51 protein-coding genes, 1 tRNA gene and 2 pseudogenes (2 of these 54 only partly in view) are annotated in these 56321 nt (G+C 63.7%); 29 read left to right on the forward strand and 25 right to left on the reverse strand.

The features are described from left to right. Nucleotides 1-633: the start of a serine--tRNA ligase gene (gene serS, locus LH20_RS02825; protein ID WP_053552919.1), read on the reverse strand. Its footprint begins 642 nt before the window's first position; 633 of the gene's 1275 nt are visible here — the first part of the coding sequence; its start codon is at nucleotides 631-633; its stop codon lies off the left edge, out of view. Between the two features lie 277 nt (nucleotides 634-910). Here serS and LH20_RS23675 point away from each other — a divergent pair, with 277 nt between their 5' ends. The 4 genes from LH20_RS23675 to LH20_RS02845 all read left to right on the forward strand — a co-directional run bounded on the left by LH20_RS23675 (nucleotide 911) and on the right by LH20_RS02845 (nucleotide 3472). After that, the gene (locus LH20_RS23675) at nucleotides 911-1831 is read left to right on the forward strand and encodes a hypothetical protein (protein ID WP_235527091.1); all 921 of its coding nucleotides are present in this window, start codon (nucleotides 911-913) and stop codon (nucleotides 1829-1831) included. 3 nt (nucleotides 1832-1834) lie between these two features. Beyond that, complete coding sequence (locus tag LH20_RS23680; RefSeq protein ID WP_200905421.1) at nucleotides 1835-2005, forward strand: hypothetical protein; 171 nt, start codon at nucleotides 1835-1837, stop codon at nucleotides 2003-2005. Between the two features lie 531 nt (nucleotides 2006-2536). Then, nucleotides 2537-2998 carry an RNA polymerase-binding protein DksA gene (gene dksA / locus LH20_RS02840; protein WP_053552920.1) on the forward strand — a complete coding sequence of 154 codons (462 nt, stop codon included), beginning with the start codon at nucleotides 2537-2539 and terminating at the stop codon, nucleotides 2996-2998. Nucleotides 2999-3082: 84 nt separating this feature from the next. Continuing rightward, nucleotides 3083-3472 carry a PilZ domain-containing protein gene (locus LH20_RS02845; RefSeq protein ID WP_053552921.1) on the forward strand — a complete coding sequence of 130 codons (390 nt, stop codon included), beginning with the start codon at nucleotides 3083-3085 and terminating at the stop codon, nucleotides 3470-3472. A gap of 51 nt (nucleotides 3473-3523) precedes the next feature. Here LH20_RS02845 and LH20_RS22690 read toward each other — a convergent pair whose 3' ends face one another. Further along, nucleotides 3524-3682 carry a YdcH family protein gene (locus tag LH20_RS22690; RefSeq protein ID WP_079637089.1) on the reverse strand — a complete coding sequence of 53 codons (159 nt, stop codon included), beginning with the start codon at nucleotides 3680-3682 and terminating at the stop codon, nucleotides 3524-3526. Nucleotides 3683-3777: 95 nt separating this feature from the next. Here LH20_RS22690 and LH20_RS02850 point away from each other — a divergent pair, with 95 nt between their 5' ends. The 3 genes from LH20_RS02850 to LH20_RS02860 all read left to right on the forward strand — a co-directional run bounded on the left by LH20_RS02850 (nucleotide 3778) and on the right by LH20_RS02860 (nucleotide 5269). Beyond that, the gene (locus LH20_RS02850; protein ID WP_053552922.1) at nucleotides 3778-4005 is read left to right on the forward strand and encodes a DUF465 domain-containing protein; all 228 of its coding nucleotides are present in this window, start codon (nucleotides 3778-3780) and stop codon (nucleotides 4003-4005) included. 90 nt (nucleotides 4006-4095) lie between these two features. Further along, nucleotides 4096-4566, forward strand: coding sequence for a DUF1465 family protein (locus LH20_RS02855; RefSeq protein ID WP_053552923.1), 471 nt, complete (start codon nucleotides 4096-4098; stop codon nucleotides 4564-4566). Between the two features lie 196 nt (nucleotides 4567-4762). Then, nucleotides 4763-5269 (forward strand): hypothetical protein, encoded by a 507-nt coding sequence (locus LH20_RS02860; RefSeq protein WP_235527093.1) that lies wholly within the window; start codon nucleotides 4763-4765, stop codon nucleotides 5267-5269. A 332-nt stretch (nucleotides 5270-5601) separates the two neighbouring features. Here the strand turns inward: LH20_RS02860 and LH20_RS02865 are convergent, their stop codons facing one another. The 7 genes from LH20_RS02865 to LH20_RS02890 form a co-directional block, all read right to left on the reverse strand. Continuing rightward, nucleotides 5602-6543 carry an IS110 family transposase gene (locus tag LH20_RS02865; RefSeq protein WP_053552601.1) on the reverse strand — a complete coding sequence of 314 codons (942 nt, stop codon included), beginning with the start codon at nucleotides 6541-6543 and terminating at the stop codon, nucleotides 5602-5604. Nucleotides 6544-6622: 79 nt separating this feature from the next. Then, the gene (locus LH20_RS23880) at nucleotides 6623-6823 is read right to left on the reverse strand and encodes a hypothetical protein (protein WP_053552924.1); all 201 of its coding nucleotides are present in this window, start codon (nucleotides 6821-6823) and stop codon (nucleotides 6623-6625) included. A gap of 115 nt (nucleotides 6824-6938) precedes the next feature. Continuing rightward, entirely contained in the window at nucleotides 6939-8003 is a 1065-nt protein-coding gene (locus LH20_RS02875; RefSeq protein WP_053552925.1) for a ribonucleotide-diphosphate reductase subunit beta, read from the reverse strand. A 109-nt stretch (nucleotides 8004-8112) separates the two neighbouring features. Then, a complete protein-coding gene (locus LH20_RS02880) occupies nucleotides 8113-10071 on the reverse strand; it encodes a ribonucleoside-diphosphate reductase subunit alpha (protein WP_053552926.1) in 1959 nt (652 codons plus the stop codon). A gap of 739 nt (nucleotides 10072-10810) precedes the next feature. After that, on the reverse strand, nucleotides 10811-11320 hold the full coding sequence (locus LH20_RS24145; protein ID WP_268796089.1) for an EAL domain-containing protein: 510 nt from the start codon (nucleotides 11318-11320) through the stop codon (nucleotides 10811-10813). Beyond that, complete coding sequence (locus LH20_RS02885; protein WP_268796090.1) at nucleotides 11251-13092, reverse strand: CHASE2 domain-containing protein; 1842 nt, start codon at nucleotides 13090-13092, stop codon at nucleotides 11251-11253. Before LH20_RS02885 ends, LH20_RS24145 begins: the two co-directional genes overlap by 70 nt. Before the next feature lie 129 nt (nucleotides 13093-13221). After that, complete coding sequence (locus LH20_RS02890) at nucleotides 13222-14961, reverse strand: acyl-CoA dehydrogenase (protein WP_053556049.1); 1740 nt, start codon at nucleotides 14959-14961, stop codon at nucleotides 13222-13224. Between the two features lie 53 nt (nucleotides 14962-15014). Here LH20_RS02890 and LH20_RS02895 point away from each other — a divergent pair, with 53 nt between their 5' ends. Next, nucleotides 15015-15971 (forward strand): L-threonylcarbamoyladenylate synthase, encoded by a 957-nt coding sequence (locus LH20_RS02895; RefSeq protein ID WP_053552927.1) that lies wholly within the window; start codon nucleotides 15015-15017, stop codon nucleotides 15969-15971. Here the strand turns inward: LH20_RS02895 and LH20_RS02900 are convergent. Both LH20_RS02900 and LH20_RS02905 read right to left on the reverse strand, forming a co-directional pair. After that, nucleotides 15968-16870, reverse strand: a complete 903-nt coding sequence (locus tag LH20_RS02900) for a DMT family transporter (RefSeq protein ID WP_053552928.1) — start codon at nucleotides 16868-16870, stop codon at nucleotides 15968-15970. The genes LH20_RS02895 and LH20_RS02900 overlap by 4 nt on opposite strands. Before the next feature lie 117 nt (nucleotides 16871-16987). Continuing rightward, nucleotides 16988-17767: an SDR family NAD(P)-dependent oxidoreductase gene (locus LH20_RS02905; RefSeq protein WP_053552929.1), complete on the reverse strand. Its 780-nt coding sequence runs from the start codon at nucleotides 17765-17767 to the stop codon at nucleotides 16988-16990. A 69-nt stretch (nucleotides 17768-17836) separates the two neighbouring features. Between LH20_RS02905 and LH20_RS02910 the strand changes: the two genes are divergently transcribed. Next, nucleotides 17837-19357 (forward strand): acyl-CoA carboxylase subunit beta, encoded by a 1521-nt coding sequence (locus LH20_RS02910; protein WP_053552930.1) that lies wholly within the window; start codon nucleotides 17837-17839, stop codon nucleotides 19355-19357. A gap of 7 nt (nucleotides 19358-19364) precedes the next feature. Here LH20_RS02910 and LH20_RS02915 read toward each other — a convergent pair whose 3' ends face one another. Next, a complete protein-coding gene (locus tag LH20_RS02915; protein ID WP_053552931.1) occupies nucleotides 19365-20225 on the reverse strand; it encodes a LytTR family DNA-binding domain-containing protein in 861 nt (286 codons plus the stop codon). A gap of 93 nt (nucleotides 20226-20318) precedes the next feature. Between LH20_RS02915 and LH20_RS02920 the strand changes: the two genes are divergently transcribed. The 3 genes from LH20_RS02920 (at nucleotide 20319) to LH20_RS02930 (ending at nucleotide 22891) form a co-directional block, all read left to right on the forward strand. Continuing rightward, the gene (locus LH20_RS02920; RefSeq protein ID WP_053552932.1) at nucleotides 20319-21515 is read left to right on the forward strand and encodes an acyltransferase family protein; all 1197 of its coding nucleotides are present in this window, start codon (nucleotides 20319-20321) and stop codon (nucleotides 21513-21515) included. After that, nucleotides 21503-21700, forward strand: a complete 198-nt coding sequence (locus tag LH20_RS02925; RefSeq protein ID WP_053552933.1) for a hypothetical protein — start codon at nucleotides 21503-21505, stop codon at nucleotides 21698-21700. The genes LH20_RS02920 and LH20_RS02925 overlap by 13 nt, the downstream gene beginning before the upstream one ends. Nucleotides 21701-21781: 81 nt before the next feature. Further along, nucleotides 21782-22891, forward strand: coding sequence for a S41 family peptidase (locus tag LH20_RS02930; RefSeq protein WP_158501087.1), 1110 nt, complete (start codon nucleotides 21782-21784; stop codon nucleotides 22889-22891). 22 nt (nucleotides 22892-22913) lie between these two features. On the opposite strand, the gene LH20_RS02935 is transcribed toward LH20_RS02930, so the two are convergent. Beyond that, nucleotides 22914-23414, reverse strand: a complete 501-nt coding sequence (locus LH20_RS02935; protein ID WP_053552935.1) for a GNAT family N-acetyltransferase — start codon at nucleotides 23412-23414, stop codon at nucleotides 22914-22916. Nucleotides 23415-23431: 17 nt separating this feature from the next. After that, nucleotides 23432-24583: a flavodoxin-dependent (E)-4-hydroxy-3-methylbut-2-enyl-diphosphate synthase gene (gene ispG, locus LH20_RS02940; RefSeq protein WP_053552936.1), complete on the reverse strand. Its 1152-nt coding sequence runs from the start codon at nucleotides 24581-24583 to the stop codon at nucleotides 23432-23434. Nucleotides 24584-24704: 121 nt separating this feature from the next. Here ispG and LH20_RS02945 point away from each other — a divergent pair, with 121 nt between their 5' ends. Further along, the gene (locus LH20_RS02945) at nucleotides 24705-25445 is read left to right on the forward strand and encodes a TorF family putative porin (protein WP_144423493.1); all 741 of its coding nucleotides are present in this window, start codon (nucleotides 24705-24707) and stop codon (nucleotides 25443-25445) included. A 310-nt stretch (nucleotides 25446-25755) separates the two neighbouring features. Beyond that, entirely contained in the window at nucleotides 25756-26490 is a 735-nt protein-coding gene (locus LH20_RS02950; RefSeq protein ID WP_053552937.1) for a TorF family putative porin, read from the forward strand. Between the two features lie 47 nt (nucleotides 26491-26537). Here LH20_RS02950 and LH20_RS02955 read toward each other — a convergent pair whose 3' ends face one another. The 4 genes from LH20_RS02955 to LH20_RS02970 all read right to left on the reverse strand — a co-directional run bounded on the left by LH20_RS02955 (nucleotide 26538) and on the right by LH20_RS02970 (nucleotide 31555). Further along, nucleotides 26538-27686: an alpha-hydroxy acid oxidase gene (locus LH20_RS02955; protein ID WP_053552938.1), complete on the reverse strand. Its 1149-nt coding sequence runs from the start codon at nucleotides 27684-27686 to the stop codon at nucleotides 26538-26540. A gap of 103 nt (nucleotides 27687-27789) precedes the next feature. Then, nucleotides 27790-29028, reverse strand: a complete 1239-nt coding sequence (locus LH20_RS02960; RefSeq protein ID WP_053552939.1) for an NAD(P)/FAD-dependent oxidoreductase — start codon at nucleotides 29026-29028, stop codon at nucleotides 27790-27792. Beyond that, a complete protein-coding gene (locus LH20_RS02965) occupies nucleotides 29028-30680 on the reverse strand; it encodes an amidohydrolase (protein WP_053552940.1) in 1653 nt (550 codons plus the stop codon). The genes LH20_RS02960 and LH20_RS02965 overlap by 1 nt, the downstream gene beginning before the upstream one ends. Beyond that, nucleotides 30677-31555 carry an NAD(P)-dependent oxidoreductase gene (locus LH20_RS02970; RefSeq protein WP_053552941.1) on the reverse strand — a complete coding sequence of 293 codons (879 nt, stop codon included), beginning with the start codon at nucleotides 31553-31555 and terminating at the stop codon, nucleotides 30677-30679. The genes LH20_RS02965 and LH20_RS02970 overlap by 4 nt, the downstream gene beginning before the upstream one ends. A 58-nt stretch (nucleotides 31556-31613) precedes the next feature. Between LH20_RS02970 and LH20_RS02975 the strand changes: the two genes are divergently transcribed. Genes LH20_RS02975 through LH20_RS02985 form a run of 3 tightly spaced genes read left to right on the forward strand, consistent with a single transcriptional unit; the run spans nucleotide 31614 to nucleotide 33738 of the window. Then, the gene (locus LH20_RS02975) at nucleotides 31614-32864 is read left to right on the forward strand and encodes a threonine ammonia-lyase (RefSeq protein ID WP_053552942.1); all 1251 of its coding nucleotides are present in this window, start codon (nucleotides 31614-31616) and stop codon (nucleotides 32862-32864) included. Further along, entirely contained in the window at nucleotides 32861-33259 is a 399-nt protein-coding gene (locus LH20_RS02980; RefSeq protein WP_053552943.1) for an acyl-CoA thioesterase, read from the forward strand. The genes LH20_RS02975 and LH20_RS02980 overlap by 4 nt, the downstream gene beginning before the upstream one ends. A 17-nt stretch (nucleotides 33260-33276) precedes the next feature. After that, nucleotides 33277-33738 carry a GNAT family N-acetyltransferase gene (locus tag LH20_RS02985; protein ID WP_235527094.1) on the forward strand — a complete coding sequence of 154 codons (462 nt, stop codon included), beginning with the start codon at nucleotides 33277-33279 and terminating at the stop codon, nucleotides 33736-33738. Here LH20_RS02985 and LH20_RS02990 read toward each other — a convergent pair. Both LH20_RS02990 and LH20_RS24150 read right to left on the reverse strand, forming a co-directional pair. Continuing rightward, nucleotides 33735-34058 (reverse strand): hypothetical protein, encoded by a 324-nt coding sequence (locus tag LH20_RS02990; protein WP_053552945.1) that lies wholly within the window; start codon nucleotides 34056-34058, stop codon nucleotides 33735-33737. The genes LH20_RS02985 and LH20_RS02990 overlap by 4 nt on opposite strands. A gap of 340 nt (nucleotides 34059-34398) precedes the next feature. Beyond that, nucleotides 34399-35013 (reverse strand): calcium-binding protein, encoded by a 615-nt coding sequence (locus LH20_RS24150; protein WP_053552946.1) that lies wholly within the window; start codon nucleotides 35011-35013, stop codon nucleotides 34399-34401. Nucleotides 35014-35120: 107 nt separating this feature from the next. On the opposite strand from LH20_RS24150, the gene LH20_RS22695 reads away from it, so the two are divergent. From LH20_RS22695 to LH20_RS03015, 3 genes and pseudogenes are all read left to right on the forward strand, one after another. Then, nucleotides 35121-35881 (forward strand): IS5 family transposase gene (locus LH20_RS22695; protein ID WP_144423494.1). Its coding sequence is split into 2 segments (ribosomal slippage): nucleotides 35121-35445 and nucleotides 35445-35881, totalling 762 coding nucleotides; the frame shifts between segments, so codons are not numbered across the junction. A 3-nt stretch (nucleotides 35882-35884) separates the two neighbouring features. Continuing rightward, nucleotides 35885-36145 carry a hypothetical protein gene (locus tag LH20_RS03010; protein ID WP_053552948.1) on the forward strand — a complete coding sequence of 87 codons (261 nt, stop codon included), beginning with the start codon at nucleotides 35885-35887 and terminating at the stop codon, nucleotides 36143-36145. Nucleotides 36146-36419: 274 nt separating this feature from the next. After that, a pseudogene (locus LH20_RS03015) lies at nucleotides 36420-37190 on the forward strand (IS256 family transposase); the annotation flags it as partial. Between the two features lie 54 nt (nucleotides 37191-37244). Here LH20_RS03015 and LH20_RS03020 read toward each other — a convergent pair. After that, nucleotides 37245-38612 (reverse strand): IS1182 family transposase, encoded by a 1368-nt coding sequence (locus tag LH20_RS03020; protein WP_053556051.1) that lies wholly within the window; start codon nucleotides 38610-38612, stop codon nucleotides 37245-37247. A gap of 62 nt (nucleotides 38613-38674) precedes the next feature. Between LH20_RS03020 and LH20_RS03025 the strand changes: the two are divergent. Further along, nucleotides 38675-39133: pseudogene (locus LH20_RS03025) on the forward strand (transposase); the annotation flags it as partial. Beyond that, nucleotides 39130-39459: a hypothetical protein gene (locus LH20_RS03030; protein ID WP_053552949.1), complete on the forward strand. Its 330-nt coding sequence runs from the start codon at nucleotides 39130-39132 to the stop codon at nucleotides 39457-39459. The pseudogene LH20_RS03025 and the gene LH20_RS03030, both read left to right, overlap by 4 nt. Before the next feature lie 388 nt (nucleotides 39460-39847). Here the strand turns inward: LH20_RS03030 and eutC are convergent, their stop codons facing one another. From eutC to LH20_RS03045, 3 genes are all read right to left on the reverse strand, one after another. After that, nucleotides 39848-40600 carry an ethanolamine ammonia-lyase subunit EutC gene (eutC, locus tag LH20_RS03035; protein ID WP_053552950.1) on the reverse strand — a complete coding sequence of 251 codons (753 nt, stop codon included), beginning with the start codon at nucleotides 40598-40600 and terminating at the stop codon, nucleotides 39848-39850. After that, nucleotides 40593-41990 (reverse strand): ethanolamine ammonia-lyase subunit EutB, encoded by a 1398-nt coding sequence (locus LH20_RS03040; protein ID WP_144423495.1) that lies wholly within the window; start codon nucleotides 41988-41990, stop codon nucleotides 40593-40595. The genes eutC and LH20_RS03040 overlap by 8 nt, the downstream gene beginning before the upstream one ends. Nucleotides 41991-42128: 138 nt before the next feature. After that, nucleotides 42129-44327: a TonB-dependent receptor gene (locus tag LH20_RS03045; RefSeq protein ID WP_053552951.1), complete on the reverse strand. Its 2199-nt coding sequence runs from the start codon at nucleotides 44325-44327 to the stop codon at nucleotides 42129-42131. Nucleotides 44328-44670: 343 nt separating this feature from the next. On the opposite strand from LH20_RS03045, the gene LH20_RS03050 reads away from it, so the two are divergent. After that, on the forward strand, nucleotides 44671-45876 hold the full coding sequence (locus tag LH20_RS03050; protein ID WP_083455258.1) for an ISL3 family transposase: 1206 nt from the start codon (nucleotides 44671-44673) through the stop codon (nucleotides 45874-45876). Nucleotides 45877-45998: 122 nt separating this feature from the next. Here LH20_RS03050 and LH20_RS03055 read toward each other — a convergent pair. Then, nucleotides 45999-46085, reverse strand: a tRNA-Leu gene (locus LH20_RS03055). Nucleotides 46086-46399: 314 nt separating this feature from the next. Here LH20_RS03055 and LH20_RS03060 point away from each other — a divergent pair. From LH20_RS03060 to gspF, 6 genes are all read left to right on the forward strand, one after another. Next, nucleotides 46400-47965 carry a hypothetical protein gene (locus LH20_RS03060; protein ID WP_053552952.1) on the forward strand — a complete coding sequence of 522 codons (1566 nt, stop codon included), beginning with the start codon at nucleotides 46400-46402 and terminating at the stop codon, nucleotides 47963-47965. A gap of 80 nt (nucleotides 47966-48045) precedes the next feature. Next, nucleotides 48046-50703, forward strand: a complete 2658-nt coding sequence (locus tag LH20_RS03065; protein ID WP_053556054.1) for a TonB-dependent receptor domain-containing protein — start codon at nucleotides 48046-48048, stop codon at nucleotides 50701-50703. 272 nt (nucleotides 50704-50975) lie between these two features. Continuing rightward, nucleotides 50976-51851 (forward strand): type II secretion system protein N, encoded by an 876-nt coding sequence (locus tag LH20_RS03070; RefSeq protein ID WP_053552953.1) that lies wholly within the window; start codon nucleotides 50976-50978, stop codon nucleotides 51849-51851. Between the two features lie 5 nt (nucleotides 51852-51856). Continuing rightward, nucleotides 51857-54010, forward strand: a complete 2154-nt coding sequence (gspD, locus tag LH20_RS03075; RefSeq protein WP_053552954.1) for a type II secretion system secretin GspD — start codon at nucleotides 51857-51859, stop codon at nucleotides 54008-54010. Then, a complete protein-coding gene (locus LH20_RS03080; protein WP_053552955.1) occupies nucleotides 54007-55500 on the forward strand; it encodes a GspE/PulE family protein in 1494 nt (497 codons plus the stop codon). The genes gspD and LH20_RS03080 overlap by 4 nt, the downstream gene beginning before the upstream one ends. Then, nucleotides 55493-56321, forward strand: partial view of a type II secretion system inner membrane protein GspF gene (gene gspF, locus LH20_RS03085; protein ID WP_053556055.1) — the 5' portion only. It continues 389 nt past the right edge of the window; only the first 829 of its 1218 coding nucleotides appear in the window; the start codon lies at nucleotides 55493-55495; its stop codon lies off the right edge, out of view. The genes LH20_RS03080 and gspF overlap by 8 nt, the downstream gene beginning before the upstream one ends.

Below are 56321 nucleotides of genomic sequence, written 5' to 3' on the forward strand. Positions count from 1 at the left end.
GAGCTGCGCAGTCCCGAACGCTGCGTCGTCGCGGACGAGAAGCGGGGTCGCGCACTCGCTGTAGCCTGCCTCGTTGGTCTGCTTGTCGAGCATGAACTGGCCGAGCGCGCGTTCGAGCCTTGCCATCGGACCTTTGAGAAAGGCGAAGCGGGCTCCCGACATTTTTGCAGCGGTTTCGAAGTCGAGCCCGAGCGCGGGGGCAAAATCGGCATGTTCCCTGGGCTGAAAGTCGAAGCTCCGCGGTGTGCCCCAGCGCGAAATCTCGACATTGCTTTCCTCATCCTCCCCTTGGGGCACGTCGGGCGCAGGCAGGTTGGGGAGCGCGGCCAGGCTATCCTGCAGCGCGGCGAGCTGCTCGCGCTCGGCGGCTTCCTGTTCAGGAAGCCGCTGTTTGAGGGCTGCGACTTCGGCCTTCAGCGCCTCGGCGCTCTTCTTGTCGCCCTTCGCCATCGCCTGACCAATCGCCTTTGATGCTTCATTGCGCCGTGCAAGCGCGGCCTGCATTTCGGTCTGCAGCGCGCGGAGCGAGGCATCGGCGGCCAGAATTTCGGTAGACAAAGGGCCGAGCCCGCGGCGGGCGAGGCCGGCGTCGAACGCTTCGGGGTTTTCCCGGATCAGGCGGATATCGTGCATGGCCGCGCTATGGCGGTGCGGGGCGGACGGTGCAAGCGCGACGTTGCTGTTCCGCGCTCGCTGAGCGGTGGAAGCTCGCAGCGCGAAACGCCGAGCGATGGGCGATGACAATGGGGCGGCGCCTCTCTGCCCCGCGGGCGGCATTGGGCCCTCTGCTTCAGCGCGTCGCGGCCGCGAGGATCAAGCCAGAGGCATGAAAAAAGGGCCGCTCCGTAGAGCGACCCTCGATTGACGGCCCCATGCCCCCCACCGGGCCGTCAGCACATCTTATGCGGCCTTGCTTTTCGCGCTGTTGCGGTTCGCCGTGCGGCGGCGCACGACGAGCGCGGCAGCGGCGGCGCCGAAGAGGAGCATCATCGGCGGAGCGGGCACCGGGGTCGGATCGCCCGACGAGCCGCCGCTGCTGCCGCCCGAGCTCGACGACGAGGATGAGGAAGACGAGGAACTCGAAGACGAGCTGCTGCTCGACGACGAGGACGAGCTGCTCGTGCTCGCACCGAAGCTGCTGCTGCCGCCAGTTGCACCCGACGAGGTCGAGCTCGACGATGAAGACGACGACGAAGATGAGGAGCTCGAGGAGGAACTGCTGCTCGACCCGCCCGAGGAGGATGACGAGCCGCCGTGGGACGAGCTGCCGCCGTGCGACGAGGAGCCGCCGTGCGAAGAGCTGCCGCCCCAGCTCGAGCTTCCACCCCAGCTTGAGCTACCGTGGCCGTGCGAGCTGCTGCCGCCCGATGAAGAGGAACTCGACGAGGACGAGGAGGAAGAGGACGAGCTCGACGACGAGCTGCTGCTCGACGACGAAGAGGTCGAAACGCCCCCCGTTGAGGTGCTGACCCCGCCCGTCGAGGTCGAAACGCCACCCGTCGAGGTCGAAACGCCCCCGGTGGAGGTGCTGACCCCGCCGGTGGATGTGCTCACGCCCCCCGTGGAAGTCGAGACGCCGCCCGTGGACGTCGATGTGCTGACCCCGCCAGTCGAGGTGGAGACGCCGCCCGAGGTACTGCTCGTCGATGTGCTGACGCCGCCGGTGGTTGTCGAGGTGACGACGACGCTTCCGCTGCTTCCCCCGCTGCTGCCTCCGAAGAAGCCCCCGAAGAAGCCGCCGCCGAATCCGCCGCCAAAGCCGCCGCCAATCACCGTGACTCCGGCGCCGCCGCCACCTTCGAAACCACCGCTGGGTGGGAAGGGCGCATAGGGGATGGGCGGCAGCGGGATCGTTTGGGTGACGACCTGTGTCTGCGGGGTCGCGGTGCGGATCACGCGCTTCGTGGTGACGACGCGGCGGACTCGCTTGACCTTGCGCTTCGCCGCGTGGCGCTTGCGCACGACCTTCTTGGTGCAGGGCTGGCACGAGGGCGCTTTCGAGTAGGCAGCGGCCGGTACATCTGCGACCTGCATCGCGCCGCTGCCGATAATCGCGCCGCCGCACGTGCAGGCGCAAAGCTTGGCGAGAGCCATTCGGACAGACATAGGTTTCTCTCTTTTCTCGTTGCTAGGCGGCGCGACACCCCATCGCGGCACCTGCTTGCCCTTCGGCTAGCGGCAAAAGGCCAAAGCTTTGTGAACGCGACAATTGCGTTAACCGCGTTTGATTGTCCGAGAGCGGGAATTGGAGAGCGGAATCAACCTGAATGATCCCTTGTGTCCCGAAACGGAACGGAAAGACCCGAATTTCGGCCAATGGTTAACCGTGGCCGCTTGGGAAGCCCGAGAAATCACATTGTCCGAAGGGGGCGGGGGCCGGCGAGAATCGGTCCCGCGGTTCAGCCGTGCTTCAGCCCCATCTTCTATCAGCAGCTTAGGCGCTTGTATCGCAACCGGTGGCTCGGTATAGGCGCGGCGCAATCCCTCGGACCGTCACACGGCGGCCAGGCGAGAGGAAAGGACGCGAAAAGCCGCTATGCCAACCCAGATTGCCGATGTTGGTGCCGACGCGCTTCGCCAAGCCAAATCCAATCTCGATTCGGACTATATTCCCAGCGAAGACGAGCCGTTCATGAATGAGCGGCAGCAGGAATATTTTCGCGGCCTGCTGCTCGCTTGGAAAAAGTCGATCCTGTCCGAAGCCGAATCGACGCTGGCGCACTTGCAGGATGGCCCCTTGCGCGAACCCGACCTTGCCGACCGCGCCTCCAGCGAGACCGACTGGGCGATCGAGCTTCGCACGCGCGATCGCCAGCGCAAGCTGATCGCTAAGATCGACGCTGCGATTCGCCGCATCGATGAAGGCGAATATGGCTATTGCGCGGTAACCGGGGAGCCTATCTCTCTCGCGCGGCTGCAGGCACGGCCGATTGCGACGATGACGCTTGAGGCGCAAGAGAGGCACGAGCGCAACGAGCGTATCTCGCGCGAAGACTGACCGCCGTCTCGGCCCATTTACGTTTCTGCAAGGGCTCGCTTTTAGGGTCGCCCTCTCGAAACTTTGGGTGCGGGAATGGGGCGCATGGAATCGCGGATACCGGAAACACTCGACGAACAGGTGGCTGCGCTGTCGCGCAGCTCCGATCGCGACAGCCTGTTTCTCCAGGCGAACCTCGTCCTTCCTGGGGTCGAGGGTCCTGTGACGGTACGCGTGCGCAATCTGTCCGTCGGCGGTATGCTCGCCGAAGGCCCTGCCAAGGTAACGCAGGGCGGCACCGTCGAGGTTGAACTTCGCAATGTCGGCATGGTGCCCGGACGCATCGTATGGGTCGGCGAGGGTAAATTCGGCATCGCCTTCGACCGCCCGGTCAATCCGCAGGCGGTGCGCCGTCAGGTGGTTTCGAAACCCGATCTTCCGCCGCATCTGCAGCGATTGGGGCTCAATCGGGGCCCCGTCTACCGCCGGCGCTGACGCTATCCGCGAAAGGGAAGCGCCAGCGGAGGCGGCAGGGACGCGCGCCGGTCAGTTGACCGCGAGCATCTCTTCTTTGATTTTAAGCTTCTGCTTTTTCATCTGCGCCAGCAGGGCCGCATCGGGGGCGGGGCGCCGTTCTTCATTCGCAATTCTCGCATCGAGGTCCGCGTGACGGGACTTCAGGGCGGAAAGGTGCGAAATGCTCATTTGCCATTCTCCTTTTCGACTCGATTGGCGCTCATGAGTAAATCATGAATTGCGGCGAATGTCGTGGCGATTCGCTCATCCGGTCCCCGTTGCGGATGGGCCGTGATCGTGGCAGGAGGAGGGGCGTGAACCCCGAAGACATCGCCCAGCGCCTTGAACTGCTCCGCGTCGAGCACCGCGACCTCGATGCTGCGATTATCGCACTCAGCGAAGGCCCGGTCCCCGACCAGCTCCAGCTCGCCCGGCTCAAGAAAAAGAAGCTGCGCTTGCGCGACGAGATCGCGTGGTGCGAGGACCAGATCATCCCCGACATCATCGCCTGACCGACGCGAATTCAAAACGGGACGCGTTGTCCCTCACAAAAATGGTTAGCGGCGTTGCGATCTGGCGCGTGCCCGTGCCATCGTCCCCGCATGACCAGAGGGGGCTCCGATCATCTGCCAGCCACATCGCCCGTGCAGCGCGCGCAAGTGGAAAATCTCTATGTCGAGGCGATGCTGCTTGCCGATGAGGCGCATTCGGCCTTTTCGGCCGCGCGTGATTTCGGCGCCGGGCGCAGCGACAGCCTGCTTCAGCTGAGCCTCGCCTGCGAATCGCTGAAGACCACGACGCGGCTGATGCACATCATCGCCTGGCTGCTTCACCGCCGCGCGATGATCGCGGGCGATGCGGGCGCGGGCCCGCACGACAGCGCCGCGCGCATCGGCGAACCGATCCCTGCCGACTGGGCGGTGTGCGCGGCCTTCGAACCGAATATTGGCCGGATTATTGCAGCAAGCGAGCGCCTCTTCGAGCGTATCGCGGGACTTGAGGCAGGCTGGAACGCTGCCGAACCCGCCCAGCCGGTGCAGGCGATGCTCCAGCAGCTCGCGGCGCGCCTTTAAGAAGCGCGGCGCTTATCCTTCACTGTGGGGCGGCGGTGGGAGTGCAGCGCCCCCTGGCAGATGCCCGATCAGGCACGCCCCTATGCTTGCCGTTCCTGCGCCAGCGCTTTGAAGCCGACCATGTCGCGGCTGCGGTGTCGGCAGGATTGCCTTCCATGCTGGCGCTGCCGCAGCGCCGTACCTATGTGTGCTCGTGATGACCAATCGGGACCGACAAATCATCGTGATCGCGGCGCTGAAGGCAAAGCCGCTGTTGGCCGGGCAGGCGCTGAGCGCGCTCGTCTTTTTCGCCATCGCTGCCAGGGAGGCGATCCCGGTTGCAGCTGACGGTGCGGCGGCGATGTTCCGCGCTGTGCTCTTCGGCGAGATAGCGGCAAGCGCGGCGATGCTTGCGGCCTTGCTTGTCTTCTGGACCTGCCTGCAGCTCTGGCGCCATCGCGAGGCGTGGATCTTTCATGACGGCGTACGGCTCTATCGCGCCTCTGGCCTGTCGTGGCCGCTCGAGGCAATTCGCGATGTGGTGATCGAACGCAGCAGTCTTGGTTACTCGTCGCTACGGCTGGTTGTCGACGACGACAGCGAGACGACGCGCGAGTTGGTGATGCTGCCCCTGCTTGACGGCACACCCGAGGCGGTGCGCGGCGGCGTGCTGTTCGCCGCGGCCCGCGTGGGCGCGGTGCCGAGCGGGGTTATGGTGAACTAATCCGACCCGGCGTTCGCGCTGCCACTGGGACCCTGCCTCGTCGCCGGTGGGCGCGCCCTGCCGGTTGGAAAATCCGCCCGCGCGTCATGCGCGGGCGCGGCGACTTGCACCTGGGCAAGATCTCGGCCGACACGCGGGTCGAGGGTCGGGCGCGTGAGCTTAAACTGAAAACCCGCCCTTGTTTCGCCGGTTGGACCCCGCCGCCAGAACCTTCTTGCCTGTCGGTGTGAGCGTCCATTTCGCACCTTGTGGCGCAACGAGGCCCAATGCGACGAGTTCGTCGCGAATCGGATCGCTTGGAAGCTGGGGACGGCGGTTAGTTTCCGTTGTGATCAAGCCCGTTTTTCAACCCATAGGCGGTCGGCTTTAATCAGCGCGTTGACCATGACGATGAGCTTGCGCATAAGTGTGACCACAGCGACCTTTGCCGGTTTTCCGGACGCGATGAGGCTTTGATATTTTGCTTTGAGATCTGGATTGTAGCGGGCGGCAACGAGGGCCGGCATGTAAAGCGCACGTCTTACATTGGCCCGTCCCCCTTGAATAAAACTGCGCCCTTTCCATTGCCCCGATTGACGGGCGACGGGAGCCAGGCCTGCAAGGGAAGCGACTTGTTTAGGATCCAGTGCTCCTAGCTCTGGCATGGTTGCGACCAACTGGTCGGCGGTACGTGTGCCTACCCCGGCAATACTGGAGATGATTTCGTGCCGCCGCGCCAACTCTGCGTCAGCAGCAATGATCGTCGCAAGCTCGACATCGACCTGTTTGATATGCTGCTCAATCTGATCCAGGCGCTTTTTGTGCTGACGCTTGAGGAGAGGTAGCGTCAGGTTCTTCGCTTGATTTTGAAGCGCGATCTTATCACGGACCAAGCCATCGCGAGCGCTGATCAATTCGGCGAGCTTGGCTTGCTTGGGCGTATTTGCCGGGCGTACGGGAGGCTGGAGCGTCGTCGCCATACGGGCCAGAATCACCGCATCAATCTTATCCGTCTTGGCGAGAGTGCCTATCGCTTGGGCGAACCGCCGTGCGCGAGCCGGGTTGAGCTTGACGCATGGCAGGTCCGATAAAGCCTGCTCGAGCTGTCGGTGGTATGCGCCAGTAGCCTCATAGGCGATCCGATCGATCTGCCATTGCCCGAGCCAATCTATCAGCTCCCTGTGGCCTTTGGCGGTATTGGTGAATTGCCGCTCGCAGCCTGCAGGATGGGCATATACATCAAGGGTCGCTTTTGAGATGTCGATGCCGATGGTTTGGGGTATGGGATTGTCCATCTTTTCCGCTGTCCTACTCTTGTCATCCGGGCCCGAAGCCCTGGTTTCCGTCCAGGTCTGGTGGAAAAGAAAGGGGTGATCACACTAATCGACGGTCCTCCACGACCGAGACAACTTCGATCCATCCCCTTCCGCCCGATCCGGGGTGGCCACCCCGGATCGGGCAGCCCTTAATGCCCACAACCGCCAGAAAAGTCATAAGACAAGACAGACCCTCGAGGCAGGCGCGCTGGGGTTGGCTGAGGATCAGCAATTTCGCTTTGGGCTTCTTCTCGGTCATGTGTGGCCTTCGGCCCTTTCCAGCTGGCTGCCGCGGCGTCCTCTCGCACCCGCTCCAACCAGCGGGAATCCGGGCACTTTCAATGCCGATCCCGATGGGAGGAGCTTAACGGCGCTTACTCTGCCGCGATGCCGGCCTGTTTGAACATATCCTCGCCGTCGCTTTCGGCTTCAAGAGAAGGAGCGCCGTCGTCATTGGCCTTCGCTTTCTTGCGATTGTCGAAGCTCTGCCAGACGGTGTTCCAGTCGCCGCGGGTCGCAGCCTTCGAATATTCGGTGGCGCGCGTTTCGAAGAAGTTCGCATGTTCGACGCCATTGAGGAGCGGCGCAAGCCAGGGCAGGGGGTGCTCGTCGATCATGTAGATCGGCTGGAATCCAAGCTGGCCGAGGCGCCAGTCGGCGATGTAGCGAATGTAGCGCTTGATCTCCTTGGGAGTCATGCCGGGGACGGGTCCCTGTTCGAAGGCAAGGTCGATGAAGGCGTCTTCGAGCCGCACGGTCTTTTGACAGCAGTCGATGATATCCTCGCGCACGCTCTTGGTCAGGCAGTCGCGTTCCTTGACGAAGGCGTGGAACAACCGGGTGATGCCCTCGCAGTGCAGGCTTTCGTCGCGCACCGACCAGCTGACGATCTGGCCCATGCCCTTCATCTTGTTGAAGCGGGGAAAGTTCATAAGCATCGCGAAACTGGCGAAGAGCTGAAGCCCCTCGGTAAAGCCGCCGAACATGGCAAGTGTGCGCGCGATATCCTCGTCGCTGTCGACGCCGAACGTGCCCATATAATCGTGCTTGGCACGCATCTCGTCATATTCGAGGAACATGCCATACTCGCTTTCGGGCATGCCGATCGTGTCGAGCAGGTGGCTGTACGCCGCGATATGAACCGTCTCCATATTGCTGAATGCAGTCAGCATCATCTTGATCTCGGTCGGCTTGAACACGCGGCCATATTTGTCGTGGTAGCAATCCTGCACCTCGACGTCTGCCTGGGTGAAGAAGCGGAAGATCTGGGTCAGGAGGTTGCGCTCGTGGTCGCTGATCTTCTGCGCCCAGTCGCGGCAATCCTCGCCCAGCGGCACTTCTTCGGGCATCCAGTGGATCTGCTGCTGGCGCTTCCAAAAATCATAGGCCCAGGGATATTCAAAGGGCTTGTAGGTCTTGCGGGCTTCCAACAAAGGCATCGGTTTATCCTTGCGTCAAATCTCTATCGTCATGTCAGCCCAGGCTGGCATTGCTCACCTCAATACACGCCGCTGACCCCAGCTTCGCTGGCGAGGGGCGGAGCGAGCGTCACTGGCAAGCCAGGCACTCGTCGTAGTCGGTCGTCCCGGCCGACAGTTCGAACTTCGCGGCCTCGGGCGTGTTGTCAGCCTCGACCCCTCCCGCGAAGCCGGCGCGCTGCACCGATTTCGAGCGGAGATAGTAAAGCGATTTGATGCCAAGTTCCCACGCGCGGTAGTGGAGCATCAAGAGGTCCCACTTCTCGACGTCGGCCGGAATGAAGAGGTTCAGCGACGCCGCCTGATCGATATAGGGGGTGCGGTCGGCTGCAAGTTCGAGCAGCCAGCGCTGGTCGATCTCGAAGCTTGTCTTGAACACATCCTTCTCGTCCTGCGTCAGGAAGTCGAGGTGCTGAACGCTGCCGCCCTTTTCGAGGATCGAGTTCCATACCGCATCGCTGTTCTTCGCCTTGTCGACGAGCAGGCTTTCAAGGTGCGGATTCTTGACCACGAAGCTGCCCGACAGCGTCTTGTGGGTGTAGATATTCGCTGGGATCGGCTCGATGCAGGCGCTGGTGCCGCCGCAGATGATGCTGATCGATGCAGTTGGCGCAATCGCCATCTTGCACGAAAAGCGCTCCATGACGCCCTGATCGGCAGCGTCGGGGCAGGGGCCGCGTTCCTTGGCGAGCAGCATCGATGCCTGATCGACCTGGCTGCGGATATGCTTGAAGATGCGCAGGTTCGAGGACTTGGCCATTGCGCCCTCGAAGGGCAGGCCGCGCGCCTGGAGGAAGCTGTGGAAGCCCATGACGCCGAGGCCGACCGACCGTTCGCGGCTGGCCGAATATTTGGCGCGTGCCATTTCGGGCGGCGCGCGGTCGATATAGTCCTGAAGGACATTGTCGAGCATGCGCATGACGTCTTCGATGAAGCGCTTGTCGCCGTTCCACTCGTCCCAGGTTTCGAGGTTGAGGCTCGAAAGGCAGCAGACTGCGGTGCGGTCATTGCCCAGATGATCCCGTCCCGTGGGCAGGGTAATTTCGCTGCACAGGTTGGAGGTCGAGACCTTGAGGCCGAGGTCGCGGTGATGCTTGGGCATCATCCGGTTCACCTGATCGATGAAGATGATGTAGGGTTCGCCGGTGGCAAGGCGCGTCTCGACCAGCTTCTGGAAGAGCGAGCGCGCGTCGACAGTCCCGCGGACGCTCTGGTCCTTGGGGCTGCGGAGGTTGAATTCGGTGCCGTCGCGGACTGCCTCCATGAACTCGTCGGTGATCAGCACGCCGTGGTGCAGGTTGAGCGCCTTGCGGTTGAAGTCCCCAGAGGGCTTGCGCACTTCGAGGAACTCTTCGATCTCGGGGTGCGAAATATCAAGATAGCAGGCGGCCGAACCGCGGCGGAGCGAACCCTGACTGATCGCGAGAGTCAGGCTGTCCATCACGCGGACGAACGGGATGATGCCGCTGGTCTTGCCATTGAGGCCCACCGGCTCGCCGATGCCGCGGACATTACCCCAATAGGTGCCGATGCCCCCACCGCGCGAGGCCAGCCACACATTCTCGTTCCAGGTGCCGACGATGCCTTCGAGGCTGTCGTCGACGCTATTGAGGTAGCAGCTGATCGGAAGGCCGCGACCCGTGCCGCCGTTCGAGAGCACGGGGGTCGCGGGCATGAACCACAGCTTCGAGATATAGTCGTAGAGGCGCTGGGCATGATCCTGGTCGTCCGCATAGGCTGATGCGACGCGGGCGAAGAGATCCTGATAGGATTCTCCGGGCAGAAGGTAGCGGTCCTGAAGCGTCTCCTTTCCAAAATCGGTAAGGAGCGCATCGCGGCTCGCGTCGGTGAGGACATTAAAGCGCCGGGCGTGAACCTTGGGTTCGCCGGTGTCGTTCAGCTTCGCGGGTGCCGCAGGCTCGCTCTTCGCATCGCCGGCCGATTCGGTCGCTTGGGACGCGTCGTTTTTCGCCAATTCCATCGTCGCCACGTCGTTCGTCTCCACCCGATCCGTTTCCCGAAAATCCATCGATCTCGCCCCATAATGAGCGCGCCCGAGCGCGCTTTGTTCCCGTCTTGTTCGACTCGGGGACGAAGCCCCAGCCTAGCATTTTATCGCGCCTTCGGGGGACATATTTTAGGGCGCAAAAGGGTTCTTCCCGTGCCCATATGAAAGGGGCGACGGAAATCCGCCATTTTCGGCCAAATACTAATTATTGGGTGCCCCCGTCGGCTGACCCACCATCTATAGTGCCACGTCGGCCCGGCGATGCAAGACGGTAAATGACGAATGAATGACTCAATTCGTCGACATTTTGATTCGGTTCATCGCTCAGTTTGCACGTCTCGCGCCTCTGAGCTGAGGCTTTCCGCGGGGTTGAGGTCTATCGGAGGTCAGGAGAAAAGGGGGGCGAAAAAATTTCCTACTCCTGGAGCCTCTTGCCGCAATGATCGATGGGCCTTTCCGAGACGGCCAGGTGCTCAGGAAAAATTGGCTCACCCATTGCCCACGACCTGAGGGCCGACACGCGCGGGATCTGGCAATGAAAAAGGGCCCCAGCGATGCTGGAGCCCTTTTGAAAATCCTTGCTGGATTCTCAGGCCGGAGTGCCACCGCTGCCGGTGCCGCCGCCGCCCAGGAACTTCCACAACCAACCCATTTCAGATCTCCTGATGCCCACTGCCAACCAGGACAGTTAACGCGCCGTATACCTTAAAAAATAAGGTAAAGCGAGTCTTAACCTTAACAAACGCTACCAGATTGGCAGTCAGGCCGAGCGGCTGTGGGGCGAGGCGAGGAGTGAGGCTGCGAGTTCGGAGAATATCTGCGGTTTTCCAAGGTGATAACCTTGGCCGACATCGCAGCCGAGCTGTTCGAGCAGCGCCATTGTCGGGGCATCTTCAATGCCTTCGGCTACTGCCACGGCTCCGAGGCGGTGCGCGAGATCGATCGTCGATTTAACCACTTCGAAGTTTCGCTGCGAATCGCGCATGGTCATCACGAATCGCTTGTCGATCTTGATCTCATCGGCCTCGATTTCGGTCAGATATTCAAGGTTCGACTGCCCCGTGCCATAGTCGTCGATCGACAGACGGATTCCCGTCCGGCGCAATTGCGCGAGCGTCTGGCGTGCCTGACGGCTGTTCTCGATCTGCGCGGTTTCCGTGATTTCGATGGTGAGCGCTTCGGGGGGCAGATGATGCGCCGTCAGCATGACGCGGATCGTCCCGACCAGGTCGCTATGGTCGAGGAGCGTAGCCGACAGATTGACCGACATATTGACCGGCAACCCGCGGCTTCGCAAATGAGCGGATGAGCGGATGAGCGGATCGCCTGATCCATCACGAAAAGGGTGAGACGATAGATGTCCTGGCTCTTTTCAGCCTGAACGATGAATTCGTCGGGCGGGATGGGGCCGCGCGTCGGGTGCGTCCAGCGCGCAAGCGCTTCCACCCCGACGAGCCTGCGGGTTGCAATCTCATATTGCGGCTGGAAGGCGACCCAGATGTCCCCCCCGGCGAGCGCATCTTCGAGCTGCGAGTGGAAAGATAGCTGCCAGCCCGCATCCTCTTTCTGGCGCGGCATATATTTGGTCCACAGCGCCCGCGTGCGGATCGACTTTTCAGCCGCGACCAGCGCCGCGGCGAGACGCTGGGCATTCGAGCCTTCAAATTCGTCGTTGACGCCGAAAGCGATGGCGACGTCAATCTTGAGTTCGCCGATGGTCAGCGGGGCGTTGAACAGCGCTGCAAGCCCCGCGAGATGCTCCTCGATCTGGCTATGCTGATAATAGGGAACGAGCCATGCGAAAGTGCCATCGAGATCGTGGTGGAGCTGCGTCCCGTGACAGGCAAGCGTGAGGCGGCGCGCGACCTGGTCGACGAGCTGCTGGCTGCCCTCGCCGGGAAGGAAAGCGGCGAGATCCTCGAAATTGACGAGCTTTGCCGCGATGACGGTCGCGCTGCCGAACGGCGTCTGGCCGCGCAGTGCCTCGAAATTGGGAAGGCCCGAGACCGGATTTTCACGCTGCGCCGAAAAGCGGCGCCGCCTGCGCGAGACGTTGGCGCTGACCGCGGCGACGAAGAAGAGGGCAACGCCTACCGACGAGGTGACGAGCGAAGCGCTGAGCATGACCTTGGCAAAGATCAATAGAAGGACAACGCCCAGCGCAATCCAGGTGAAATGCCTCTCCAGCCTGGTAAGCAATGCAATCAGCATCGTCGCTAGAGCGACGAGAAACGGTGGCATCCAGCCAATATTCACCGGAGTGCCACGTTTCAGTGCTTCCGCAGCGATAAGATGAATATAGGGACCAGGCACGAGGTCGTGACCAGGAAGATAGTGCTGGTCGGGAAAGGTCGACGCCGTGCGACCGAAAATGACTTCCTTGCCGCGGAGTTCACGTTCTCCGATCCGACCTTCCATAAGGTCGATCGCGCTATATTCGGTGATCGTCGACAGGTTGTAGGAGAAATCGAGACGGAACTCGGCGGGCCGGGCAGTTCGCCTGTTCGCGAGCGCAGCGGCTACGCTCGGCAACAGCCGCCCGTCCGCTTCGTACATCAGGGGAACATTCCACACCTGCCAGATTTGATAATTCCAGGCGATACTGGCGAGTTGTGCCCGCCGGCCGGCTATTTCAGGATCGGGAAACACCGAAAGCAACTGATCGCGACCGGGAACCGACTGCGTCGCGACGGCCAGAATGATATGATCGTCCATCTTGCGGACGGCCTCGGCCAAGCGGGGGGTGCCGGGATCGCGCTCCTGTCGCTGATAATAGAAATCGACGACCAGTCGACGTGCGCCGGCCTTTCGGACCGCGTCGATAACGTCCGCATGCTCAGCGCGGGCAAAGCGCCCCTCCGGAACGCTGGCCAACGTCCGGTCGTCGAGACCTATGACAACGATATCACCTGAAACCGGACGCCATGCGGTCCAGCCGATGGCGGATTCGATGACCCTGTCGATTGGTTCTGCGGCAGAGGACAGCGCGGCGGCGATACCAAGCAGCAGCGAGAGCGCAAAGGAGCGCCAGCTGATGATCATCTTGTTCGCGATAAACGACACGCGCGCTTCTCCGGCCATTGTCGGACGGACCTAGCGAGCGATGGTTATCATCGCGTTAATGATAATTACCGGGAAGGCTTTGGAAAAACCCGCCTCGGCCGGTAAAAATCAGAGGCTTTCGGGCAGTGTTGGAAGCGCCGCGTCGCCCGCCAGTGCCGCGGGGGCGAGGCCCGTTGCCGCGGGAACGATCTGCTGAAGATAAAAGCGCGTGGAGGCAATCTTGGCTTCCAGGAACGCCGTGTCGCCGCCTTCGCCGAGCGCAGCCTTTGCGGCGCGGTGCTGAAGCGCCATCAGCCAGCCGCAGGTCGCGGTGGCGAGCATGGTGAGATAGGGATAGCTTCCTGCGAGCCGATCCGCGGTACCGGCGCTGACCATCCAGTCGGTGACCGCGCGGCAGGCGTCGGCGAGTTGCTGCAGTTCGGGGAAATCCCCCGCACCATGCGCTATGTCATTGATGAGACCGCGAATGAGGTCGCTGCCCGCCATTCCGAGCTTGCGGCCAACCAGATCGGCCGCCTGGATGCCGTTGGTTCCTTCGTAGATCGGGGCAATGCGCGCGTCGCGATAATGCTGGGCGGCGCCGGTTTCCTCGATGAAGCCCATTCCGCCATGGACCTGCACGCCGAGGCTTGCGACCTCGCAGCCGATGTCGGTTGCGTGTGCCTTGACGAGCGGGATCAGCACCTCGGCCCGCATCGCGGCGGCCTCGTCGCCGAGCTTGCCAAAGTCGATCTGCGCGGCGGCGTAATAGACCAGCGCGCGTGCGGCCTCCGTCTGGGCGCGCATCCGCCACAGCATGCGACGGACGTCGGGGTGTCGGTCGATCGTCACGGGCGAGCGATCGGGCGAACCGGCAAGGGCCGACTGCACGCGCTCAGCGGCATAACGCTGCGCCTGCTGCGTCGCGCGTTCCGCGATCTGGACGCCCTGACAGCCGACCATCAGGCGGGCGTTGTTCATCATCACGAACATCGCGCGCATGCCGCCCATTTCCTCGCCGACGATCTCGCCGAGGCAATCCTCGCCCTCACCATAGACCATCACGGCGGTCGGAGACCCGTGAATGCCGAGCTTGTGCTCGATCGATGCGCAGTGAACCCCGTTCGAAATTGTCGGATTGCCGTCGGCGTCGAGGCGGTACTTGGGGACAAGAAAGAGCGAAATGCCGCGCGTGCCCTCGGGCGCACCGGGTGTGCGCGCAAGAACGAGATGCACGATATTGTCGGTAAGGTCGTGCTCGCCGAAGGTGATGAAGATCTTCTGTCCCCTGATCTTGTAGAGCCCGGCGTTGGGGCCTTCGGTGATCTTTTCGGCGGTCGAGCGCAGTGCGCCGACGTCGCTGCCCGCGCTCGGCTCGGTGAGGTTCATCGTGCCGTTCCATTCGCCCGAGACCAGCTTGGGCAGCCACGTCGCCCGCTGCTCCTCGGTGCCATAGGCCATCAGGGCGTGGATCGCCCCAGGGGTAAGGATGTTGCAAAGCGTAAAGCCCATGTCGGCGCTGCCGAGCGCCTCGATCACGACGGTCGCGAGCGTGAAGGGCAAGTCCTGCCCGCCATATTCGCCGGGGCCGTCGATGCTGCCCCAGCCCGCCTCTACAAATTGCTTGTAGGCCTCCTTGAAGCCCGGGGGCATGGTGACCTTGCCGTCCTGCCATTTGGGATTGTTGGTGTCGCCGACCCGGTTGAGGGGGGCATAGACCTCGGCGGCGAAGTCGCCGATTCCGGTGACAATCGCCTCGACCATATCGGGGGTTGCCGCTGCAAAGCGTTCGTGTGCCGCCATCGCGTCGATGCGCGCGATATGATTGAGGACGAAAAGCTGTTCAGTCGTCGGCGCCGTATAGGTCATGAGCATTCCCGCTTTTGGGGGTGATTCCGTTGCGCCGGGCGCTATAGCGCGGCATGGCCGAGCGTCCAATCAAGAGTGTGGAAACCGAGATCGCCCTTTATGGGGCCGATGCGGTCGCGCGCGCCGCGCGGCTGATCGCGCAGGGGCAGCCGGTCGCGGTGCCGACCGAGACCGTCTACGGCCTTGCCGCCGACGCGCGCAGTGCCGAGGCTGTCGCCCGCATCTATGCCGTAAAGGGGCGGCCCGATTTCAACCCGTTGATTGTCCATGTGCCGGATCTGGCCGCGGCTAAACGCCTAGGCGTGTTCGGGGCAACAGAGCGGGCGCTCGCGAAAGCGTTCTGGCCGGGGCCGCTCACCTTGGTAGTGCCGCGCTCGGCTGATTGCCCAGTGGCGCGGATCGCGACCGCGGGGCTCGACACGATCGCTCTCAGGGTCCCGGGGCACCGCGCGATGCAGGCACTGCTTTCCTCGGCCGGGGTACCGCTGGCGGCGCCAAGTGCCAATGCAAGCGGACAGGTGAGCCCGACGAAGGCTGACCATGTCGTGGCGAGCCTTGGGAACCGGGTCGCGCTGGTCATCGATGATGGCGCGACGAAAGCGGGGGTCGAGTCGACGATCGCGCGGGTGGCTCACGGCGCCGTCGAGGTGTTGCGGCCGGGACCGGTGACGGCTGCAATGTTGCACGCGGCGAGCGGCCTGCGGGTGACCGACAGACAGGGCGCCGAGGTCGTGGCACCAGGGATGCTGGCAAGTCATTATGCGCCCGGAAAACCGGTGCGGCTCCGCGCGGACGAGTTCGAACCCGACGAATTCGGCATCGGCTTCGGTGACGTGCCCGGTGACTATCAGTTGAGCGCGGCGGGCGATTTGACCGAGGCGGCGGCGCATCTGTTCGACGCGCTCCACGCGGGCGCCGCGAGCGCTAAACCGAGGATCGCGGTGGCGGCCATTCCGCACGAAGGGCTGGGCGCTGCGATCAACGACCGGCTATCGCGCGCGGCAGTCTAGGCCGCCGCGGGCTCTACAGGATCGCCATGCGGCGCCTTGCGCGCAACGATCAGGCAGGCACCGACGATCAACATGGCGCCAGCGAGCGTTGGCAGCGTCACAGGCTCGGCATAGAAATACCAGCCGAACATCATCGCCCACAGGAACCCCGTATATTCGGTGGTCGCGAGGATTTGCGCCTCGGCGCGGGCGTAGGCCCAGCTCAAGAGGAGGAGGGACAGAATCGCGAGGAGCGCGGCGCCGACGATGGGCGCCGCATCGGCGGCAGCCGGCACCACCGCGAACCAGGGTGCAGCAAGGGCGAGAATTAGCGCGACAAAGGCGTTCTGATAGAAAGCGATCTCCATCGGTCCTGCCATTTTCGCCTGTCGCCGCGCGAGGATGAGGTTGTAGGCGTAGCATACGGCCGAGAGGAATACCGCCCCGACCGCCCACAAGGCTTCGGCGTCGTGGCTCTCGCCGCTGAACTTTCCCGCAACGATCACCAGCACACCCGCGAAGCCGAGCAGCGAGGCCGCGACCGAACGGCGGCCGATCCGTTCACCGAGAAAGATCGCGGCCATATAGAGCGCCAGGAGCGGCGCAACGAACGCGAGCGCGATCGCCTCCGCCATCGGCAGTCTTGCGAGCGCCCAGAAGAAGCCGAGCGCCATCAGCGCAACGAACAGCGAGCGCAGCGCATGGATGCGCATCGTTTCCGCGTCGGGCCAGGCTGGACGCGCTGCGAAATAGATAAGGCCGCTCAGCAGCGTCCCCGCAATCGTGCGCCAGAGCACGGCATTATAGGCCCCGATTGCGATCGACAGTCCCTTCATGAGCACGTCCATCGACGAAAAGGTCGCAATCCCCGCGCAGGCGACGAGGAAGGGGATCAGCGGCGAAGGCGAGTCAGGACGCATGGAAGGGGCTCTAATCTACCTTCTCCTTCGAAGGGCCTTCGTCAGCGGTTCAGTCGGCACATGGGATGGCCCGCGCCGATCGATCTTCCCGGGGCATTACGAGGGGAGGCGCCGGGCTCACCGGAAAGTTGCCAATCCCGCCCCGTCGATGTTGAGCTTTTGTCCCGAACAATAGGGGTTGGCATCGCTCACGAACCACAGCACTGCCGCTGCGACGTCATCGGGAGTAGGAACGCGACCGAAGGGGAATTTGGCGTCGAGCTGATGAATGTCGTCATTGCCCGTGATGGCGCGTGCCAGGCGTTCGCCCATGTCGCTGACGGTCAGCGAGGGGGCGACGATATTGACGCGGACGCCATTTTTCATCTCTTCCTTGGCAAGGGTCAGCGCGAGCGCCTCGCCTGCGGCCTTTCCCATATTGTAGGGCGCACCATTGGCACTGTGGCTGAGCGTCGCGACGCTGGAAATGACGATAATGTCGCTGCGCGGGTGCGTACGAAGCTGCGGGAGCGCGAGGCGGCTGACGCGGTGCGGGCCAAGAGCGTGCGTTGCGATGACGCGCTCGAGTTCGGCAGGGTCGGTGTCGGCGACACTTCTCCCGCGACTGGCGATGCCGGCATTGTTGATGAGGATGGACATGGGCCCGAGATCGGCCTCTATCGCATCGATCATCGCCGCGCAGGCATCTTCGTCGGTCACCGAAGCCTGGTAGGCCTTCGCCTTGCAGCCGAGCGCCCCGATCGCTGCGACGGTTTCGGCAGCGGCATCGGCGTCGCGGGTATAGTTCACGGCGACGTCGGCGCCCGCCTTGGCCAGTGCAAGTGCGATGCCCCGCCCAATGCCGCGCGAAGCGCCGGTGACGAGCGCGGTTCGTCCCGCGAGATTGATGTGGTTCATCTGGTTCTCCATGTTCAACGCTGCGAATATGGCATGACGTTTCCGTCAACGTAAGCTAGCTTTCGCGGCATGAGCTGGAAAAAAGAAGTCGACGAGCTCGCGCTCCGCCGGACGATGGCGGAGAAGATGGGTGGAGAGGAAAAGGTCGCGCGGCAGCACAGTCGCGGCAAGATGGACGCGCGCGCCCGGATCGCCGCGATCGTCGATCCGGGCAGCTTTCGCGAGATCGGGAAGATCGCGGGTCGCGGAACCTATGGTCCGGATGGGGACCTTGAAGATCTGGCGGCATCGAATTTCATCTTCGGCCGCGCCAATATCGACGGGCGGCCGGTGGTCGCCTCGGCCGACGATTTTACAGTGCGCGGCGGCGCGGCCGATGCGGCGCTGCATCGCAAGTTCATCCAGTGCGAAGCGATGGCGCACGAGTATCGCCTGCCGCTGATCCGCATGGTCGACGGTACGGGTGGGGGCGGATCGGTGAAGACGCTTGAGGATATGGGCTACACCTATATCCCGCATGTCCCCGGCTGGGACGAGATTATCGCCAATCTCGACACGGTGCCGGTGGTCGCGCTCGCGCTCGGGCCGACCGCAGGACTCGGCGCCGCCCGCGTCGTTGCAAGCCATTACAGCATCATGGTGCGCGGACTTTCTCAGCTGTTCGCGGCGGGCCCGGCGGTCGCGGCGGCGATCGGCGATACGCTGGATCGCGAGGAATTGGGCGGGAGTGACGTGCATACGCGCAATGGCGTCGTCGATGATGAGGTGGCGAGCGAAGCGGAGGCGTTCGCGGCAGCGCGGCGCTTTCTCTCCTATCTGCCGTCGTCGATCCACGAGCGCGCGGCGCGCATTTCGTGCAGCGATCCGGTTGATCGGCGCGAGGAGGCCTTGTTGTCGATCGTGCCGCGCGAGGCGAAGCAGGTCTATTCGATGCGGCGCATCTGCAACGCCGTGTTCGACCAGGGCAGCTTCTTCGAGATGGGAGCGCGTTGGGGGAGGGCGGCGATCACCGCTTTCGCGCGGCTGGATGGCTGGCCAGTCGCGGTGTTGGCCAGCGACCCTTCCTATCTTGGCGGGTCGTGGGACGCAAAGACGAGCGAGAAGGCCGAACGCTTCGTGAAGCTCGCCGACCAGTTTCACCTGCCGATCGTCCATCTGGTCGACAATCCCGGCTTTATGATCGGCGGAGAAGCCGAACGGACGGGGACGATCCGCTACGGTGTGCAGGCGATGAACGCCATCTACCGAGCGAAGGTCCCGCTCGCGTCGGTCGTGGTGCGACGAGCCTACGGGATCGCGGGGAGCGCGATGTCGAATGCCGAGCGCTTTCAGTATCGCTTCGCCTGGCCTTCGGGCGACTGGGGCAGCCTGCCCATCGAGGGCGGCGTCGAAGTCGCCTACAAGAGCGAGCTGGAGGCGGCCCAAGACCCCGCAGCGCATCTGGCAGCAATCCGAGAGCGTCTCAACCGGGTCCGCTCGCCCTTTCGCACTGCGGAAAAATTCGGGGTCGAGGACATTATCGACCCGCGCGACACGCGGCCGCTCCTGTGCGAGTTCGCCGAGCTGGCGTGGCGAGTGCTCAAGGAATAACGCCCCCTCAACCCGTAATATTTTCCCGATAGCGCCTGCTCCCGCGCAGCGTCTCGCCGCTCGCCAGTTCGACATCGAAATCGCCGGTCTTGTGGGTGACGACGCGGCGCACCGCGGCGCGGCTGATGAGGCGGCTCCTGTGGATGCGGGCAAAGGCGGGGCCGAGTTCGGCCTCGAGAGCGCTTAGCGTTGCGCGATGGAGGAGGCGCTCGCCGCGCCAGGCAATCTCGACATAATTGCCCGCGGCAGTGACATGCTCGATCTCGTCGACCGGCAGATGATGAGTGACGGACCGGTCGCCGACCGCAAGTGTCCGCCGGTGGGGGACCGCGACGGTTGGAGCCGCATAGCGCGCGACCAGCCACTGGACGAGGAAGAGGATGAAGACAAGCTCGACATAGGCGGAGAGATCCTTGCGAAACTCGTAGACGATCGGCGATCCCTGGGGCGCCGTAAAGTGGTAATCCAGCCCCATCCCCCACCAAAGGGCGGCGCGAAACCCGACCATCAATGCGACGTGGCCGAGTGAGACAGGAATCGCGAGGAGCGCATGTATCGCCGCCGCGGCGGGCAGGGAGATACGCGGCGGGCGGATACGCTCGACGGTGAACCAGCAAGGGATCAGCATGATCGTCCAGGCGACAAGGCTGCTGCCCTCGAGCATCCAGGCGATGGTCGGCGAGGCAGCAAGCCCCGCGCCTTCGCGGTCAGCAATATAGGAATAGACATTGGCTGTGATGCGGACGAGTCCGAAGAGAAACATCGCGCCAAGCAGCAGCGCGGTGAGCGCGCGAGCGCTGAGCCCGCCAGTGAGACCGTTCGTCCCGGCCCCGCCGCCATTCGTCCCTCGTGGCTCCTCGTCCGTCACACCGGCTCCGCTTCTCGTCCCGCCGGGATCGCCCGCCGGCCGCCGTTGGGATTAGCGACTGCGGTCGGAACCGGCAAAGGAGATTCGCGGGCGATGGAAACGAAGCGACACTATGGAATGGATTGGCTCAGGATCGGCGCCTTCGGCCTGCTGATCTTCTATCACATCGGCATGTATTTCGTGCCGTGGGGTTGGCACGTCAAAACCCCGCACCCGATGGACTGGGTACAAATCCCGATGTTGGCGACCAACAGTTGGCGGCTGCCTTTGCTGTTCCTCGTCTCGGGTTATGCGAGCGCGGCGTTGTTCGCAAAGCTGGGCACGCCGATGGCCTTCATGCGCTCACGCAGCGCGCGGCTTCTGATTCCGCTCGCTTTCGGAATGATCGTGGTAATCCCGGTCCAGCCCTGGATCGAGCTCGTGACGCAGCACGGCTATGCGGGCGGCTTTTTGCAGTTTTGGGCGCGCGACTATTTCCGCTTCGGCACGCTCGAGGGCATCGTTCTGCCGACGTGGCAGCATCTCTGGTTCGTCGTCTACCTGTTCGCCTACATGGGGCTTGCGGCGCTGCTGCTCCTCACCATGCCCCAAGCGTTGCGGGCCCGGCTCGCCGATGGGGCAGCGCGGCTGCTCGGGGGGTGGGGGATCATGATCCTGCCGCTCGCGGTGTGGGTGGCAATTCTCTTTGCGTTTCCAGGGTATGAGGAGACGCATGCGCTGGTCGACGACGGCCCCAACCACCTCCACTATCTGGTGCCCTTTTTCACCGGCTGGCTGCTGCGCGTGCGGCCGGTCCTGTTCCGCGCCGTGGCGCGCTGCTGGCGGACAGCCGCTGTGGTGGCGATCGCGTCCTATGCCTATGTCTCCTGGTCGATCTGGACCGCGCCGAGTGATGGGCCGCCCCCTGCCGGCGTTGTCACCTGGTTCATGGTCATCCGGCTGGTGCAGGGTTGGGCAGCGATTATCGCGCTGGTCGGGATCGCCGACCGATTCTGGAATCGCGACCACCCGATTCGGCCGATGCTCGCAGAGGCGGTGTTCCCCTTCTACATCATCCACCAAACGGTGATTGTTCTCGTGGGTTACTGGCTGCTGGAGGCCGGGATGGGGCCTCTCGCCAGCTTTGCAATCCTTGTCGCAGCGACGGTCGCAGCTTGCTGGGCCTTTTACCTTGGCGGCCGGCGCGTGAACTGGCTGCGCCCGCTGATTGGGCTGCAGCGCGTGACAGGTGCGCGGCTTTCTGTCAGCCTCAGCGGTATCGGTCGAGGAGAAGCAAGATGGGGATCGTGAAGGGACTGGCAGCGATCATCGGCGTCGCAGCCCTGTTGATGGGCGGGCTGTGGGCGCTTCAGGGGCTCGATATCGTGCGCTGGCCCTCCAGCAGCTTCATGCTCGGCGATCCGGCATGGACCCGCAACGGGGTGGTGCTGGTCGTGGTCGGCGTGGTGCTGCTTTGGTTCGCGCGCAAGCGGTGAGCGCCATCGACTACAAATGTAGTTGATCTGTGTTGGACATATGATACACCTCCTTCAGCCGGGGCTGAACTGGAGATGGGTGTGATTCGTTCCTCGCACATATTGCCCGCACTGCTTTTCGCCGCTGCGGCGGCAGCCTCGTCCCTCATGACACCACCCGCGGCACTCGCAGCCGATGAGGTGAGCGCCGATGCCATAGCCGCAAAATATGCGCAGTTGCTCGAACGCGACTATGTCTATCCTGACATCGGCAAGCGTTACGCAGAGGCGATTCGGGCAGCTATCGCGGCGGGTCGGTACCGAGGGCTGAGCGGCGAGGCGCTGGCAGCCGCGATCGACAGCGACGTGCATGCGGTGGCCCCTGACGGTCATCTGCGCCTCCGCATTCCTCCGGAGGCGTCCGCTGCGTCCACGTCCGCCTCGGGCGGTACGGCGCCCGTGCGGCGTCCGTCCAAGATGCCCATGGAACAGGCCGGCTGGATTGCGCCGGAAATTGCCTTTGTCCGGTTCAACGTCTTTCCAGACGATCCCGCCGTGACCGCCGCCGCCGCGAAGTTCATGGCGGACCATGCCGACGCGAGGGCGATCATCTTTGACATCCGCACGCACAACGGCGGCGGGCTCGAACAGATGGACGTGATCTTTCCCTGGCTCTTCGACAAGGAAACGCGGCTGGTGACGATGGCGACGCGTGCCTCGGTCGATGCCGCAGGCGGCTCGCCGATCGAGGGCGTCGCCTCGATGCGGACGGCCCAGGGGGATCCTGCTGTCGTGGCACGCGAACACTGGGCGACGCCCAATGCCGATCCGCGCCTGCGCGATGCGAAAATCTATCTGCTCACCTCGGGCGCGAGCGCTTCGGCGGCCGAGCATTTTGCGCTCGCCATGAAGCATACCGGCCGCGCTGTGCTCGTCGGCGCGCCGACGGCGGGGGCCAATCATTTCGGCCGCGGCGAGGATCTGGGCGGCGGCTATGGGGCCTTCATCCCGGTCGGCCGGACCTATGATCCGGTGACGGGAAAGGACTGGGAAGGCGAGGGCGTATTGCCCGATATCGCCGTGCCGGCCGCCGAGGCGCTCGAGCGCGCGCTCACCGAACTCGGCGTCGCGTCCGCCGAGGCGAAGCGGCTCTCCGAGGCGCATATGCCGAGCTGGCCGATGGAAAGGCGCAAGCCGCGCGGAGCGCGCTAGTCGCCTCTCGCCTCAGGCCGGGTCAGTCCGGCGTGACCGCGCTTCTGGATCCGGCGAGTCTTGCCAGCGCTTCGCCATCGACGCGCATCACCGTCCATTCGTCCATCATCCGGGCGCCGAGGTTCTGGTAGAATCCGATCGACGGCGCGTTCCAGTCGAGCACCGACCATTCGAGACGCGCGCAGTCGCGTTGGACGCAAAGCAGCGCCAGATGTGCAAGCAGCGCCTTGCCCAGCCCCGATCCGCGCGCATCGGGGCGGACGAACAGATCCTCAAGGTAAATCCCGGGCTTTCCCTCGAAGGTCGAGAAATTGTGGAAGAAGAGCGCAAATCCCTGCGCTGCTCCGTCGATCTCGCCGATGAGGACCTCGGCATAGGGCCGTGCTCCAAAGAGTTTCTCGCCAAGCGTCGCGTCATCAAAGCGGACCTCGTGCGCCAGCTTTTCATAGTCGGCGAGATCACGGATGAACTGCGCAATGAGCGGGAGGTCGGCGGGCTTGGCGGGGCGGATGCTAAGGGTCATGCGCGCGTTGTGCCGGCTTACGCCGCCTTCCCGTGGAGCGTGTCCATGCTCACCGCGCGCCCCGCCTCGATCTCGGCCGCCTTTGCTTCGACGAGCTTGACGATGTGCTCGATCATGTCGGCATCGGCGACATGGTGGTCCGTCACCCCCGACAGATAGACCATATGCTTGCCATTTCCGCCGCCGGTGATCCCGATGTCCGTCTCGCGCGCCTCGCCGGGGCCGTTGACGACGCAGCCGAGCACCGAGAGCGACATCGGCGTCTTGATGTGCTGGAGCGCATCCTCAAGCGCCTGGACCGTGCGGATGACATCGAACCCCTGGCGCGCGCAGCTCGGGCAGCTCACGACGCGGACGCCGCGGGTGCGCAAGCCCAGCGATTTCAGTATCTCATAGCCTACGCGCACTTCCTCTTCGGGTTCGGCCGACAGGCTGACGCGGATCGTGTCGCCGACGCCGGCCCAAAGCAGGTTTCCGATACCGAGCGCCGATTTGACCGTGCCGCCGATCAGCCCGCCCGCCTCGGTGATGCCGAGGTGCAGCGGGCAGTCGACCGCCTCGGCGAGCTGCATGTAGGAGGCGACCGCGAGGAAGACGTCGCTCGCCTTCACCGCGACCTTATAGTCGTGGAAATCATGGTCCTGCAGCAGCTTGATATGATCGAGCGCACTTTCGACCAGCGCCTCGGGGCAAGGCTCCCCATATTTTTCGAGCAAGTCCTTTTCGAGGCTGCCCGCATTGACTCCGATGCGGATGGCGCAGCCGTTCGCCTTGGCCGCGCGCACGACCTCACCGACGCGTTCGGACGAACCGATATTGCCGGGATTGATGCGCAGACACGCGGCGCCCGCGTCAGCCGCCTCGAGAGCACGCTTATAATGGAAATGGATGTCGGCGATGAGGGGGATACGCGCCGCGCGGACGATTGAGCGGAGCGCCGCGGTCGATTCGGTATCGGGGCACGAAACGCGGATGAGGTCGGCGCCCGCCTCCTCGCAGCGGCGGATCTGGTCGATCGTTGCAGCGGCATCGCTGGTCGGCGTATTTGTCATTGTCTGGACGCTGATGGGGGCGCCGCCGCCAACGGGGACGTTGCCCACCATGATGCGGCGGCAGTCGCGCCGCGCGATGTCGCGCCAGGGGCGCAGGCCGGGATTGTGATCGCTCATAGGGTCGTCCTCGGGGAGAGTGCCCGCTCTTTAGCCGCCCCGCCCCCGCTTGGCAAAGCGGTTGCGCATCATCGCCGCGGCGGCCAAGATTGGACTACCGAAACGACCCAGAGGAGAGACGATGATCCGCCCGCTTGCCGCCGCCCTGTTCCTGCTTTCAGGAGCGGCCGCGGTGCCAGCCGCTGCGCAGGACGTGCCGACCGGTCCGGTCGACGTTTCGGCTGCGGTCGAGGTCGTGTCGGACTACCGCTTTCGCGGGATTTCGCTCAGCGGCGGCGACGTCGCGGTGCAGCCGGCGATCATGCTCACCCACAACGCCGGCCTCTATATCGGGGCATGGGGGTCGAAGATCGAGGAGACGCCCGCAACGGGGGAGGTTGAGGTCGACCTTTACGGCGGCTTTGCGACCGAAGTGGCGCCAGGTACCTCGGTCGACCTCGGATTGACCTATTATTGGTATCCCGGCGGAGCGCGAGCCGCGGGAGCCAGCGACTATGTCGAGGCCGCCGCCCGCCTGTCGCATCTGCTCGGGCCTGCCGAGGCCGGGGTCCGGATCGCCTATGCGCCGCGCCAAGCCGCGCTGGGACAGGAAGACAGCCTCTATCTGGCGGCGGACCTGTCGGCTGGCATCCCGGCCACGCCTCTGACCGTGTCGGCGTCGCTGGGCTATACCGACGGCGGGCTCGCCGGATTTGCGCCCGGCGGGCATTATTGGGACTGGTCGCTCGGCGCCTCGGCGAGTTTTGGCCGGCTCACGGCCGGGATCCGATATGTCGACACCGACATTCCGGCGACGGGCGTGAAGGCAGTCGACAAATATTTCGATGCCGGAGTGGTCCTGTCTCTCGGGGTCTCGTTCTGAGATCAAAAGGAGCGGGGGCAAATGCGGGCCTCCCCCCAAGTGCGAAGCCGCTGCGCCACATGGAGATTCCTGGCACCCGCAAGAAAGTAACGATCGTAACTTTATGTCGATGATTGAACTTTCGGCGCAATGGATTGTTGCAAATTTGTCACAACGGTGCATTTAAACTCGGTTCATCGCAACTTTTCGTTGTGCGTCGCAGCAATTTCGTCAACATCCAGCCCACACGATCGGACCGGCCCGCGCAATGAGGCCGGCCGTCCGTGTGGCAGGCAGGGACGATCCTTCAACCTATTCAGGGGATCAACCCATGAAGACTTTCTCCCGCGCATGCTTCGGCATGGCTCTTGCGCTGTCGGCGCTTTCCACCCCCGCCTATGCCCAGGACGCCGAAGACGATGGCAGCGGCATCACCATCTCGGGTAGCGCAACCGTCGTTAGCGACTACCGCTTCCGTGGTTTCAGCCAGTCGAACGAAGAGGCGGCCATTCAGGGCGGTATTTCGCTCAGTCACGACAGTGGCTTTTATGTCGGCACCTGGGGGTCGAGCATCGGTTTTGCCAACGGCACCGAGATCGACGTATTCGGCGGTTTTTCGAAAGAGGTGGTGCCGGGGCTGACCGCTGACATTGGCGCGACCCTCTACCTCTATCCCGGCACGTCGGACAGCTCGGTGATCGAGCCCTATTTCTCGCTGGCGGGTGATATCGGCCCCGCATCGATCAAGTCGGGTATCGCCTGGGCACCCGGCGGGCAGGACTCGCTCGGTGACGCGAGCGGCGTCTATATCTTCACCGACGCCGGGGTCGGCATTCCGAACACGCCCTTCACGCTGAAGGGACATGTCGGCTTCGCAAAGAGCGACAGCTTCCTGGGCGGTCTTGACGGTGACGTGGTCGATTATTCGGTTGGCGTCGAGGCGAGCTGGAAGATGCTCACGCTCGGCATTTCCTATGTGAACACTGACGCACCGAAGTTCGGTGGGTACAAGGAAGCAGTCGGCGCTGACGGGGCGGTGATCTTTTCGCTCGGCGCGTCGTTCTGACGCCGGGCCGGGGCGGCGTTCTGGGGGGAGGCCGCCCCCTTTCCGCCTTATCGCCAGCGCAGATTCGCGCGGCCGAGATCGGCGAGACTTCTTGTTCCCATCAGTTTCATCGCGCGCTCGATTTCCGCGCGAAGCAGCGAGATGGCGCGCGACACACCATCCTCGCCAGCCGCGGCCAACGCATAGAGGTAAAGGCGGCCGCCCGAGCACGCCTTGGCGCCGACCGAGAGCGCCTTCAAGACGTGCGTGCCGCGGGTGATGCCGCCGTCGCAGATGACTTCCAGCCTGTCGCCAACCGCGTCGACGATTTCGGCGAGTGCGTCGAAGGGGGCGATGCTTCCGTCAAGCTGACGGCCGCCGTGGTTCGACACCATGATCGCGCTGGCGCCGATGTCGAGGGCTCGTTTCGCATCCTCGACCGCGACGATGCCCTTGAGACAGAAGGGGCCATCCCATTGCTTGCGGATCGTCTCGGCTCGCTTCCAGTCAAGGCTCTGGTCGAGCATCGTCGTGAAATATTCGGCCACCGATTTGGGCACGCTTGATCCCTCGGACACATGGGTCGCGAGATTCGGCAGGCTGAACTTCTCGCGCAGCACATAGTTGAGGCCCCAGGCGGGCTTTGCCGCATAGCTCAGCATGTTGCGCGCGGTGAACCGCGGCGGCGAGGTGAAACCCGAGCGCAGGCAGCGTTCGCGATTGCCGCCCACGATCGTGTCGACCGTGAGTGCGACCGCATCGAAGTTGGCGTCGCGAGCGGCGTCGAGCATCGCGCGGTTGAGACCCTCGTCGTGATGGACATAAAGCTGGAAGAGCTTGGGCCCGTTCGTCAGTGCCCCGGCCTCGGCGAGGCTGATCGTCGCGAGGCTTGAGATGCCGGCAACGGTTCCTGCCTGCGCCGCTGCGCGCAGCACGGCGCGCTCGCCCTGCCAGTGGAAGAGCCGCTGAAGCGCTGTGGGCGAAAGAAAGAGAGGCATCGCCATTTCGCGGCCGAAAAGCGTCGTTTTCATGTCGACAGCCTCCACCCCCGCGAGAACGCGCGGAATGAGGTCGCAATTGTCGAAGGCTTCACGGTTGCGTCGCCGCGTTACCTCATCGTCCGCCGCGCCGTCGATATAGTCGAACACCGGCCATGGCAGCCGCCTTTTGGCCAGCTTGCGGAAATCGTCGATATTATGGCAGTCGGTCAGGCGCACCCAAACCCCCCGTTCGTCCTCAGCTTGTTGAAGGATCGTCCTTCCCGGCCATCTATGGCGGAAAGACAGCCGCTTCGACAAGCTTGGGGGCAAGCGGACAGGATTATGTCCAGCTTCCCAACAATCGTCCCAGCGCCCAGCGCGGCTCGACCGCGCGCGCCGAATCCTCGACATGCGCCGCGACCCGCGCCCCGATGGCGGGCGCGAGGGCGAAGGCACGGCCTGTGCCTCCGCCGACCAGCCAGACCCGCGGATGATCGGGCAGGCGGTCCAGCAGCAGGTCGCCGCTCGCGGTGCGGCAGTCGTGCGTGGCCGCGCTCGCCACCACCGGCGCGCCGGCGAGTCTTGGAAGCCGAGCGGTCAGCCACTGCCGAACGTCGGCCAGCGCGCGGTCGTCTGCACGGCGATCGAAGCTATCGGGGTCGATTGTGGCATCGGGCGCGCCTTTCCACACCTTGACGCCGACCCCCTCGATGTCGGGAAGCAGATGGAAACCATAGGCGCGATCGACCAGTGCCGGCATCGCGGGCGGGCGAAACTGGGTGTCGCCCTGTCCGGGACCGAAGTGAAAGATCTGGTGACGCACCGCCGACAGGCGCTGCGGGGTCAGTATCTGGGGAAAGAGTTCGGTAAGCCACGCGCCGCAGGCGTAGACAAGGCTTCTCGCAGTCCCGCCATCGGGAAGCATATAGATGTCGCGGCGCTTGTCGCGGAGCGGGGCGGGCATCACCACCTCTTCTGGCGTTACCTGCGCGTCGAGGATCGTTTCAAGCAGCCCGCGCCGTCCGGCAAGCATCGCGCCGCCCTTTTCGGCGACAAGCGCCGCGGCGTCCGGCCGCCACGCGATCTGGGTGTAGCGGGGACGCAGCTCGTCGCCCGTCAACCGATCGACACCGCGAACTTCGAATATGGGGTCGCTTGCGGAGAGCGTGGTCACCGCCTCGCAGGGGGTGAGGATCGGCAGGCTCGCGGTTTCAGAGAGGCGCCCCCACGCCTTGGCGCTTTCGTCGGCGAGTCCCGCGTAGAGCAGATCGCCGCCCTGTACCGGGTCGAGCATCATCGAAGGCATGTTCGACGCGGCGCGGCCGTTTCCCGCGCCATAGGCGTCAAACAGCCGGACGCTGAACCCGCGGCGCACCAGATGCCATGCAGTCCAGGCGCCAATCGCGCCCGCGCCCACGACCGCGACGTCAACTTGCTTTTCGGGCGGCTTTGCGCCCTTGCGCCGCCGCGACCGCCGCGGTTCGGGCGGATCCTTTCGCTTGGGTTCTTTCTTGGCAGCCCCGAGCGCAAGCGCCGCCGGGGTGGCGGCCAGCGCGGCGAGGAGGCGCCGCCGGTCCATCAGCCGGCCTTTTTCTTGTAGTAGCGATAGCCGCCGACCCAGGTTTCGAGCGGCGTCATGCGGCGGATCTCGTCGGGGCTTGCAAGCAAAGGATCGCTTTCGAGAATCAGAAAGTCGGCGCGCATCCCGGGCATCAGCGTACCGATCCGGTCTTCGGCAAAGCCCGCGAAGGCGGCGCTGCGCGTGAAGCCGTCGAGCACGGTCTCGCGGCTCACCGCCTCCTCGGGGTGCCAGCCGCCAAAGGGCTGACCTGCCGCGTCGGTGCGCGAGATGGCCGCGGCCATACCTGCGAAGGGGTTGGCGCTCTCGACCGGCACGTCGGAGCCGAAGGCGAGGCGGACGCCGGCATTCTCCATACTCCGCCACGCATAGGCGCCCTTCAATCGCTCGGGGCCAAGCCGTCCTTCGGCCATCAGCCGATCCGACGGCTGGTGGATGGGCTGCATCGAGGCGACGACGCCCAATTGCCGGAAGCGCGGAAAATCGGCGGGGTCGACGATCTGCGCATGCTCGATGCGCCAGCGCCGCTCGCCCGGCAGGTCTGCAGTGAGATCGGCGATCGCGTCGAGGGCCTCGGCGTTGGCGGCATCGCCGATCGCATGGATTGCGACCTGAAACTTGTCCATGGACGCGCGCACCATCTTGTTGCGAAGCTGTGCAGGGGAGAGGAGCGGGAGCCCTTTTTGCCCAGGGGCATCGCTGTAGGGCTGCTTCAGCCAAGCGCCGCGCGAGCCCAGCGCGCCGTCGAGATAGAGCTTTACCCCGACCATGCGCAACCTGTCGTCGTAGAGCCAGGGCGTCGGCCCCGGACCGCCGATCAGCGCCATATTGTCGATGTCGTGGCCATAGCTGATGATGCGCACCGCGAGCTGGCGCTTGTCACCCGCCCGGCGGAAGGCCTGCCAGTCCTGGATCGTTGTGCCCATGTCGGCGATCGCCGTGATCCCTTCCTCGAGCAGCTTGGCCTGCGCGAGGAGGAAGGCGCGGTCGAGGTCGCGCGCGAGCGGCTTTGGCACAGCCGAGGCGATGAGGCTGGTCGCGGCGTCGACGAAGATGCCGCTTGGCTGGCCGCCCGCCATCTCGATGCGCCCGCCCTCGGGCACCTTGGTCGCCGCGGTGACTCGCGCCGCCTTCATTGCCGCGCTGTTTGCCCAACCGGCATGGCCATCGACGCGCTCGAGCCAGACAGGACGGTCTGCGACGGCGGCGTCGAGGTCGGCAGCGGTTGGAAAGCGGCCGAGGCCCCATTTTTCCTGGTTCCACCCGCGGCCGATGATCCATGGTACGTCCGGATTGTCGGCGGCATATTGACGGACGGCAGCCTGGGCTTCGCCGAGGCTGCTTGTGCCCGAAAGGTCGAGCAGCATCAGCGAGAAGCCGAGACCCATGAGGTGGCCGTGCGCGTCAATGAGCCCCGGGATCAGCGTTCTGCCCTTGCCGTCCTCCTTGAAGTCTGGTCGCTCGGGACGCTTGTCCTTGCGGTCGAGGAGCTTTGCGACCTTGCCGTCCTTGTCGATGATAAGCCCTGTAAAGCGGACGAGTTTGCCATTCTGGTCGAGCGTGATGCCGTTCACATTGTCGATCAGCGTGTCGGCCTGTACGGGCAGCGAGATGATGAGGGCGAGCGAAGCCAGAAGCGCGCGGCGGATCATTTGGGCAACCTCGTTACCAGCGAGCTTGTGTCTTTCCGTCCGCCGCCAGCCTTCTGAACATCGGCGTAAAATTGGTCAACGAGGCTCGCGACGGGCAGCGTGGCGCCATTGACCCTCGCTTCCTCGAGCGCGAGACCGAGGTCCTTGCGCATCCAGTCGACCGCGAAGCCAAAATCGAACTCGTCCTTCGCCATCGTGCCCCAGCGATTGAGCATCTGCCAGCTTGCTGCAGCGCCGCCCGAGACAGCCTCGAATACCTTGTCGGTGTCGAGGCCCGACGCCTGCGCGAAGCGCAGCGCTTCGGAGACGCCCTGAATCACGCCAGCGATCGCGATCTGGTTGACCATCTTGGTCGTCTGCCCCGCGCCGGGACCCCCGATATGGACGATACGGCCAGCGTAAGCGCGCATCACCGGTTCGGCTGCTGCGAAGGCGTCCGCGCTGCCCCCGCACATGATCGAAAGCGTGCCATTTTGCGCCCCCGCTTCGCCGCCCGACACCGGCGCATCGAGGCAATGCAGTCCGCGCCCCTCGGCCGCGGCGGCGAGCCGGCGGGCGATGCGTGCCGAAACGGTGGTATGGTCGATGAACAGCGCCCCCTTGCGCATCGCTGCGAAGGCACCTTCGTCACCCAGCGTTACTTCGGCGAGATCGTCATCGTTGCCGACGCAGGTGAGGACGACGTCGACTCCTTGCGCGGCCTCGCGAGGGGTTGCGGCCACCTCGCCGCCATATTGCTCCGCCCAGGCGTCAGCCTTGGCGCGGGTGCGGTTGTAGACAGTGACGCGATGGCCGGCCCTGGCGAGGTGACCTGCCATCGGACCGCCCATGACGCCGGTGCCGATGAAGGCAATGCGATAGGATGTTTCGCTCATGCCCGGTCCATAACCATGGTTTGCGCGGCGCGCCAGATGGGGTAGGGGGCCTATCGCTATGACCGATCAACTCACCCTGACCTCCGCCGCCGATTTTCCGGCGATCACATTGGATGATGTGCGCGGGGCAGCAAGGCGAATTAACGGCTCGGTCGTGCGGACGCCGACCCTCCATTCGCAGACGCTCTCGGAACTGGTCGGGGCCGACGTCTGGTTGAAGTTCGAAAATCTGCAGTTCACGGCGGCCTACAAGGAACGCGGCGCGCTCAATGCGCTGCTCCTTCTGGACGAGGATGCGCGCGCGCGCGGCGTGATCGCCGCGTCAGCAGGCAATCATGCGCAGGGCCTTGCGTATCACGGCAAGCGGCTCGGCGTGCCTGTGACCATCGTCATGCCGAGCACGACGCCGCAGGTGAAGGTCTCGCAGACGGCAGGCCACGGCGCGACGATCGTCCTTCATGGCGAGAAATTCGACGATGCTTACGCCCATGCGCGCGAGCTTGAAAAGGAACGCGGACTCACCTTTGTCCATCCCTTCGACCATCCGCACGTCGCGGCGGGGCAGGGGACGGTGGCGCTGGAGATGCTCGAGGACGTGCCCGAACTCGACACGCTGATCGTGCCAATCGGCGGCGGCGGACTGCTTTCGGGCATGGGCACCGCAGCGCGCGGGATCAAGAACGACATGCGCCTTGTGGGCGTCCAGGCTGAACTCTACCCCTCGATGTATGCTGAGCTCAATGGCGTCGACATGGCGTGCGAGGGCGATACCCTGGCCGAAGGGATCGCGGTGAAAGAACCCGGCGCCTATACGCGCAAGCTCGTCGCCGAACTCAACGATGACATTGTCCTCGTCGCCGAGCGGCATCTTGAACGTGCGGTCAGCCTGCTGCTTCAGATCGAGAAGACGGTCGTCGAGGGTGCGGGCGCGGCGGGATTGGCGGCGATGCTCGCGCATCCCGAGGAATTCGCCGGGCGCAAGGTCGGGCTGGTGCTGACCGGCGGCAATATCGACACGCGTCTTCTGGCGAATGTTCTGCTGCGCGATCTCGCGCGTTCGGGCCGCATAGCGCGGCTGCGCATTCGCCTGCAGGACCGGCCGGGCGCGCTCTTCAAGGTGATGAAGCTGTTTGACGAGAAACAGGTCAACATCATTGAAATCTATCATCAACGTATCTTCACGACCCTCCCCGCGAAGGGCCTGATCACCGACATCGAATGCGAAGCGCGCGACCGCGAACATCTCGACAGCCTCGTCGCTGCGCTGCGCGAGGCGGGCTATATGGTGACCACCGTCGAACTCGCATGAAGGCGTTCACGCTCGATCTGGTGGCAACGCCCGACACGATCGACGAGCTCGGCCACGTCAATAACGCGGTGTGGGTGCAGTGGATTCAACAGGTCGCGACCGCGCATTGGGACGCTGCGGCGCCGCAGGCGCATAAGGACGCCTATATCTGGGTCGTGGTAAGGCACGAAATCGACTATCTGCGCGCGCTTGGTCCTGGCGGGCGGGTGACGGCACACACCTGGGTTGCCGACGCGCCGCAGGGAGCGAAGTTTGACCGATACATGGAGTTTACGGGCGAAGACGGGCGCGTGCATGTCCGCGCGCGGACCGTATGGGCGCTCCTCGACAGGGCGAGCGGCCGCCCCCTCCGGGTGACCGGCGCGGTGGTGGCCCCCTTTCTGTCCTCATCATGACCTGCGGCTGGCGCTCGATGGGTACCGCGGACCTCGATGCGGTAGCCGCGATCTCCGACAGGGTGCACGGCGCTTTCACCGAACCTCGCCGTGTCTATACCGAGCGGCTCGACCTGTATCCGGCGGGATGCCGCGTGCTCGAGCGGGACGCTGCTGTCGCCGGCTACCTCGTCACCCACCCCTGGCATCGCGGCGCGGTACCCAAGCTTGGGGCGCTACTCGGCGCGTTGCCGGTGGCGGCCAATATCTACTATCTGCACGATATTGCGCTTCTTCCTGCGACGCGAGGGATGGGTGCCGGCGTCGAGGCGACCGCCTTCGTCCGGCAACAGGCGCGCCTTGCAGGCTGCGAGGAAATCCGGCTCGTCGCGGTGAATGGCGCCGAAAGCTATTGGCGCGCGCAAGGCTTTGAAGAGATGACGCCCGGGCAGGAGGGCCCCTACGGGCCGGGGTCGTATCTGATGCGAAGCTGTGTCTAGCGCGCAATGATCGTGACGCGTCGCCGGTCGACCCAGCCTTTCGCGCAGGTCGATGCATGACGAACCTCGAGGCCCTGCCTTGTGCCGCGGCATATGTGACGCCCCTGTGAGAAATGCACCCACAACCAGTTGCCGCGCGATCCGCACACATAGACCGGCGTTCCGCGGCCCAGTTTGCCCACTTTGCCCGCGGCGATGGTCGGCGTGCGGTAGATGTTCGTCTTGCGGCCCCCTGCATCGGCTGCGATCACGGCAGCCGAGCAGAGCGCGGGCACCGGTCCCTGCGCCGCGAACAGAAGGGTGAGGGCGGAAACGATCATGGCGCGGTCTCCTGTCGGGCCGATGGGGCCTGGGAGGCCCGCGCCTCAACCATATGAGGATGGAGGTCGCTCGGCTAGAAGGGAAGCGAAAAATCGGCCTTCGCCGCGATCCGAATGAAAACCCTGCTGAGGGTTAAGGCTTTCGGCTTTTGGCGCTGTCATAGCACGCGACCTTCAAAAAAAAGGCGCGTCAGCGACAGAACCGGTCGGTTCGGAGCGATAACATCAGCGGCGTCGGGAAAGCTCATAGTCGGGGGATGGTCGGATAGTCTGAACCCGAACCTCCCGAATGGGACTAATGGGACCAGCGGGGCGACCGCCGGTCCCATCCCCCCTTTCATCAGGCAGCAAAGGCGGCTTGCGTCACCTGCTGCGCATCCGTGTTGAGCATGACGGCGAGCATGTCCCCCGAGGTGGTACGGATTACCGTATCGGTGGGCGCCACGCCGCTGCCCGGCGTGCCCTGCTGGATGATGAGATCCTCAAACGAAAGCCCGCCGGACAATTGCAGCTTGTCCTCGCCGACCGTGAAATCGACGATGAGGTCCGCGAGCGCCAGGCTGGCTGCACCGTTGGGGGCAAGGACGAAGATGTCTTCGCCTTCTCCGCCGACCAGCGTGTCCCGGCCGACGCCGCCGTCCAGCGTATCGTTACCCGCACCGCCTTCGAGCAGATCGTCGCCTGCCCCGCCGATCAGCACGTCGTCACCCGCCGTTCCCGCCAGCGCGAGCCCGCCAGCGTTCACGGGCGCATCGAGCGCCTGGCCATCGGGTCCGAAGGTCTGAACGAAGACGCCTTCGGGCAGCGGGATCGCTTCGCGAACGAAAAGCGATGCCGATACCGTTGTCCCCGGCTCGAGATTATTCACGAGCAGAAGTACGTCCGCATCGAGATCGCCAAGCAGGTCCAGCACCTCTAAAGGAACCGCGATTACCCCATTGGCATCCGGCGTCACATTGTTGAGAATGAGGCTTCCATCGAGGAGCGCAAAACCCCCTAGGGTCAGGACCCATTGATTTGAGGTGGCGATTATGATTCAGGCGGCCGCGAAGGAGCCTGAATTTGAGCGATTTATTCTGGCTGACGGACGAGCAGATGGCCCGCCTTCAGCCCTATTTTCCGAAGAGCCATGGCCGCAAGCGTGTCGATGACCGGCGCGTTTTGAGTGGGATCATCTTCGTCAATCGCAATGGGCTGAGGTGGCGGGATGCGCCGAGGGAATATGGCCCGGCGAAGACGCTCTATAATCGCTGGAAGCGGTGGAGCGACAAAGGCATCTTCATCCGCATGATGGAAGGTCTGGCGACACCTCGGGCTCCCGATCGCAAGACGATCATGATCGACGCGACCTATCTCAAAGCGCACCGCACGGCTTCCAGCCTTGGGGTAAAAAAGGGGGTCCGGGGCGCCTGATCGGCCGGACGAAGGGCGGCATGAACACCAAGCTGCATGCCGTGAGCGATGCGAATGGTCGCCCGATCAGCTTCTTCATGACCGCCGGGCAGGTCAGCGATTATACGGGCGCGGCCGCCTTGCTCGACAGCCTGCCCAAGGCACAATGGATGCTGGCCGACCGAGGCTATGATGCCGACTGGTTCCGTGACGCCTTGCAGGAAAAGGGCATCACGCCCTGCATCCCGGGCCGGAAAATACGAAACAAGACCGTCAAATACGACAAGCGCCGCTACAAACGCCGCAACCGTATCGAGATCATGTTCGGTCGCCTGAAAGACTGGCGGCGGGTCGCAACCCGTTACGATCGGTGCCCGAAGGCCTTCTTCTCCGCCGTCGCTCTCGCCGCGACCGTCATATTCTGGCTCTGATCAATGAGTCCTGACCCGAAGGAAAGTCACGAGGTTCGCGCGATCACGGGCTATTATTCCGACAGCTTTGTCGGCCAGTTCAATAAATATGTCGAAGACGAAAAGAATGAACGAGGCTCGTGTTGGATGACGACCGACAAAGCGCATGCGCTCGCATGGTACCGCAGCGTTCTAGCCAAGGGAAATTGGGACAAGTTCGCGATTGCAGGCTGGCGGCCCGCGAAAGGCGTCGCGCTCAAGGTCGAGGAATGGCCGCCGATGTAGTGTCGGTTAGCCCGGAAAGCGGCCGACTGCAGGAGAATTCGCGTTTGGAAACGTCGCTGAAAACACCGGACAAGAAATTCGGAGCGAGCCCTGCGCGCTCCGGGGGGGGGGGAGAGGTCGTGTCCCCGGCGGTGGTGTAGGTTGTGCGGGTAGCGAAGCTGACCGGACACGCGCTAATCGAAAAAGCGCTGTAGTGTCCGGTCAGTTTCGCGGGTGGTCATCGGCGAACTCCGGTAAGCTTGGGTTGCAAACACTCAATTTACGGAGAACCCCGATGACCAATGATCAGATGGACTTGAATGCCCTGGTTGGGAAGAGCGCCGATGGAGATTTTCTGCGCGACATGATCAGCTTTGCCGCGCAGCGCCTGATGGAACTGGAAGTGGGGGGGCTGACGGGTGCGGCCTATGGCGAGAAGGATGCGGATCGGCTCGCGCAACGCAACGGCTATCGCGACAGGGACTGGGAGACCCGCGCGGGCACGGTCGAGCTGAAGATCCCCAAGCTGCGCAAAGGCAGTTACTTTCCCTGCTTTCTCGAGCCTCGCCGAATGGCGGAGAAGGCGCTGACGGCGGTCATTCAGGAAGCCTATATCCAGGGGATATCAACCCGTTCGGTCGACGATCTGGTCAAGGCCATGGGGATGAGCGGTATCTCCAGGAGCCAGGTCAGCCGGCTGTGCGAAGAGATCGACGAGCGGGTGACGGCCTTCCTCGAGCGTCCCATCGAAGGCGACTGGGCTTATGTGTGGATGGACGCTACCTACATAAAAGTCCGCCGCGCGGGCCGCATTGTCTCGGTCGCCGTCATTATCGCGGTGGGCGTCAACAGTGACGGTCGGCGCGAAGTATTGGGCATGGCGATCGGCCATTCCGAGGCTGAGGTGTTCTGGACCGAGTTCCTGCGCAGCCTTGCGCGTCGCGGTTTGCGGGGCGTGAAGCTGGTCATCTCCGATTCTCACGAGGGGATCAAGGCGGCCGTCGCCAAGGTGTTCTGCGCCACCTGGCAACGCTGCCGCGTGGGGTTGTTGAAAAAGCCGCTATCATTGCGATTTGATGTAGACCACGGGATTGTTCCTCGGATTTCCACCCTTTGGGCGCTATTGAACTGTGAGGTACCTGGGGGGACGATTTTCGGCGACACCGGCGGTTAAGACGGCGCAAATTAGCGAGATGAGGGCGGCAGCTAGCCGCTTGAGATTGATTGCGGCGGCCGTCAGGAAGGCCTGAATGCGCATATTGTCGAGGCCGCGCCGGACAGCGCGGGCAAGCCCGTGCCAAGTCTTGGCTTCACCGTGAACGCCTTCGACCCGCCAGCGGTGACGCTGATAGAGCCGTTCTTCGCGGTTGCTCCATCGGCTCCGCTTGCGTCGCGCCCGCAGCAGCGAAGGGTGATTGACGTTGAACACGACGACGCGGGCACGGCGTGAAGGGCTCACGCAGCGTGCCTGGAGCGGACATCTGCCGCAATCCTTGGCGCGGGCGTGGAAATACTGGAAGGCGCCGCGATGCAGCTTGCCCTTCGGACGTAGAATCTTGCCCTTGGGGCAACGCGCGACATTATGGCGGGCATCGAACTTGAAGCGGCGCGTAGGAATGACCTTGCCCGGCGGGGGCTCCGCCTTGGCTGGGACGATGCCTTCGATCTCACGGTCTTCCAGCGCGCGGAACACTTTGGCGTAGGCGTAACCGGCGTCCATCGTCGCGGTGGTGATCGCCTGGCCGGTGGTCGCGGCCACTGCATCGAGCCGTCCTGCAACCGCCATGCCTTCATTCTCCTCACCCGTTGCGATCTCTACATCGACAATGACGCCGGCCACGTCATCGACAGCGGTGTGTTGCTTGTAGGCCGGTTCAAGGCGGCGGTTGCGGCCGTTTGTCGCCATCGTGGCGTCGGGATCGGTCACGCAGACCTTCTTGAACTTGCCGCTCTGCCGGCTGTCTCGGAGCGCCTCGTCGTTGGCTTCGGCGACCGCCTCGACATGGCGGACGGCTAGCGAATCCCAGCTCACATGCGCGCGGATCAATGAGGCGTCGAGGTGGACGACTTCCCCGGTCGCAATCTTGGCGGCAACGCAGGCTTGGACTGTGCGCTCAAAGATCCGGCGAAAGCGTTCGGCCCCCCAACGCTGGCGAATGCGCGTCAGTGACGAATGGTCGGGCAACGGCTCGTGCAGCCCATAGCCGACAAACCAGCGGATCGCGATGTTGACCGCCGCCTCACGCATCAGCCGCCGATCATGGACGATGCCGAGCAGAAAACCCGCGAGCATCAGGCGAACCGCGACCTCCGGATCGATGCCCGGCCGGCCATTGTCGATGCAGTATAGATCGGTGATCTCGTCGCGCAGCCAGGAAAGATCCAAAACGGCATCGACCCGAACCAGAATGTGCTCGTCGGGAATGAGCTGGCGCAGCGATCCCGTAATGAACAGTTCCAGTTGATCTCGTTCCTTGCGCCCCAGCATGCCGCCTCCCTCGCCGATCAAATGCAAGTGAATCACACGGCGGGAGCTTTTTCAACAACCCCCGCGTCCACTTCATGCGCAATGCGCAGGCCCATGCGGGCAAGAGTGGCCGCCGCGTCGTGTCGGCGTTCATCGCCACCGCCTTCGCGCAGGACACTGCCGAGGCGGCCAAGGCGCAGTGGCGTAGCGTGGCTGACCAGCTGCGGCCCACCGTTCCAAAGCTCGCCAGGCTGATGGACGATGCCGAAGAGGATGTCCTGGCCTACATGACCTTCCCCGCGCAGCATCGCACCAAATTGCACTCAAACAACCCAATCGAGCGACTCAATGGCGAGAGCAAGCGGCGCACCGACGTCGTCGGCATCTTCCCCAACGAGGCGGCGATTACACGCCTCGTAGGTGCCATCCTGCTCGAACAAAATGATGAATGGGCGGTCCAGCGTTGCCGCTACATGACCCTTGAGAGCGTCTCGGGATTAAGCGATAATGCCATCATCACGCTGCCCGCCATGGCAGAATGATCAACCCGGCTTCGCCGGAGATCGCTAAGGCTTCGCCCGAGAAGCTACACCACCAAATGGGACACGACCCGCTGGTTCTTGTGGGTGACGCGCTTTCTGATGGAAAAGAGGGAAGGACACTGCTCCGCCACCTGAGCATTCTCCTTCTGTTTGGATTGCTACACGGCTTTGGGATCTGGTGGCGGGATATTCTTTCGCTCCATGCGGTCACCGGGTTCCTGATGTTGTTCCTCCGTTCGGTGAAGCCGGGCGCTCTCCTGATCGCGGGAGTGGTCCTATATTCAGACATGTCTGATCCGCGATGCCGCCCCGCGCGCACCAAGTAGCGGTCGCAGGGCACCGGTTAAGACGCATGCTCGATCGGCCTGGGATCTTGCCCGATCCGCGAGAAGCAAAGCGAAGGTCGAGGCAGATCTGGCAGAGGCAAAAGACTCTCGGCTGGGGGCCTATGATGTCAACGCGCAGCGCATTTTAAGATTCTGCAAGGCAATGCCGGGTTGATTCTCATGGGCTGGCTTTGATGATGGGCGGGCTCTCGCTGTTAAAAAGTGGCTATTTTCGAGAAAATCCGGTTAGCGTCCGCGCGATGCGTGAGGCGGCACAGGGCCTTTTGGGGGGCGTGCACAGATGGAAAAATGTCCCGCCGGGGACAATGGCGAGCGATGAACACGAAGAGCCTGCAGTCCTGAGCGGCTGATTGACGGTGTCGGCGGTTCAAGGCTCGCGAAGCAAGGCCGGACTGGCAGGCAGTTGGCCGGCTGCCCCGTCCTTCAGAGCGACCCCGGTCAGGCGCATCTGCCGCGCTCCCTCGATCAGACGGACGATGGTGTCCGCCGCCATCCCATAGCCGAGCCCATGCGGCGGCCGGATGTTGGATACGCAATTGCGCTCGCTGTCCCGTCGTCCTGGGCGGGGTTGCCAGGTCAGATAGGCGCCGAGGCTGTCCGGTGCGCTGAGGCCGGGCCGCTCGCCGATCAGGACCACGACCAGATCGACGCCCAGGGCTGCGCCGATCGCGTCGCCGAGCGCGACGCGCGCGTGACGGGCAACGATGATCGGCGCGACCCGCCACCCCGCCACCCGCTCGGAGATCGCAGCCACCATGGGGGCCGCGTGCATATGTACGGCGGTCGCCGACAGGCCGTCCGCCACCACGATCGCCAGCGTATCGCCCGAGGCTGGAAGCTTGGCCATATCCGCTTCCGCCAGCATCCGGCCAAGGTCCGGGCGCTTGAGATATTCCGCGCGGCTCTGCGCTCGGCTGCGCACATCGATCACAGGCTGGCCGACTGCGGCGGAGAGCTCTTCCACTGCAAGCTCGGTGTGAACGGCGTCGCGGGCGCGGGCGTGATCGAGCTGAAAGGCCAGCAGCGCCTGCGTCGGCATCGACTGGCCAGCCCTGCCCAACGCGACGCGCGCCTGAGTCAGCGCGCGCAACTGGTCCGGAAGGGCCGGTCCCTCAGCCATGGGCGCGGTTCAAGGCCGGGATGCGGTCCGGCGGGAGCGCCGCTGGCATGTTGCCGGCTATTCTGCCATTGCGCGACAGGCCGATCGCCTGCAGCCATTCCTCAAACTCGGGCGCAGGCCGTAACCCGAGCACCTCGCGCAGGTAGAGCGCATCGTGGAAACTCGTCGACTGATAGTTGAGCATGATGTCGTCGGCGCCGGGAATGCCCATGATGAAGGTGACGCCGGCCACGCCAAGCAGGGTGAGGATCGTATCGGTATCGTCCCCATCGGCCTCGGCATGATTGGTGTAGCAGATGTCCACCCCCATCGGCAGGCCGAGCAGCTTGCCGCAAAAATGATCCTCAAGGGCTGCCCGCGCGATCTGCTTGCCATCGTAGAGATATTCGGGGCCTATGAAACCGACCACGGTGTTTACGAGCAGCGGCCGGAAGGATCGCGCCACAGCATAAGCGCGCGCCTCTAGGGTCTGCTGGTCGACCCCATGGTGCGCGTCGGCAGACAGGCATGAGCCCTGGCCCGTCTCGAAATACATACAGTCCTGACCGACCGTACCGCGGCCGAGCGACAGCGTTGCCTCCTGCGCTTCTCTGAGCAGAGCGAGGTCGATCCCGAAGCCGCGATTGGCGGCCTCGGTCCCTGCAATTGACTGAAAGCACAGATCGACGGGCGCGCCGCATCGCACCAGCTCAAGCGTGTTCGTGACATGCGCCAGCACGCATGACTGGGTCGGCATCGCATAGGCAAGTCGGATCTCGTCGAGCAGGTGCAGAAGTTTCTCGGTGGCCTGAAGATTGTCGGTGGCCGGGTTGATGCCGATCACGGCATCGCCGGCACCCATCAGCAACCCGTCGAGGATCGACGCTGCAACGCCTGCCGGGTCGTCGGTCGGATGGTTGGGCTGGAGGCGTACCGACAAGCGGCCGGGGAGGCCGATCGTATTGCGGAACCGCGTCACGACACTCAGCTTGCGCGCGACCGCGATGAGGTCCTGATTGCGCATCAGCTTCGATACGGCGGCCGCCATTTCGGGGGTGATCCCCGGCGAAGCCGCGGCGATAGCGGCACCGTCGATTTCGTTCGAAAGCAGCCAATCGCGAAAACCGCCTACGGTCAGATGGGCTATCGCCGCGAATGCCGCCGCGTCGTGCCCGTCGACGATCAGGCGTGTGATTTCATCGGATTCATAAGGCACGACCGGCGCATCGAGCAGCGCGCGGAGCGGCAGATCGGCCAGAATGAAGCGTGCCGCGATGCGTTGCTCCGCGCTCTCCGCCGCGATGCCCGCGAGTTCATCCCCCGAGCGTGGAGGACTCGCAGCGGCGAGCAAATGCTTCATGCCGTCAAAATTGTGCCGCGTTCCGGCGATGTCGGCTCGAAGGTGGGGCACGGACTTGCTCCTGGCGGAAGTACACTTGGGGCAAAAGGCGAAGCGGCAGGTCTGTTATACGCATCCCTGCTCAGCAGATCCCGGATTTCTGCAGCCGCCGCACCCCTGCGATCGTCGGGCGGAGGGGGCGCCGATCGATCAATAGGTAAAGCGAATACCGACGCCATAGGTCCGCGGATCGTTCGGCGGGCTCACCACGAAATTGATTGGCGTATAAAGCGCTCTGATCGGGAAAGAGGCAAAGCGCTGATTGGTCAGATTCTGGCCATAGGCATAAATTTCGAACCCGTCGAACCGATAGCCGACGCGCGCATCGAGTTTGTTGACGGCTCCGCGGCTGACTGCGATCTCGTTCGCCGGTGAAAAATAGGCACGCGAAGAGAAACTATAACCCGCTGTGGCGCGAAGCTCTCCCGGTCCGACGGGATGCGTATAGCTGGCAGAAACGCTGCCTGACCATTTTGGCGAGTTGTTCATATAATTGCCCGCGCGATCCCAGCCGGCGATGCCGTTCTTGTTGGTGCACGCCGGATCGCCGGCCGGCGGAGCGCTGCCGCCGTTTCCCTCGCAGAATTCCTTATAGGTCGCGTGGGTCCAGGAGATGTCCCCACTCAGCGTCAGACCCTCGACCGGGCGAAGGACGAGGCTGCCCTCAACCCCCTTGATCGTGGAGCTGGCGGCGTTGTCGATGACCTGCACACCGACCGCGACGATGTTTTTTACCTGCAGATCGCTATAGTCGTAATAGAAGCCCGCCAGATTGAGAGTGAGCATGCGGTCGAAGAATTCGGACTTTATCCCGGCCTCATAAGCCAGAAGCCTCTCGGGCTCGAACGTGATGAAGGGTGTTGTCGTTCTGACAGAACTGTTGAAGCCCGGCGCCTGATAGCCCTGGCTGACCTTGGCATAGAGGAGGATATCGGGCGTGGCCTTGTAGTTGATGCCCCCGTTGAAGATCGGTTTGTCGGCCTTGACCGTCCCGGTGATCAGCGGTGCGGGCGTCACGGCCTGGGTGTAGTCGATCACGAAATCCTGTGTCTCGTGGATATAGCGGGCACCTGCGATAAGGGTCAGTTTGGGCGTCACCGCGACTTCGGCCTGGCCGAATATCCCGAATGCCTCGAGATTGGAGGTGTCGCGCGGGCTCGTGAGGGGAAGCGTTATGCCGAGGCCATGTGGCGACTGGGTCGCATAGAGCTGATCGTTCCGATAATAGTTGACGCCGGCCGTCAGGGTCAGGATCTTGCCGGTATAGGCCAAGCGGAATTCCGAACTGAAGGTGTTGTGACGAATTTCCGATCCGCCCGCCTGATTGAAGATCGGCGTGAAATAGGCAATATCGGCGCGATAGCTGCGGTGCGACGTGATCGAAGTGAACGCGAGGTCCGACGTGGCCTTGTAATTGAGCGTAAGCACCTGACCTTCGGAACGGTTGTCATTCCGATAGGTCGCATCGACTTCCGCCGGGTAAGTGACCGAGTCGGGATTGGGTAAACCGATAAAAACCGTGTTGGTGGGGTCGTAGAGAGAGCTCCAGATCGTCGAGGGGTTGTCGCGTCTCCATGTGTCCGCCGCGAGCAAAATCGAAAAGCTCTCATCGGGTGACTGATAATGCACTTTCCCGCGAACGACGTAAGATGTCAGATCGTCGAGCGTATTTCCGGTCGTGCTGTTTTTGACAAAGCCGTCGCGCGATTCGTAGCTCGCCGAAAGGCCGGCACTCAGGCCATCAGTGAGCGGGCCGCTCACGGACCCCCGCGCAAGGATGTGATTATAGTTTCCGTAACTCACGTCAAAGCCCGCCCGGAGATCGTCTCCGGGCAGTCGCGTGATGATATTGATCGCACCTGCGGTGGAGTTGCGGCCGTACAACGTGCCTTGCGGGCCCCGCAAAACTTCGACGCGTTCGACATCGTCCAAGGTGAAGAAGCCCGCATCGGTCGTGGGGAGATATTCGCCATCGATATAGGTCGCGACGGGCTGTGCTGTTCCGATCGGACTGCCCTGTCCCGAGATTCCGCGGATCGCGACTTGGTGATTGCCGGTGACGCCGCCCGCCCCGGTGATCTGGACCGACGGGGCGATCGAAGAGATCGACTGAAGATCGGACACGTTACGCGACGAAAGTTCTTCCGCCGACACCGCCGTGATCGCTATCGGTACGTCTTGCAGCTTTTGTTCGCGGCGCTGGGCGGTGACGACGATGTCGCCACTCTCCATGCCGGAGGTGGAGGCATCTGCATCGGGCAAGGCCTGCGCATGCGCCGCCGTGCTCTGCAAAAGCGCCAACGAGGTGATAGTCGAGAGACCCAATGGGCGGATGACATTCTTCGGCATCGATAATCCCCTTATCACACCGCGCCGCAAACTGACCAATGGTCTTATTGTGCGCTGCACCATAAGAGATGACGCTCGATAATTTTTTGTCAATCGCTAATTTTTCGCCATTAAAATGCACCTATGGTCATTCTATGGCGCGGAATTCGCACTGCGGGGTCCCAGTGGCGCGCGATTTGCTGCCATTTTGACGCCCGTGCCGATCGAGTCATCGCTTATCCGACTGCGAATTGAACAATCGTCATTTTTCACTACGGGCGGTCACATGGTGTCGCGCGGCTCTTCCTCGTGAACGGGGGATGAGGGAAATTGGGTTAGACTTGTCATAGGAAGGACAAGTCTGATGAAGAAGAAGGCTGATCAGGGAATCGACGGCATATTAGGGCTGTCGGATGTTGAGATTGTCCGTGTCGAGCGGCGACGCGACATTCGTGTGTGGGCGCGGCCAACGAAGCGGCCTGTTTGCCTTTATTGCGGCCACGGGGGGCTGCGGATCAAGGCGACTTATGAGCGCGAGCTCAAGCACACGCGTCAAGGCAACCAGATCCTGATCGTGCACCTTGCGGTGCCCAAATATCATTGTGCCGGTTGCGGCCGCTATTTCCGTCATCGCTTTTCGGGCATCCGTCCGCGCTATCGCGCGACGGAGACGTACCGTCTTGAGGTCTTCGACGGTCACCACGGAGGCATCAGCCAAAGCCAGTTGACGAGCACCCATGCGATCGGCAGTGCAACCATCGAGCGCTGGTATCATCATTTCATCGAACAGCGCGTCTCGGAGCTGTCCGGTCGGACCTGCCCGCAGGTCCTGGGGATCGACGAGCATTTTTTCTCGCGCAAGAGAGGCTATGCGACGACATTTGTCGATCTGAAGAATCACAAGGTCTACGATGTCGTCCCGGGACGCTCGGAAGACAGTTTACGAAGCTATTTGCGAAGGTTGCCAGGGCGCGACAAGGTCAAGGTCATCGTGATGGACCTGTCGGAAACCTATCGCGCAATCGCCCGCAAATATTTTCCGAACGCGAAGATCGTCGCCGATCGCTTCCATGTCATTCGGCTGCTCAACCAGCATTTCCTCGAAGGATGGAAGCGCTTCGATCCCGAGGGCCGAAAGAATCGCGGGCTGCTCAGTTTGATGCGGCGCCATCGATGGAAGCTAAGCGAAGAACAGCGCAAAAGGCTGGCCGTCTACCTGAAAGCCAATCCGGTGCTCGAAGCCCTCTACACTGCCAAGCAGGACATGGCCCTCCTGCTGACGCAAAAATCCCTCAATGCCAAAAAGGCCAGCCAGCTTATCCCCGACCTGCTCAGGCTGATCGATCAGTTCGCCGCCAGCCCCCTCAAGTCCCTCGCCGATACCCTGACCAGCTGGCTCGAGCCCGTCGCCCGCATGTGGCGCTTTTCCAGGAACAATGGAATCACCGAGGGCTTTCACACAAAGATGGAGATGATCTCGCGCCGCGCGTTCGGCTTCCGCAACTTTCACAACTACCGCTTGCGCGTGCTCGCTCTTTGCGGTTGGAATGGCGTCATCAATCGGGTCTGATCCACCCTCATCCCCCGTTCACGGGGAAGAGCCGCTCTTTGCGGTTGGAATGGCGTCATCAATCGGGTCTGATCCACCCTCATCCCCCGTTCACGGGGAAGAGCCTTTATTTCAAGGGATACTGGTGCGGTCGAGAAGACTCGAACTTCCACGGCCTTTCGGCCACAACGACCTCAACGTTGCGCGTCTACCAGTTCCGCCACGACCGCACATCATGATGGTCCGGACGATCCCGGTACCAGGTAGGTGCGGGCGCCTAGCAAAGCTTTTCGGGTGATGCAAGCGAGCTTCGCCGCATTTATTTTTTTCCGCGCGCAAATACCGGCTCGGGCCGCCTTGACACATGTCACGGGAGCGACCCGGAAGAGTCTCCAAAATGTCATCGCTCTACCGTCAGAGCGTCACCGAATCATCCTAGTCGGAGCATTGCCGGGGGCGCGGGGCGCGATACTGCTCCTTTCCCGGTGGCATGTTCATCAGGGGCGCCCGTCCGGCGGGCGCGTTCAGGGAAGCGGAGATTTTCATGGCGGCTTTTGCGCGCGTTCGTTTGGTCATGCTCAGCGGCGTGGCGTCTTCCGTCCTGGCGGCCTGCGGGGCCGACGGGGTTGCGTCGCCGGGCGAGGGGGTGATCGTCATTCCGGCGCCGACACCTGCCCCGCCACCAACTCCGACGCCTACCCCGACCCCTGCAAGCGTCACCCCCGCTGCTCAATGCCCGACGATTGCGGGCAATGATCAACTAAGCGATCTGGGCACGATTACCGGCCCCGAAGGGACGTGGCGCAACTGCGGCTTCCCGTCACGCTTCAACACCTCGACCGCGATCCCCAAGGTTGCCGGCGTCATTTACTCGCTGCCGGGCCGCGTCGATGTGGGAACAGACCAAGGCGCCGCGAGTACAAATAATGTCGTCACGCTGACGATCGATCCGGGCGTGATCATCTTCGGCTCGACGGGCGTTTCCTATCTGGTGGTCAATCGAGGGAACCGCATTGATGCGGTCGGCACCCCGGCCCAGCCGATCATCTTCACCGGTCGCGGCAATGTCGTCGGGACCGCGACGGACGACACGTCGCAGCTGTGGGGTGGCGTCGTGCTGCTCGGCCGCGCCCCGGTCACGGACTGCCTTGCGCCCGGCGCTGCGGAAGGCACGGCCGCGTGCGAACGCGATACCGAAGGAACGTCGAACGCGCTCTATGGGGGCGCGCAGCCCGCCGACAATTCGGGGCGCCTCTCCTATGTTCAGATCCGATATTCGGGCTTTGTGCTCAGCGCCGACAAGGAGCTCCAAGGCCTCACCCCTTCGGGGGTCGGGTCGGGAACCCAGATCGACCATATTCAGATCCACAACAGCTCGGACGATGGAATAGAGGTCTTCGGCGGCCGGGCGAACTTCAAATATATGATCGTGACGGGCGCCGAAGACGACAGCTTCGACACCGACGTCGGCTACAAGGGCAACATCCAATATGCGATCGCGGTGCAGCGCGCCGGCGGTTCGGTGGGCGACTCGATGATGGAAATCGACTCGGACGGCAATGAGAATGCGGTGCCGCGCCAGAACGTGACGATTTCCAACTTCACCTTCATCCACCGTAACGCCGCGGCGGGCAACGCCGCCGCGATCCGCATCCGCGGCGGCGCCGATTATAGCTTCGTCAATGGTCTGATCACCTCCGACACCTCATGCATCCGGATCGACAGCAGCTCGACCACCCAAACGACGGGTCCGGACGAGCAGGGGCCGCCGAAGTTCTTCTCGGTTTCGCTGAAGTGCGGCAGCCGCCCCTTCCGCGGCGGCGGTAGTCCGGCGGTCACCGATACCGAGGTCCGGACAATCTTCACCGCGGGTACCAATAACCGTTTTGATTACGTGCCGTCCCTCACCAGCCTGATTGTCAATGGCGCCACAGAGACAGGCTTCACCGCCTTCGATGCAAAGACGCTGAACACCTTCTTCGATACCACCGCCTATGTCGGCGCGGTCCGCGACGCCAGTGACACCTGGTACCAGGGATGGACCTGCAACTCGGCGACCGCGAGCTTCGGCGCCAGCAGCGGCAGCTGTACCAGCCTGCCGACAAGCTGACCGCCGGCGATCCATTCGGGGAGCGGGCACGCCGGACGGCGGCCCGCTCCCCTCCTTGCATAGTCTCAGGGACAATCGACATGACCAAGCGGCCGATCTTTGCCAGCCTGCTTCTTTTCAGCTCCGCTCTCGTTGCGCCAGCGGCGTTGGCGCAAGACGCCTCCGCCGACCTCGCGCCGCAGCCCGGCGAAGACGGCGATGTTTCGATCCCCGGCGGCGGCGGGCACGAGATTGTCGTCAATGGCCGCTTCACGCCGAATGTCGTGCGCGCGACGCCGGAGGTGGTTTCGCTTCTCTCTTCAGCAGACATTGCCCGCACGGGGGAGGGCGATATTTCGGGCTCGCTCCAGCGTGTCACCGGCCTCAGCGTCGTCGGCGGCGGTTTCGTCTATGTCCGCGGGCTCGGCGACCGCTATTCGCTTGCGCTGCTCAACGGTTCGCCGCTGCCCAGCCCGGAGCCGCTGAAGCGCGTTGTTCCGCTCGACATCTTTCCCTCGAACGTGATTGATTCGACTCTGGTCCAGAAGAGCTATTCGGCGAACTTCCCCGGTGAATTCGGCGGTGGCGTCATCAATCTCACGACCAAGGCCAGCCCCGAGGAGACCTTTCTCTCCCTGTCGGGCGGAACAGGCTGGGACAGCGAGACGACGAACCAGCTCGGCTACACCTATAATGGCGGCGGCACCGACTGGACCGGCTTCGACGACGGCACGCGCGACATTCCGCGCTCGCTCGCAGTGGCACTCGCCAGCGGCAAGCCGATTCTCGAAGGCGCTGACTTCAGCGCGCAGGATCTCGAAGCGATCGCGATGGACCTCGTCAACGCGCCGACGACGCTGCTCCAGCAGAATAATCATATTCCCGTGAACTGGTCAGCGGGGCTGACCGGCGGCACGACGCTTCCGCTGGCGGGCGGCGCGCTCGGGATCATTGCAACCGCGGGGATCAGCAACAAGTGGCGTACGCGCGACACGCTGCAGCAGACATCGGTCAATGCCGACCTTTCGGGCGATCCGCAGACGAGCTACAGGCGCCTCGTCACCGACAACCGCATATTGGTGAACGGCCTGCTCGGCCTGGGGCTCGAACTGGGCGATCACAGGATTCGCTGGACCAGCCTCTATATCCGCGACACGCTGAAGCAGGCGCGGCTTGCGCTCGGCACCGACCGAAACCAGTCCGACCGCGACATCATGAAACAGGACACCGCCTGGTACGAGCGGCAGCTCATCAACACGCAGCTCGTGGGTGAATTCCAATTCGACCGCTTCAGCGTCGACCTGCGCGGCGGCTACGCCAATTCGCAGCGCGAGGCGCCCTATGAGAGAAGCTTCACCTATGTCCGCACCAACCTGCCTGCCGGGCAGGACCCGGCCGGCGACAAGTTCGTCAACGATCTCGGCGGCAACAAGGGTGACGCGACGATTGCCTTTTCGGACCTTGATGAGAATCTGTGGTCGGGCGGTGTCGACCTCTCCTACAGGCTCGCCCCGGGGTTCACCGTGACGACCGGCTATGCCTACAGCGATACGCACCGGGTCTCGTCGCGCCGCGCGTTCCAGTATCGCGCCTCTAACTTGCCGGTCGCAGTGCAGCAACTGCGCCCCGACTATCTTCTCTCCGACGCGACGATTCAGCTCTATGACATCACCCTGCTTGAAACCTCGGCCCAGGACGGCACCGCGGCGTTTGATGCCAAGCTCACCACCCACGCTGGCTATGCCCAGCTCCAGGCGGGGCTGATGGCAGGGCTGAACGTCAATGCTGGCGTGCGCTATGAGGATGCAAAGCAAAGGGTTGCGCCGATCGACCTCTTCAACAGCGGCGCGTCGGCGATCGCGCAAACCGATCTGCGCAACGATTACTGGCTGCCCGCGGTCACCCTGACATGGGAGGTCGCGCCCGACATGCAGCTCCGCCTGAACGGGTCGAAGACGATCGCGCGCCCGCAATTCCGCGAGCTGGTCGCGCAAGTCTATCAGGACCCTGAATCGAACCGCCTGTTTCGCGGCAACCCGTCGCTGACCGATTCTATCCTGTGGAATGCCGAGGCTCGCTACGAATGGTATTTCGATCGCGATCAGCGCGTCTCCGCCGCCGCCTTCTACAAGTCGATCGAGAATCCGATCGAGGCTTACACTTCGATCTCCGATTCCTCGGTGAATACGAGCTACGCGAACGCGCCCAGAGCGATGCTCTATGGCGCCGAGTTCGAGCTGCAGAAACATGTCCCCCTCGAGACCGTGTCGGATGCCCCCTTCTGGCAGAGCCGCCGCCTCGTCCTGATCGGCAACTACACGTTCACCCGATCGAAGATCCGAGTTCGTGATGGTGACACGACGACGATAAATGGCGCCGAGCGCAACGCGGGCGATTATTTCTTCGACGGCTCGCCGCTCACGGGCCAATCCGATCATCTGGTCAACGTCCAGATCGGGCTCGAGGACACCTACCAGCTTTCGCAACAAACGCTGCTCCTCACCTATGCCAGTCCGCGGGTCACCAGCCGCGGTCCCTCTGGTCAGCCAGACCTTCTGGAAAAGCCCGGCCTCTCGCTCGACTTCGTCGCGCGTCAGGGGCTGCAGCTGATGGGCAAGGAAATCGAATTGAAGTTCGAGGCGCGCAACCTGACCGCCCGCCGCTATGAGGAAGTGCAGGAATTTGGCGCCAATCGCATCTACTTCAACCGCTACAAGGTCGGTCGGCGTTTCTCGCTCAGCGCATCGGTGAAGTTCTGAGCTCTTCCGCCCTGCCCCAGCGCTGGGGAGGGGGGGCGCCGAAGGCAGAGGGGGGCAGGAGCGCAGCTCCTGCTGTCCGCTCGTCCCCCGGTCAGCCTTTCGTGCTCAGCCGCCCATAGCCGCGCGATAGAGGAGAAGTTTGACGTGGCTGGGCAGCACCAGACTCGCCCCTCCGACAAAAAACTGTAATCTTCCCGTCAACTGATTGTCACCGATCGCTACTAGGCGATTCGCGAGGCCGTATTTTTCAGTTTGGGGGACAGGAACATCCTATGGCGACGCTGATGCCCGGATCGGCCATTCGGCTGCCGCGTGCGCTGCCCGCCTTCCTGCGGCCACGTTCGCGGTCGGCGCGTGCACTGGTCCCGCACCTTATCCTCCTGCTGATCGGATCGCTGCTCGTCTGGCAGTGTGTGCGCTTGCTCTGGGCGCTCATTGTTCCACTGTCGCCTCTTGGAGCCTGGCAGTCGCAGACAGCGGCCATCGCGCCGCCCGCCGAACGGCACGCGCTGTTTGCCGGCTTCGACCCCTTCTTCCGCACGGGCGCACAAGGACCGGCAAGCGCGACCATTACCTCGCTCGGCCTTACGCTCTATGGCATCAACATCAACGAAGCGACGGGCGGCGGCTCGGCGATCATTGCGGGCGAAGATGGAGTGCAGGCGAGCTACGCCGTGGGCGAAGAGATCGCCCCCGGGGTCCGTCTCGCCAGCGTCGCATTCGATCACGTCACCCTCGATCGAGGCGGCGCGCGTGAGAGCCTGTTCCTCGACCAGAGCGGCGACGCTGCGGTCTCCGCTTCGGTGTTGCCCGCGCCGACACCCGGGATCGGGGTCCCACCGGCAGCAGGCGGGACCGGAGGCGAATTGACGGCTGAGGCGATCAAAGCGGGGGTTGCCTTTGCGCCGCGCAGCGAAAACGGCCGGGTGACGGGGCTCGTCGTCCAGCCGCAGGGCGACGGTGCGGCCTTCCGAGCCTCCGGACTGCGTCCCGGGGACGTGATCCGCTCGGTAGGCGGCCGCCCGATCGGCTCCGCGGGCGACGCCGCGGTCATTGCCAACCAGTTGACGCCCGGCGCACGCATCTCGCTTGAGGTCGAGCGCGGCGCCAATGTCGTTCCCGTCGCGATCTTCCTGTCGAAACAATAGGGTTTATGCGTCTCAAACTGTCCTTGATGCTCGCCGCCGCACTGGCTTCTGCCGCCCCGGCGCCGTTGCTTGCCCAATATACGTTGAATGTCCGCGACGCCGACATTCGCGCCTTCATTCAGGATGCGGCGCGGGTTACCGGGCGCACCTTCGTGATCGACGGACGCGTCAACGGCAAGGTATCGGTGGTCACCGACCGACCGCTGTCGCGCAGCGAATATTTCGAAATCTTTCTTGCGACCTTGCGCTCGAACGGGCTCGTGGCGGTGCCTGGGCCCAACGGCAGCTATCGCATCCAGCCGATCGACGGCGCGGCGTCGCAGCCTGGCCGCATCGGAAGCGCGCGTGCCGCCCAAAACCAGTTTGTGACCGAGATTATCCGCCTGCGGCACATTGATGCGGTGTCGGCGGTCGAAACCCTGCGCCCGCTCGTGAGCCCGCAAGGATCGCTGACTGCGAACCGCAATGCCAACAGCCTCGTCGTCGCCGACTTCGCCGACAATATCCGGCGCATCCGCGCGCTTGCGGCCAGCATCGACCGCGACAGTTCGACAAGCCAGATCGTCACACTCAAAAATGCCGGTGCGCGCGAGATTGCGGCAGCGCTCCAGGCGCTGGTTCCTGCCGCCGGCGAGGGGGCGCAGGCACCGGTTGCGATCGTTCCGATCGATAGCAGCAACGCAATCGCGCTGAGGGGTGACCAGGCGCTGGTCGCCCGCTTCGTCGCGATGGCGAATGATCTTGACCGCAAGGCGGCGGGCGGCACCGAGCTGCGCGTCTACTGGCTCGAACATGCCAATGCCGAAACCCTGCTCCCAACGTTGCAGCAACTTGTGGGAGGCGGCAGCGATCCCGCACAGAAGGCGGGACTGTCCCCCGCCTCGTCCTCCTCTTCCGACGCAGGCGGCGGTGCGGCGGCCGCGGCCGCTGCGGTGCCTGTCCCGACAAGCGCTTCGGGGGGCAGCATCGCGGCGCGTGGCCCCGCGATCGTCACCCGCTACGAAGGCGCCAATGCGATCATCGTCGCTGCCAATGCCGATGTGCAGCGCCAGCTTGGCGAGTTGATCCGGCAGCTCGACACCCGGCGTCCGCAGGTGCTGGTCGAGGCGATCGTGGTCGAGATCGGCGACGATGCGGCAAGGAAGCTCGGCGTCCAGTTCCTTCTCGGTGGCAAGAACATTCCCTTCGCCGCGACGAGCTACAGCAATGCCTCGCCCAACATTTTGACGCTTGGCGGCGCCTATGCCGCGCACGAGCTCTCACAGGAAACGACGACGGTGAACGGCGACACCATCGTGACCCAGCAGAACAGCTCGCTCGGCAACAGCCTGCAGGAGGCCGCTGCAGCGTCGCTCCTCTCGGCGACCGGCGGTTTTGCGGGCTTTGCGGGGGACATCGGAAAGAATACCGTCTTTGGGGCGATCATCAACGCAGTGAAATCCGACACCACGTCAAACCTGCTGGCAACCCCGCACATCGTCACGCTCGACAACCAGCAGGCGAGGTTTCTCGTGGGTCAGGAGGTGCCGATCACCACCGGCGAGGCGCTCTCCGACAATTTCGACAATGCCTTCCGCACCGTCCAGCGCGAGGAGGTCGGCATCAAGCTCGAGGTCACACCGCAGGTCAACGGCGCGGGCGAGGTCAAGATGTTCATCCGCCAGGAAGTGTCGAGCGTCGCCGGGCCGGTGTCGTCGCGCAACGCTGAACTCATCCTCAACAAGCGGTCGTTCGAGACGGTGCTGACCGTCGATGACGGCGAGATGTTCGCGATCGGGGGGCTCCTCAATGATGATGAGCGCCGCACGATCGAGCGTATTCCGCTTCTCAGCGACATTCCTCTGATTGGCGAGCTGTTCAAATCCCGCAGCCGAAGCCGTGCCAAGACCAATCTGATGGTTTTCATCCGCCCGACGATCCTGCGCAATCGCGCGGACAATGCCGCGCTCACCGCGCGCCGCTACGGCTATATCCGCGACTTTCAGCTCCAGCGTAATCCCGACCGGGAGCCCGCGATCGACGCCTTGGTGCGCGATTATCTCGGCACCGTGCCGCCGGCTCCAAGCGCGCCCAGCGCCGCCGACGTCACCATAGCGCCGGCGGCGCCGCTGCCGGTCGACATCCCGCCGTCGGCCGGCGCGGAGGGAGAGCAGCCGTGAGCGACGGCGACCCGGCCGTTCCGCATCCCGCAGCGCCGGTCGACATTCCCTACGGCTTTGCGCGCGCGCACGGTGTGGTGATCGCGCCCGATGGCGACGGGCGCTGGATTGCTACGCTGCGCGAAGGCAGCGATGCCGCCGTGCTGATCGAGGTGAAGCGCTACCTTGCGCAGCCGCTGCGCGTCGCCAGCGCCAGCGCTCCCGATTTCGACCGGCTGCTCTCGGACCATTATGCCGTTGATGCGACGAGCGCGATGGCGGGGTCGCTCGACGGTGGCGATCTCGATTTCACCGTGCCGAGCGCCGAGGATCTGCTCGACAGCGCCGACGACGCCCCTGCCATCCGCCTGATCAATGCCATTATCGCCGAAGCCGTCCGGCAGGGCGTCAGCGATATCCATATCGAGCCCTATGAAAGCGGACTCGTCGTACGGATGCGCACCGACGGTGTGCTGCGCGAGCATCTGCGAATGCCGCCGCACGTTGCGCCTGTCATTGTCAGCCGCATCAAGGTGATGGCACGGCTCGACATCGCTGAACGGCGCGTGCCGCAGGACGGGCGTATCGCGCTGACGCTCGCGGGCAAAGCGATCGACGTGCGCGTATCCACGCTCCCCAGCCGCGCCGGCGAGCGGGTCGTCATGCGTATTCTCGACAAGGACACGGCAGGGATCGACTTCGATGTGCTCGGCCTGTCGGGGGAGGCCGACCGCATCCTTCGCGAGGCGCTCGCGGAGCCCAATGGCATCATCCTCGTCACGGGCCCGACGGGATCGGGCAAGACAACGACGCTCTACGCAGCGCTCAAGCAGCTGAACGACGGCCAGCGCAATATCCTGACCGTCGAGGACCCAGTCGAATATGCGGTCGACGGCGTCGGTCAGACGCAGGTCAACGCGAAGGTCGGGCTCGATTTTGCGGCGGGGCTGCGGGCGATCCTGCGCCAGGATCCCGACGTCGTGATGGTCGGCGAAATTCGCGACCGCGAGACGGCCGACATTGCGGTGCAGGCCTCGCTCACTGGCCACCTCGTCCTCTCGACCGTCCACACCAACGATGCGGTGGGGGCGATAACGCGCCTCAAGGATCTGAAGGTCGAGCCGTTTCTTCTCGCCTCGACGCTTCGTGCTGTCATCGCGCAGCGGCTCGTCCGACGGCTGTGCGACCAGTGCCGCGAACCGATGCAGGCCGACCAGGGCGTCGCCGCAATGCTCGGACTTGATGCCGGTACGGTCATCTGGCGGCCCAGGGGCTGCGAGGCATGCGGTCACACGGGCTTCAAGGGGCGCATCGGCGTGTTCGAGGCGATCAAGGTCGATGAAACGGTCCGTCGCTACATCTATGCGGGCGGCGATGAGGCCATGATCGCCAGACACGCCTTCTTGAAGGCACCCACGCTCGCCGGCGCGGCGCGCGCGATGGTCGCCAAGGGGCTGACGACGCCCGAGGAGGCGGTCCGCGTCGCACGGCGTGAGGATGTCGATGCCTGACTATCGCTATGTGGCGATCGACCGCCAGGGCCGCGAGCGCAAGGGGCGGCTGAGGGCGGTGAACGACGATGCCGCGCGCGCCGACCTGATCCGGCGGCATTTCCACATTGTCGCACTTGAACCCGCGGGCGCGCGCGCGTCTTCAGGACGCCCGCTGCTCGTCTATCGCCGGAACCGGTTGTCCGCCAAGGAACTTGCGCTTTTCACCCGGCAGCTTGCGACGCTTGCCGAGGTCGCGCCGCTCGAGGAAGCGCTGCGCACCCTCACGCGCCAGAGCGAGGCTGAAAGCGCGCGGCTCGTCATCGGCGACGTTCATGCCGGTCTTCTTGAAGGCCGCCGGCTCGCCGATGCGATGGCGCGGCAAGCGCCGAGCTTTCCGCCGCTTTATCGTGCGATGGTCGCGGCGGGCGAAACCACGGGCAGTCTGACGGTCATCCTCGCGCGTCTTGCAGACCTCCTCGAACGCCAGGCGGTGGTGCGCGGAAAGCTCGTCGCGGCGCTCGCCTATCCGATCGTGCTCGCGGTGGTTGCGATCGGCGTGGTCGCAGCGCTGATGATCTTCGTCGTCCCGCGCGTCGTCGAGCAGTTTACCGATGTCGGGCAGCAGCTCCCCTTTCTGACCCGCGCCGTCATCGCCCTCTCGAATTTCGCGGCGAACTGGTGGTGGCTCCTTGCATTGCTGATCGCGCTCGCGGTCTTTTGCTGGGTGAGCGCAATGCGCCGAGAGGCATTCAAGGCGCGCGTCGATGCCCGACTTCTGCGCTTGCCGCTCATCGGGCGGCTGCTTCGCGACCTCTACGCCGCGCGCTTCGCGCGGACGC

This window comes from Sphingopyxis sp. 113P3 (genome assembly GCF_001278035.1).
In the GTDB taxonomy this organism is placed as follows: domain Bacteria; phylum Pseudomonadota; class Alphaproteobacteria; order Sphingomonadales; family Sphingomonadaceae; genus Sphingopyxis.

Excerpts from the sequence above, each read along its gene's own strand:
- LH20_RS03050 (WP_083455258.1), top strand. The coding sequence starts at position 44,671 with ATGAAGAAGAAGGCTGATCAGGGAATCGACGGCATATTAGGGCTGTCG.
- LH20_RS03070 (WP_053552953.1), top strand. The coding sequence starts at position 50,976 with ATGGCGACGCTGATGCCCGGATCGGCCATTCGGCTGCCGCGTGCGCTG.
- LH20_RS02855 (WP_053552923.1), top strand. The coding sequence starts at position 4,096 with ATGACCAGAGGGGGCTCCGATCATCTGCCAGCCACATCGCCCGTGCAG.
- LH20_RS02975 (WP_053552942.1), top strand. The coding sequence starts at position 31,614 with ATGACCGATCAACTCACCCTGACCTCCGCCGCCGATTTTCCGGCGATC.
- LH20_RS02910 (WP_053552930.1), top strand. The coding sequence starts at position 17,837 with ATGAGCTGGAAAAAAGAAGTCGACGAGCTCGCGCTCCGCCGGACGATG.
- eutC (WP_053552950.1), bottom strand. The coding sequence starts at position 40,600 with ATGGCTGAGGGACCGGCCCTTCCGGACCAGTTGCGCGCGCTGACTCAG.
- LH20_RS02965 (WP_053552940.1), bottom strand. The coding sequence starts at position 30,680 with ATGATCCGCCGCGCGCTTCTGGCTTCGCTCGCCCTCATCATCTCGCTG.
- LH20_RS02875 (WP_053552925.1), bottom strand. The coding sequence starts at position 8,003 with ATGCCTTTGTTGGAAGCCCGCAAGACCTACAAGCCCTTTGAATATCCC.
- LH20_RS24145 (WP_268796089.1), bottom strand. The coding sequence starts at position 11,320 with ATGTCGGTCAATCTGTCGGCTACGCTCCTCGACCATAGCGACCTGGTC.
- LH20_RS23880 (WP_053552924.1), bottom strand. The coding sequence starts at position 6,823 with ATGACCGAGAAGAAGCCCAAAGCGAAATTGCTGATCCTCAGCCAACCC.
- LH20_RS02900 (WP_053552928.1), bottom strand. The coding sequence starts at position 16,870 with ATGCGTCCTGACTCGCCTTCGCCGCTGATCCCCTTCCTCGTCGCCTGC.
- LH20_RS03045 (WP_053552951.1), bottom strand. The coding sequence starts at position 44,327 with ATGCCGAAGAATGTCATCCGCCCATTGGGTCTCTCGACTATCACCTCG.
- LH20_RS23680 (WP_200905421.1), top strand. The coding sequence starts at position 1,835 with ATGGGCGGCAGCGGGATCGTTTGGGTGACGACCTGTGTCTGCGGGGTC.
- LH20_RS02905 (WP_053552929.1), bottom strand. The coding sequence starts at position 17,767 with ATGAACCACATCAATCTCGCGGGACGAACCGCGCTCGTCACCGGCGCT.
- LH20_RS02980 (WP_053552943.1), top strand. The coding sequence starts at position 32,861 with ATGAAGGCGTTCACGCTCGATCTGGTGGCAACGCCCGACACGATCGAC.
- LH20_RS02895 (WP_053552927.1), top strand. The coding sequence starts at position 15,015 with ATGGCCGAGCGTCCAATCAAGAGTGTGGAAACCGAGATCGCCCTTTAT.
- LH20_RS02925 (WP_053552933.1), top strand. The coding sequence starts at position 21,503 with ATGGGGATCGTGAAGGGACTGGCAGCGATCATCGGCGTCGCAGCCCTG.
- LH20_RS03060 (WP_053552952.1), top strand. The coding sequence starts at position 46,400 with ATGGCGGCTTTTGCGCGCGTTCGTTTGGTCATGCTCAGCGGCGTGGCG.
- LH20_RS02945 (WP_144423493.1), top strand. The coding sequence starts at position 24,705 with ATGATCCGCCCGCTTGCCGCCGCCCTGTTCCTGCTTTCAGGAGCGGCC.
- LH20_RS02865 (WP_053552601.1), bottom strand. The coding sequence starts at position 6,543 with ATGGACAATCCCATACCCCAAACCATCGGCATCGACATCTCAAAAGCG.
- LH20_RS02985 (WP_235527094.1), top strand. The coding sequence starts at position 33,277 with ATGGGTACCGCGGACCTCGATGCGGTAGCCGCGATCTCCGACAGGGTG.
- LH20_RS02990 (WP_053552945.1), bottom strand. The coding sequence starts at position 34,058 with ATGATCGTTTCCGCCCTCACCCTTCTGTTCGCGGCGCAGGGACCGGTG.
- LH20_RS22690 (WP_079637089.1), bottom strand. The coding sequence starts at position 3,682 with ATGAGCATTTCGCACCTTTCCGCCCTGAAGTCCCGTCACGCGGACCTC.
- ispG (WP_053552936.1), bottom strand. The coding sequence starts at position 24,583 with ATGAGCGATCACAATCCCGGCCTGCGCCCCTGGCGCGACATCGCGCGG.
- LH20_RS03065 (WP_053556054.1), top strand. The coding sequence starts at position 48,046 with ATGACCAAGCGGCCGATCTTTGCCAGCCTGCTTCTTTTCAGCTCCGCT.
- LH20_RS03010 (WP_053552948.1), top strand. The coding sequence starts at position 35,885 with ATGAGTCCTGACCCGAAGGAAAGTCACGAGGTTCGCGCGATCACGGGC.
- LH20_RS02970 (WP_053552941.1), bottom strand. The coding sequence starts at position 31,555 with ATGAGCGAAACATCCTATCGCATTGCCTTCATCGGCACCGGCGTCATG.
- LH20_RS02850 (WP_053552922.1), top strand. The coding sequence starts at position 3,778 with ATGGGCCGTGATCGTGGCAGGAGGAGGGGCGTGAACCCCGAAGACATC.
- LH20_RS02935 (WP_053552935.1), bottom strand. The coding sequence starts at position 23,414 with ATGACCCTTAGCATCCGCCCCGCCAAGCCCGCCGACCTCCCGCTCATT.
- LH20_RS02885 (WP_268796090.1), bottom strand. The coding sequence starts at position 13,092 with ATGATCATCAGCTGGCGCTCCTTTGCGCTCTCGCTGCTGCTTGGTATC.
- LH20_RS02960 (WP_053552939.1), bottom strand. The coding sequence starts at position 29,028 with ATGGACCGGCGGCGCCTCCTCGCCGCGCTGGCCGCCACCCCGGCGGCG.
- LH20_RS03020 (WP_053556051.1), bottom strand. The coding sequence starts at position 38,612 with ATGCTGGGGCGCAAGGAACGAGATCAACTGGAACTGTTCATTACGGGA.
- LH20_RS02950 (WP_053552937.1), top strand. The coding sequence starts at position 25,756 with ATGAAGACTTTCTCCCGCGCATGCTTCGGCATGGCTCTTGCGCTGTCG.
- LH20_RS02920 (WP_053552932.1), top strand. The coding sequence starts at position 20,319 with ATGGAAACGAAGCGACACTATGGAATGGATTGGCTCAGGATCGGCGCC.
- gspD (WP_053552954.1), top strand. The coding sequence starts at position 51,857 with ATGCGTCTCAAACTGTCCTTGATGCTCGCCGCCGCACTGGCTTCTGCC.
- LH20_RS02860 (WP_235527093.1), top strand. The coding sequence starts at position 4,763 with ATGACCAATCGGGACCGACAAATCATCGTGATCGCGGCGCTGAAGGCA.
- LH20_RS03030 (WP_053552949.1), top strand. The coding sequence starts at position 39,130 with ATGATCAACCCGGCTTCGCCGGAGATCGCTAAGGCTTCGCCCGAGAAG.
- LH20_RS02890 (WP_053556049.1), bottom strand. The coding sequence starts at position 14,961 with ATGACCTATACGGCGCCGACGACTGAACAGCTTTTCGTCCTCAATCAT.
- dksA (WP_053552920.1), top strand. The coding sequence starts at position 2,537 with ATGCCAACCCAGATTGCCGATGTTGGTGCCGACGCGCTTCGCCAAGCC.
- LH20_RS02845 (WP_053552921.1), top strand. The coding sequence starts at position 3,083 with ATGGAATCGCGGATACCGGAAACACTCGACGAACAGGTGGCTGCGCTG.
- LH20_RS02880 (WP_053552926.1), bottom strand. The coding sequence starts at position 10,071 with ATGGATTTTCGGGAAACGGATCGGGTGGAGACGAACGACGTGGCGACG.